Genomic DNA, 56,673 nt, shown 5'->3' on the forward strand with positions numbered 1-56,673 from the left:
CCTGCGAATGGTTCGCGCCGCTGCGGCAGGTTGATAGTGCACTGCTTTGGTCGATTTGCCGTACGATCTTTCCGCCCGACTCGTTCGATGGAGTGGAACATGTTGACCGACGAAGAACTCACGCTGCTCGAAGCGATTCGCGAAAGCGGCAGCCTGTCGCGTGCGGCGGCGCGCCTCGGCAAGGCGCCTTCGACCGTGTCGCATGCGGCGCGCCAGCTCGAGACGCGCTTTGACGCGCTGCTGTTCGACCGCCGCCGCTATCGTCTGCAGCTGACGCCCGCCGGCCATCTGCTTGCCGAGGAAGCGGCCCGGCTGATGCAGGACGTCGCGCGGATGACGCAACGTGTGCGCCAGGTGGCAAGCGGCTGGGAGGACCGCCTGTGGATCGTCAGCGACGAGCTGATGGAGTTCGAGACGATGATGCCGCTGGTTCACGCATTCGATGCATTGGAGTCGGGCGTGAAGCTTCGCTTCACAAACGAAGTGCTGAGCGGCACATGGGAGGCGTTGCGCGACGGCCGCGCGGATCTGATTGTCGGCGCAACCAACGAACCGCCGGCCATTCCGGGCCTGCGCTGGTTTGAACTGGGCGTCGTCGAATGGGTGTTCGCGGTGTCGCCGCGTCATCCGCTCGCCGCCGCCAAGGGGCCTTTGAAGCGAGACCAGATCTCGAAGCAGCGCGGGGTGGTCGTTGCGGACTCGTCGCGTGCAAGCGGTCGCGCATATGGTGTCGTCGGCGGGCAGGCGTCGCTCGCGGTGCCGACGATGCGCGCGAAAATTCTCGCGCAACGCGACGGGCTCGGCGTCGGCTGGCTGCCCCGGCAGCGTGTTGCGTCGCTGCTCAAACGAGGCGAACTCATCGAAAAAGAGACATCCGACCCACGCGAGCCGAATGTGTTATACGTCGCATGGCGGGGCGATCACGAAGGCCGCGCGCTGCAGTGGTGGATTGATCAGCTTCGCCAACCGCGTCTTGCGAAGCGCCTCGTGCATGGCATCGACACGTTTGTTCGATGAACTTTGCATGACCGGTGCAACGAAACGAAATAAGGGCGCGTCAAAAGAACGGAAAATGCGGAATAAAAAGGCTCGTCCGTCCGTTAATCGGACAAGCGAGCTTTTCGCATGTCTGCCCGTTGTTTGTGCATCTATTTCGAATACCTTTCGTCGCTAACCCATTTCCTGCAAACCCGTTCATGACGACCCGAATTGAGCCCCGGCACGGACACACGGCGCTCCCGCTTGCCAACGCACCTTCGCAGTACACCCGCGTTGCCATGGCGCTGCATTGGGTGATCGCGCTCCTGATCATCTGCAACGTTGCGCTCGGCCTGTCCGCCGATTCATTGCCTGACGATTGGGTGCGGCCGGTAATCGACACCCATAAGTCGATTGGCATCACGGTGCTCGGTCTCGCGCTGCTGCGTATTCTGTGGCGCGTCTCGCATCGTCCGCCGCCGTTGCCGAGCGAATTCCCAGCATGGGAACGGGCGGCCGCGCACATTGCTCATTTCCTGCTGTATCTGCTGATGATCGGCTTGCCGCTTTCCGGCTGGGCGCATGACTCCGCCTGGAAAGATGCCGCAACGCATCCGATGCAGTACTTCCACCTTTTCGAATGGCCGCGGATCGGGTTCATCATGAACATCGATCCTGCCGTCAAGGAACGGCTCCATCTGCACGACAAGCTCGGCACGCTGCATGAGTGGTTCGGGTATGCGCTTTACGCGTTGCTCGCGATGCACATCGGCGGTGCGCTGAAGCATCAGTGGCTGGACCGCCATTCGGTCATCAAACGGATGGTGCCCTGATGTGCTCGGACGTAGTGATCGAAAAAGAGGCGCCGCAAGCGCAGGCCGATCGCTCCGGCGGTACGCCCAGGCATTCGCTGGAAGACGCGCTCGCCGCGCTGTCGCCGCGTCTCGTGCCGCGTCAGGCGACGTGGGCGGGTCGGTTGATTCACGGCAGCGTCACCGCGCTGTGGGTGCTGCTGTTCGCGCGGGCGTTCTTTCTGCACGGCCTCGTCGCATGGGCGACGGGCTTGGCCTATGTGCTCTACGACACGCTGCTGCTGTGCTTCGTCACGTTGAAGTCGTGGCCTCTCGCAGGACGCATGGTGTCGTCGCAAGCCGTGGGCGAGCGACGCATGCCCGAGATGGGCATCATCGTAGCATCGCATAACGAAGCGGCGGTCCTGCCGGTCACGCTGGCGGCGCTGCTCGAGCAGATCGACGGTCCCGTGCAGATTGTGATTGCCGACGACGGGTCGAGCGATGGCACCGAAGCCCTGCTGACGACCCGGTTTGGCCTCTCGACGCCTGCGCTTGGCCAGCTGAGCGCGCCCAGCACGCGCTACCCGAACCTCTACTGGCTGCGCCTGCCGCATGGCGGCAAGGCGCGCGCGCTGAACGCGGCCATCGAGCGCATGACGACCGAAACCATCATGACGGTCGACGCCGATACGTTGCTTGCCGCCGACGCGACGCGCGCGATGCGCGCTGCCTTCGCCGCAAGCGATACGCTGGTCGCCGCGACCGGCATTCTGGTGCCGGTATGCAGCAAGTCGGTTGGCGGGCGGCTCTTCCAGTGGTTCCAGACCTACGAGTACATGCGCAACTTCATCTCGCGCTTCGCATGGATGCGCGCGGACAGCCTGCTGCTGGTATCGGGTGCGTTCGCGTCGTTCCGGCGCGACGCGCTGGTCGCGGTCGGCGGTTTCGATGGTCAGTGTCTGGTTGAAGACTACGAACTGATCCACCGGCTGCGACGCTATTCAGTGGATCGCGGGCTCGGCTGGGATGTCAGCGTGGTCGGCAATGCGCATGCACAGACCGACGCCCCCGATACGCTTGCGAGTTTCCTGCGGCAGCGGCGCCGCTGGTTTGCCGGCTTCCTCGAAACGCAATACTGGAATCGCGACATGACGGGCAACCGCCGCTACGGCACGCTCGGCATGCTGATGCTGCCGGTCAAGGCGTTTGACACGATGCAGCCCGTCTACGGCCTGACCGCATTCGCTCTGCTGCTTGCGTTTCTGTTCGGCGGTCATGGCGTGATCGTCGTGTCGATCTTCAGCGTGATTTTCCTGAAGACCGCGCTCGATCTGGCGTTCTACCTCTGGAGTATCCATCTGTATCGCCGCTGGACCGGCCTGCGCGCCGGGTCGAGCCTGTGGATGGCGATGGCCGCGGCAATTGCGGAGCCATTCACGTTCCAGTTGTTGCGGCACACCGGTGCTGTGCTCGGCTGGTTCCACTTCCTGCGTGGCGGCAAGTCGTGGGGTAAGCAGCACCGCTCCGGGCTGATCGCGCCGACCCGTCACAAGCCGTAACGACAGTCCGTTCTCCGGCTCGCTGCTGACAACGACCGCGGTGCGCCATGCACCGCGGCCTGGCACGCCGGCACTCCCTGTAGTCTCCCTTCCCTTCCCCTTGCTGACGCGTCGCGCGGCCGTTGTTGATCGCCAACGGTCCGTGCTTTGCGGCATACGCATATACCCTGCCTTGCCACAGCCGTGCCTGCGTTCGCAGGCATGGATTTTTCTCAATTTTCAAAAAACGATCGTACTTCGAGTAGACTGAAGAGCGCATTCAGTAATTCAATAGAAAGCTTTACATCTTCGCCTCTACGATGCAGGGGCTTAATCGCGCCAGGAGCACGTCATACATGCACGCAGTCAGTCCCGTGGAAGACAGTACAGTCGAAACCCCAGTGGGAGTGCCGGTGCGCGATCTGCGCCGCGTCCACATTCACCCGGACTACTGGTATCCGCTTGCATGGTCGCATGAAGTGAAGCGTGGCAAGGCGCACGGCGTGCGCTTCGCGGGCGAGCCGATCGTGCTGGTGCGGACGGAGTCCGGCAACGTGTTCGCACTCGAAGACCGCTGCGCGCATCGGCAGGTGCCGCTGCACGGCGGGGTGGTCGACGGCGAAGCAATCCGCTGCTGTTATCACGGCTGGACCTACGACTGCACGGGCCGCTGCGTCGACGTGCCTTATCTCGGCCGCGAACGGTTGCCGAACGGCGTGCGCGCCTATCCTTGCCGCGAAGTCGAAGGGCTGATCTTCGTGTTTCCGGGCAATGCGGAACTCGCCGCGTCGACACCGCTGCCGCCGCTCGGTTCGGTCGCGAACCACGCTTACAAGACACGACGCTTCGGCCGCGAAGTCGCGTGCCACTACTCGTTCATGCACGAGAACCTGATGGACATGAACCATCAGTTTTTGCATCGCCGTCAGATGGGTCAGATGCGCGCGCGCTCGCTCGGGCGGCGCCGCGGCGACGACTGGGTCGAGGTCGATTACACGTTCTCGCGTGAAGCTGGCCAGCAGCCGATCGGCGAGGCGCTCGTGTTCGGCCAGAGCCGGCAAGGGCAGAAGCAGCACAAGGATGTGATGACCATCCGCACCCAGTACCCGTACCAGACGCTGCAGATCCGCACGTCGGATGGCACGCTGGTGATGGATCTGTGGATCATCTATGTGCCGCTCGATGCGGAACAGCGCACCAATCGCACATTCGGCCTGCTTTCGGTCAAGCGGCCAAAGCTCGGCGTTCTGCTCGATGTCGCGTGGCCGCTGCTTGTCTGGTTCACCGAGCGAATCTTCAAGGAAGACCGCTGGATCGTCGAGCGCGAGCAGGAGGCGCACGACGCCCAAGGTGCGGACTGGAATCACGAAGTCTTCCCGGTCATCAACGAACTGCGCGATCTGCTGCGCACTTGCGGTGCGCCGCCAACACGTCGCGTGGTGCCGATCGCACCGGAACCGGCGGCGCAGTCATGCATGAGCTGACCGGTACGCGGTCACGATGACGTGACCGCCTGGTTTGACCGGCTGTGGCATTCGCCGCAGCCGAATGGAGCGCGTTGCGTTATGCTGCCTCCAGAGTGCTCGCGGTCGATAGGCGGGCGCCCGCGCCGTCGACGCGTTGTCGATTGAGGAGGCCGCGTCATGTCCGAAGTGAGCGACGGGAATTCGACCGTTTCCGGCCTGGAGATTCTTTCGACGCGCACCTTCGACGCGCCGCGCGAACGCGTTTTCCTCGCATGGACGGACCCGGTTCATCTCGCTCGCTGGTGGGGCCCGAAGGGCTTCCGCAATACCTTTCAGGAGTTCGAACTCAGGTCGGGCGGCGCTTGGCGCTTCGTGATGCACGGACCGGACGGCGTCGATTACCGGAACCATAGCGTATTTCTCGAAATCACCGAACCGGAACGGATCGTGTTCGATCATATGTCCGGGCCACATTTCCGGGTGATTGCGACCTTCGATGAAGCCGGCGCGACAGTCGGCAATACGAAACTGACCTATCGGATGGTGTTCGAGACGGCGGCGGCGTGCGCACAAGTGAAGACGTTTGCGTTGAAGGCGAACGAGGAGAGCTTTGATCGCCTTGCGGCGGAGTTGAAGCAGATGGCGGCAGGCTGACGCCAATGGCGGTCCAGCCGCGTGCAACGCGCGCGAAATCAAAAGCTCCTGCGTTCCGTAAAACACAGGAGCTTTTTTGTTGCCGCCTCGTTTTGTTGCGGCCGCGACTAGCGACTAGCGACTACGCCGCAGCCGTAGCGGGTCGCGACGCGCGGTCAGAAGCGGTGGCGCAGACCGACCGTCGCCGCTGCCTGGTTCTGCGACGACGAGAGCAAGCTTGCGTTACCCGAGTAAATTCCCGCAGCGCCGATTTCGTCGCCCGTGGCGCGCTGATAGACAACTTGCGCATAGACGTCGGTACGCTTGGACAGCGCGTAGTCGGTTTGCACGCCGACCTGATGGATGTGGCCCACATTGGTCTTCTTGCCCGCGATACTGTAGTCGCCGTCCGTGTACGTATAGGCGATACCCGCGCTAAGTGCCGGCGTGAAATTGTACTTCGCGTTGATTTCGTAGTTGTTCAGGTGCGCGGACGAGCCGGGCGAATTCGCGAAGTTGTCCTGGCGCGTTTGCGTCCAGACGACGCCGACCAGCGCCGGGCCAAACGCGTAGCTCGCGCCGACACCGAACTGACGCTGGCGGAACCCGCCGACCGCATCGTTGATCGCGCTCATGTCCGGATCGGTCGTCGCGCCGTTCGACGTGGCACCCGGGTTGTTCTGCTGCGAGTATCCCGCTCCAATGCGCAGACCCGCGTACTGATAGGCCGCGCCGAGGCTGTATTCGCGGTTGTTCGCAAAGCTGCTCTGATTCGAAAAGCCATACGTGCCGCCGAACGTGAAGCCGCCGTAGTTCACGCTGGTGTACTTGATCGCGTTGTTGACCGGGAAGCCGCCGTTCGTGTTCAGGTTGTCGTTGTTGAACGGATGCGCGAAGTATGTGCCGCCCCAGCTGCCGGTTGCAGTAAGCGGTGCGACGTAGTCCTGCATCGAGTCCCACTGGCGGCCGAGCGTGACGGTGCCGTAGTCGCTCGCAAGGCCGACGAACGCCTGGCGGTTGAACAGCGAGCCATCGTTCGCGAGCTTGCCGTTGTTGATATCAAAACCGCTTTCGAGGGTAAAGACTGCCTTCAGTCCACCGCCCAGATCTTCGGACCCGCGCAGGCCCCAGCGGCTTTGATCGATACCACTGCTCACGGCGGCGCGCCCGCTGCCGTTGACGTTATTGGTATAGGTAAAGCCCGCGTCGATCAAGCCGTACAGCGTGACGCTGCTTTGTGCGTGAGCGAGCGGAACGAATGACGCGGCAACGGCCGCGACGATCATGGTCTTTTTCATCTGAGCTTCCTTCTGTGTTCGGTGGGGCGCGCATCGGCAGGCTGGAAAACCGGGACACGTGCATTCCCTACTGGGGAACGGCCGCAGTATAGGTAGGCTCACTAAATAATCTTCGTATAACAATTGGCAATTGATTTTTGCTGAACGAGAAATAAAACAGTGAATGGAATGTAGGCTTTTGTTTTAATTTATCTTGTTCGTCTCAAATAAAAGGCATTCTATTTTTGAGATTAAAACAACGTTGCCTTGATGGCAACGAGGATAAGATGGGGATGGATGATGGGTGGGATTTATCCCGAAATAAAAAGAAGTTTGTCGGTGGATTAATTTGTAAATTATCTTTATAGAATGCACAAATTTAAATTGATATAACTGAGACGCGTCCTAATTCGTTCAGATATAAAATGTCAGAAAAGAGGGAGAGACTATTGTCCCAATAAAGCACGTTATATTTATTTACGTTTCTTGTCGGACTCGTCATTCAGCCGGGTTGACGCTCCTTTGCGCACACGCGTTTGCCGCTCACCGCATCTGCTTGCTAGACTGCCGTCGCAAACTGAAAATCGGCCGTCGCCGGTGCGGCGGCATCCATTGCAGTGGACGTTTCAATCGGAGGTTCCATGGCTTACATGCTGCTCGTTGTCGAACCGATCGATCAGCGCGACGAACGCGGTGAAGTTGCCGGCCGCGCGGTCTTCGACGAAATGGTGCGCTACCGCGACTCGCTGAATGAGCGCGGCGTACTGATCTCGGCGGAATCGCTATCGACTGCGAAGAAGGGCAAGCGCCTGCAGGTGCGAGAAGGCAAGGCGCGCCTGGTTGACGGCCCATTCGCCGAAGCGAAGGAAATGATCGGCGGGTTCTTTCTGGTGGACTGCGAAACACAGGATGAAGCGGTTGCGCTTGCGGCCGAGTGCCCGGCCGCGCAGTGGTCCACGATCGAAGTGCGCAAGCTCGGACCTTGCTACGAGTAGGCTCGGGCGAGTACCCGGCCGCTTATCAGCCACTTCGCCAAGGGTTTCCCCTGGTGTGTGCGTGCCGCTTCGCCTGTCGATTCCGCAGGCGCTGGTTCGTCGTGCTGGCAAGGAGGCGCTGACCATTCCGTTTGCGCCTCCGGTGCCCATCCAACGGAGAAATATCAATGCGATTCATGATCATGGTGAAGGCGAACGCGGACAGCGAAGCCGGCAAGATGCCGGAAGAAGAATTGATCGCGGCGATGGCGGTCTATCACGAGGAACTCGCGAAGGCCGGCGTACTGCTCGATGCAAGCGGCCTTCAGCCGACCTCGAAGGGTTGGCGCATCCGCTACGAGGGCGGCCAGCGCAGGATTATCGATGGTCCGTTCGCCGAAACCAAGGAGCTGCTGGCCGGCTACACGCTGATCCAGGTGCGCTCGCGTGAAGAAGCGATGGAGTGGGCGCGGCGCTTCCCGGCGCCATTCGGTGAACATGCGGAAGGCGAGATCGAAGTGCGGCCGCTGTTCGGACTCGACGATTTCGAACCGAGCCCGTCGATGGACCGTTTTCGCAAGATCGAAGGCACCAATCACTGACACGAGGCGCACCATGCACAAGCAGATATTTCTGAACATCGCGGTCGACGATCTCGAGCGCTCGAAAGCGTTCTTCGCGAAGCTCGGCTTCACGTTCGAGCCGAAATTCACCGACCAGAACGCGGCGTGCATGATCGTCGGCGAAAACATCTTCACGATGTTGCTGACCAAGCCGTTCTTCAGCACCTTCACCAGCAAGCCGCTGATCGACGCGTCAAAAAGCACCGAAGCATTGATCTGTCTGTCGTGCGACAGCCGCGCCGAAGTCGACCATCTCGTCGCGAAAGCGGTCGCGGCAGGCGGCACGGCGCCGCGCAAGCCGCAGGACTACGGCTTCATGTACGGCCACGGCTTCGAAGATCTCGACGGCCACATTTGGGAACTCGCGTTTATGGACCCGAATGTGCCGATGCCGGATCACCCCGCGGCATCGGCCACACCGGCAGCCAATTGAAGGCGGCCGTGTCGACGGCCGCGACGCATCGTGCGATCGAGGCGGTGTGGCGGATCGAATCCGCAAAGGTCATCGCGCACGTCGCGCGGATCGTGCGCGACGTCGGCGTGGCCGAAGAACTCGCACAGGACGCGCTGGTCGCCGCGCTCGAGCACTGGCCCGCGGCCGGCGTGCCCGACAACCCGGGAGCGTGGCTGATGGCGACCGCAAAGAACCGCGCGCTCGACCGCTGGCGCCAGGAAGCACTGCACGCCAGAAAGCGCGAAGAGCTCGGCCACGACCTCGACGCGCTCGAGGCGCACCTGGTGCCCGATTTTGTCGATGCGCTCGACGCCGCGCGCGAAGACGATATCGGCGACGATCTTTTGCGGCTGGTGTTTACCGCGTGCCACCCGGTGCTGTCGACCGATGCGCGTGTTGCGCTGACGCTGCGCCTGCTGGGCGGCCTGACGACCGATGAGATCGCACGCGCGTTTCTTGTGCCCGAACCGACGATTGCTCAACGCATCGTGCGAGCGAAGCGCACCCTGTCCGCGGCGAAGGTGCCATTCGAAGTCCCGCAAGCCGATGAGCGCGCGGCGCGGCTCGCGTCGGTGCTCGAAGTGATCTATCTGATCTTCAACGAAGGCTATTCGGCAACGGCCGGCGACGACTGGATGCGCCCCGCGCTATGCGAGGAGGCGTTGCGGCTCGGCCGTGTTCTTGCCGGGCTCGTGCCCGACGAAAGCGAGGCGCACGGCCTGGTCGCATTGATGGAAATCCAGGCGTCGCGTCTTGCGGCACGCATCGACGCGCAAGGCAAGCCGGTGCTGCTGCTGGATCAGGACCGCAGCCGCTGGGACACGTTGCTGATCCGGCGCGGGTTGGCGGCGCTCGCTCGCGCCGAGTCGCTCGACGGAAGCAGCGGTCCCTATACGTTGCAAGCCGCGCTCGCTGCATGCCATGCACGCGCGCGCACGGCGGATGAAACCGACTGGGAGCGCATTGTCGCACTCTACGATGCGCTCGCGCAGATTGCGCCGTCGCCGGTAGTCGAACTTAACCGCGCGGTCGCGGTTGGCATGGCATTCGGGCCGGCTGCGGGCCTTGAGATCGTCGAGGCGCTCGACGCCGATTCCGCGCTCTCGAACTACCACTGGCTACCGAGCGTGCGTGGCGACCTGCTGGCGAAGCTCGGCCGACGCGACGAAGCGCGTGCCGAATTCGAACGCGCGGCCGCGATGACGCGCAATGCGCGCGAACGCGATCTGCTGCTTGAACGCGCGCAGCAAATGAGCCGTGACGCGCACTGAATCAAACCCGGCGTTGACGCGCCGCTGAGTCGCGCGGTGGCTTTGTATCGTCGTCCGGGGCGGTTCGATGACAATCGACAAATGGCGAATCGGTGTCGGTGCCCCCCGAGCGCAAGTTGGTGCGTGCGTCTTCGGCTAGCCGCTCATAGCGCTTACGAAAGCGCGTCAGATCCTTTTCATCCAGTTCTTCGAGATCCAGTAAAGCGTTGTGCGCACCCTCGAGCGCGCGGATCAATTCGTCGAGCTTGATCTGCATGGCGGCGGTGTCGCGATTCTGCGTGTTCTGGATCAGGAACACCATCAGAAACGTCACGATCGTCGTGGATGTATTAATGACCAACTGCCATGTGTCACTAAAGTGAAAAAGTGGCCCGCTCGCGCCCCACATGACGACCAGCAGCGCCGCAATCATGAACGTGCCCGGCTTGCCTGCCATCGTCGAAAGCGCGGTCGAGAGTCGTGAGAACCAGTTCTGGGTCACGAGATGTCCCCTTGTCGACAATATACGTTCGGACGCCAAATTGACGCGTCCCATCGGTGCTCTTGCACGACGCGTGCCGGGTCGGCCGTTGCGGTGCAGCAAGGCAGCGCCGCTTTGCCAGGAATGAGAAATTTCTCCTTGCGTATGTCGATATGACGGTGGCTTACTCGTCGTCGTGATGAAGCCACGATGTCCGGTGCAGCTTCGCCACCCCGTTAACCGTCGATAGACAGGAGCCACGACTATGTCCAAACCCGCCACGAGAACCATTCCCGAAGGCATGCATTCGCTGACCCCGCATATCGTCTGCGCCGGCGCCGCCGATGCAATCGAGTTTTACAAAAAAGCATTCAACGCGACCGAACAGGTTCGCATGCCGGGCCCCGGAGGCAAATTGATGCACGCGTCGCTGAAGATCGGCGATTCGACATTGATGCTTGTCGACGAAATGCCGGAGTGCGGCGGAGCAATTGGCCCGAAGGCACTGAAGGGCACGCCAGTGACGATCCACTTGTATGTGAACGATGTCGACGCAACGGTCGCGCAGGCGGTCAAGGCCGGCGCGAAAGTGACCATGCCCGTCGACGATATGTTCTGGGGCGACCGTTACGGTCAACTGGAAGACCCGTTCGGCCACCGCTGGTCGGTCGCCACTCACAAGGTCGATCTGACGCCCGAAGAAATGCAAGCTGCGATGCAGGAGATGATGAAGTCCCACTAGTCACCGGCACACCGCCGTTGCATCAATTCCCGTTTATCGGGCCGCGCACATCGCACGACGGCGCGCCACGCTGCCGCCGTGCGGGTTCACGGCCCGAACGGTTCGACCACGCAAGCAAGGAGTGTCGATGGACAGGATTGCAACATGTCTCTGGTTCGACGGCGAGGCGGAAGAGGCCGCGAAGTTCTACGTATCCGTCTTCGGCAATGGACGGATCACCGATGTGATGTATTACAACGAAGCCGTCCCGAGTAAGGCGGGCCGCGTGCTGACCGTCACGTTCGAGATCGAAGGGCGTGAGTTCATCGGTTTGAACGGCGGTCCGCAGTTCACGTTTACGCCGGCTATCTCGCTCTTCGTCAAATGCGAAACGCAAGTGGAAGTCGACACACTGTGGGACAAGCTGCTGGACGGCGGCACGCCGCAGCAATGTGGCTGGCTGACTGACCGTTTCGGCATGTCGTGGCAAATCGTCCCAACCGTGCTGCGCACGATGCTGCAGGACAAAGACCGCGTGAAGTCGAAGCGCGTCATGGAAGCGATGATGGGGATGGTGAAACTCGACATCCGCGCGCTCGAGAATGCCTACGCGGGCACATAACGCGCGGACAGGCTGAACACAGCCACGTTGAATACGCAACCTAAACCAAGGTTTGTTTGCCGCGCAGCATTTTCGACGCATAATCCAGTCAGTTGATCTGACGCGCCTCGGATAGTGCGCACTCGCATCGCGGGCCGGTGCCTTTGCGTTCCCATCCGTACCCATCGGCGGCGCATGACTGCGCGTTTGCCCGATGAAATCCCGCCATTCGAAGCATCGCATCGCCTATCGCATCGCTTATCGCATCGATCGGAAGAAAGCGGACGGCCCGTCCGTTTTCGCACCGGCCGACGCGCGGTACTTGTCCGCAGTTCTTTCCAACAGCACGGAGCTCATACGATGAATACGGTCACAACCAAAGACGGTGCGCATATCTTCTTCAAGGACTGGGGAAGCGGGAAGCCGATAGTCTTCTCGCATGGTTGGCCGCTCGATGCCGACGCGTGGGACCCGCAATTGCTGTTTTTTGTGCAGCACGGTTTTCGCGTGATCGCACATGACCGCCGCGGTCATGGCCGCTCGTCGCAGACGCCGACCGGCAACAATATGGATACATACGCGGACGATCTCGCGGCCGTGATCGAGCATCTCGACCTGAAAGAGGCCGTGCTAATCGGTCATTCCACGGGCGGTGGCGAAGTCGCGCATTATATTGGCCGTCATGGCACGAAGCGGGTTGCGAAAGCGGTGCTGATCGGCGCGGTGCCGCCGCTGATGCTGAAGACGGCGGCGAACCCGGGCGGATTGCCGATGGACGTATTCGATGGCATTCGCAAAGGCGTCGCGGAGAACCGCTCGCAGTTCTACAAGGACTTGGCGGTGCCATTCTTCGGCTATAACCGTCAGGGCGCGAAAGTATCGCAGGGCACGATCGACGAATTCTGGCGCCAGGGGATGCGCGGTGGCATCGTGGGCCAGTACGCGTGCATCAAGGAGTTCTCCGAAGTCGACTACACGCCTGATCTGCAGAAGATCGACGTGCCGACGCTGGTGCTTCACGGCGACGACGATCAGATCGTGCCGATCGATGCGGCAGGCCGGATGTCGGCGAAGATCGTGAAGAATGCGACGCTGAAAGTGGTCGCGGGCGCGCCGCACGGGATGTGCGCGACGCATGCGGATAAGATCAACGCGGATCTGCTCGAGTTCATCAAGGGCTGATCGCTCAGCGCAGCGCGGCGCTTGCGAGGCGCGGACTATGCCTCGCAAGCGCCGCCATGGTTCATTGCGTTATGCCAGCCGGGGAATCGTTCAACCGGCATCGGTGCGCACGCGTTGCGCGTCGACCAGATCGGCGAGCTTGCGCACCTGAATGCCGTCGGCTTTGAAGTTGGCCGGTTCGAGCCATGCGTTAAACGCTGCCCGAATGGCCGGCCATTCGCTGTCGATGATCGAATACCACGCGGTATCGCGATTACGCCCGCGATACACAATGGCCTGCCGGAAGATTCCTTCAAACGTAAAGCCGTAACGTAGTGCCGCGGCTCGCGACGGTGCATTGAGCGAATCGCACTTCCATTCGAAGCGGCGATAACCGAGCGTGTCGAACGCGTGCCACATCAACAGAAAAATCGCTTCGGTACCCGCACGGGTTTTCTGCAAAAGCGGCGAATAGGTCACCGAGCCGACTTCAATGACGCCATTTGGCGCGTCGATGCGCATCAGCGAGAGTGTGCCGACCGCCTTGCCGGTCGCAAGATCGATCACTGCGTAGTGAAACGGATCGGTTAAGTCAGCGATGCGCGTCACGTAGGCCCGGTATGCGTCGAGCGAGTCGAATGGCCCGACATTCAGGTACGTCCAGTCGCGCGCATCGGACGCACGGCAGTATGCGGCGTACAGCTCGTCCGCGTGCCGTTCGACATTCACGTGTTCAAGCCGGCAGTAGCGTCCGGTAAGTGGCGTGTCATCGGGCAGTTTCGCCTGATGCCAGTCGGGCACCGGTGTGCCGATCGCTTGACCGAATTCGTTGGTTCTCCGCTGCACGTTTTCGCTCCTCGATGGCGTCGGCGGTAAGACCGGCGCATGGGTTGTTTTGTGTCGTGACTGGAAGTATGCCTGTCGCGACCGATAGGACACAACGCAGGCAACAACACGAGCCACAACGAGCCAAACCGTGTCCAGCCAGCCTGAACACGTGGCGCAGCTTCACGCCGCGCCACGTGCCGATACAACATCGCGCTTAAAGCTGGATCATCCCGCCGTCGATCACAATCTCGGTGCCGACAATAAAGCCCGATTCCGGCGACGAAAGGTGCAGCACGGTCGCCGCAATTTCGCTCGAATAGCCAAAGCGGCCAAGCGGTATCTGGCTCGTGATCTGCGCTCGGGTGTCGTCATCGAAGCCGAGTTTGGTATGCAGCGGCGTGGTGACCGGCCCCGGGCTGATCACGTTGACGCGCACGCCACGCGGCAGCAGCTCAGCCGACAGCGTTTTCGCTAGCGAGATCAATGCGGCCTTGCTTGCCGCATACACGGACGACGACGGCATGCCGATGTGCGCATTGACCGAGCCATTCAACACGATGGACGCGCCCTTGTTGAGCAGCGGCGTCAACGCCTGAATCTGGAAGTACGGGCCTTTGACATTGATGTCAAAACTCTCGTCCCACATCGATTCCGGGACATCCGTGAACGCGGCGAATTGGGCGACGCCGGCATTGATGAACACCGCGTCGAGCCGAATGTCCGCGTCCGTGAGCCGTTGCGCGAGTTCGCGCGCCGCGGCGGCCGAGCCGGCGTCATTGCGGATCGCCAATGCCGATTTGCCGAGCGTCGCGGCCGCTGTGGCGAGCGCAGTTTCATCGCGGCCTGTGATGATGACGCGCGCGCCTTCCGCTGCGAAAGCTTGCGCAGTGACGAGTCCCATACCGCCGTTGCCGCCGGTGACGAGTACGGTCTTACCTTCAAAGCGATTCATGACGTTCTCCTATGAACGTGGGTTCGGTATGAAGGGAATTCTGGTCTCGCCGATGACGAATGACGTACGAACGACTTGGCCTTGTTGTTCGATTAAATTGGACATGTTTGTGCGCACGGCAATGCCGGCCACAAACAGCGCGCCTGCGCCGAAAGGCATCCATTCCACACGTACAATGCATACTGTCAGCTGTTGTGTGGCACCCGTCATGACCGACGAACCGAGAGAGGGACGATATGGAAATTGATCCGACCGAGTGGTTTCCGTTAGACGAATACAAGCCGGCGCGCGAGGGATGGTACGAAGTGCAACTGGTGAGCGGTGACACGGCGTTCGCGCGCTTTATCGAAGGCGAGTGGACCGAAAAGCCGCCGCTCGTATTCACGCACTGGCGCGGCCTGAGCAAGGACCCGGCGCAATCCGGCGAGACCGAGAGCATCGGCGCCGAAGTGGCGGCGGCGGAGGGTGTGCGGGCGGTCTGGAATGCGTTCTTCCCGGGCGCCGGCAGCGACGCGCACAAGCCGCTCGAAACCGGTCCGCATGAGGAACCCACCAACGGTCCTCATTGATCGGTGCGGTGCCGCGGGCTGCGTGATGTGCGCGGCCCGCCTTTCGCCTGTGGCACCCCACCGTGGCTGGCTCCCGCGTTTTGTTGCACTGCGGTGTGCAAGCTTTCAGCGCCGACATTGCTCGCGCCGTTACCTTCGTAGTCACGCCTTCCGCGGTAGCCAGATTTCGACACGTGCATCGCGATGCGCGAACACTACATTGACTGGAATCCGATCGAGGCATCCGGCAAGGTGCACGTCGGGGCGAAAGGCGTCAGCGTCCACTTGACCTCGCTCATTTCTCCGCTCAGGTTTTCCTAGAATTGTCACTGGAATTAAGTTACGTCCCATAAGCGGGCGAATCAATTAGGAAAGCTGACTTTATCAATCAATGACTTGTGGTATTGTTGCGCGCGTTTGATGTGCGCGTAGCACGGGGAGCCCGTTCGTTTAACCGGGTGTTCACGATCATATATTCAGTAGAACAAATCAAGAGAATTAGGATGGCGGAATCCGATCGTCTATCAGGTTTGATAACGGGCCGGCAGTCGGCCCACATGGAAATCCTGACGCGTCATATGAACGACAGGGCATCGGACGATGAACGACGCAAGTCGCGACCTGTGCCCGTAGTGTCGGTAGTCGAATGGGAAGTTCGCGAGGAAGTGTGCGAGCCGTACAGGATCAAGGCAATGGTTTCGACTTCGGGACCGGTGTCGCGCAAGGACGTTCTCGGCCAGTGGGCGAAGTTCTCGTTCCAGACCGAGGAAGGCATACCGGTCCGTGAATTCCGCGGTTTCGTTACACGCTTCCACTCGGTGTCTCGCTCACCGGATGGGTGCACCTACCTCGTCGTAATAGGCCAGCGACTGGCGGCGCTCGACGGCCCGAGCAACTGTGCCACGTACCAGAACAAGTCATCTCCCGAGATCATCCAGGAAGTCATCGAGCGCAACAACATGCGCCCGTGGCTACAGGTGGAGCTGCGTCTGCGGCGGCAGCATCCAAAGCATGCGTTCCGCTTCCAGTACAACATGGGTGACCTCGCCTATTGCAGGCTCGAAATGGAGCAGGATGGCCTATTCTGGTTCACGGAGGAAGGCAGGCACGGCGAGGTACTCGTGATTGCCGACGACATCGACGGCTACACGCGGCCCGCCATCGGATTGCCGGATCGCCCTGCATCGGGTCTTCTGACATTTGACGAATCAGTCTATTCGCTCAAGCTCAGAACGCGTGCGGTGCCGGACTCGTTCATCGTGGCCGACTACAACCCCGAGAAGGCCTTTACCCTGTATCGCGCCGAGGGCCGTGCGCGTGACGAGTTCAGCATCGACGACGACCAGACGATGCGGGGCACGCCCTATGTGTGGGGCACGCAGCACGGGGACGAGGCTGGCGCGAAGCGCGAAGCGCTATTGCGGCATGAGGCGGCGCGTGCACAACAGGTTACGTGCAAGGCGAAGTCCACGATGCCCGCGATCCGCCCCGGCAGCATCGTGAAGGTGGACACGATGGACGCCTATGCGCCGGAGGAAAGGCCGGGCCTTGACGCGAAGGAAGGGGTGTTCGTTTTCAGGGTCGTTCACCGAGGCGCGCGTAACCAGAATTACCGCAACACGTTCCGTGCGATTCCGGCGAACCGTCCGTATCGCATGCCGATCGATGAGTCGAAGTGGCCGCGGGTTCACACGCTGGGCTTCACGGTTACGTCCCCGGACCAATACACCTACCCCTACCTGGACGCGGAAGGGCGCATTGTCGTGCGCTTCCACTGCGACTTCGGCACGTGGCCCAAAGGCGGCGAGAGCGTGCCGCTTCGCATGGCGAAGCCCTTCGCCAGCCGCGACCGTTCGGGCTTGAACATGCCGCCCGTGGACGGTGACCACGGCGTGGCGGGCTTCTATGAGGGCAACCCGAACAAGCCGTTCGCGCTGGCGTTTCTGCCGAATTCCGAGAATCCGGACCTCATCAACAGTTCGCGGCGGCGCATCTCGCGCAGCGAAATCCGCACGCGTGGCGGCAACAAGCTGTGGTTTGACGACTTTGAGGATCAGCGCGGCATCGAACTGAGCACCGAGGAAGCGGGCCGCTCACAGCTCAACCTGGGCTTCATTCCCGACCGTGAGCTGAAGGAGCGCGGCACCGGGGCAGAGTTGCGCACGGCGGGTCATCTGGTTGATCGGGGCGGCGCGGGCGTGATGGTCACGGCGTACAACCAGGCGGGCGGCAGCGGCAAGGTGCTCGCCATGGACGAGACGGATGCGCAGTTTAAGGATCACCAGGCGCTCAGCAAGTCACTTGCAGAGTCCGCCGATGCGTCGAAGGCGACGCCCGCCGACCTGGCCGCACAGCAGGCGATCAACGACGGCCTGCACGAACTGAAAAGGCCCGGTGTGCTCGTTACCGGCCCCGGCCCTGTAGGCATCGCGTCGGGCGACGGCGTGCATGTGGCCGCCGACGGCTCGCTCATCGCGACCACGAAGAAGGGGATGCACTTCAGCACGCTCAAGCGGTTCACCGCTGCGGCGCGCGATCTGATGTCGGTCTTCTCGCAGAAGGGCATGAGCCTCATCACGGCAGCGGGCGACTTCGTTGCCCAGGCCCAACGTGGCCGCATGCAGCTTGCCTCGCACGGTGACATGACGGTGGAGACGGTGGAGGGCGTGCTGCACGTGAAGTCTCCCAGGGAGATCGTGCTGAACGCGGGCGGTTCATATATTCGCATCGCACCTGACGGGATCGAGTTCGGCTCACGTGGCGGGGCGCTGTTCAGGACAGGTGGCCTGAAAAAGATTGGCCCCGCACAGATGGACTTAGGTGGTGCGGCGTTCTCACCGACGCTCGTGCCGTTCACGACGGACTGCGAGGTATGGCGCTCCAATGCGAACTTCATCCGGGAGATCGCACCCGCACCGGGTACGGCGCAGTGGGCGGGCATGGTCAATACGGGGGCGGCGGCGCCTGCTCCGTCGATGGAAGCAGGGTCGATGGTGTCGGCCGGTGGTGGTGTGTCGAGTGATGGGGGGAATCCGTGGGGCGCGGGCGTGCCGCAGCCGGGAAGAAACACGCTGGTCGAGAAAGGACGTGGCGCTCTGGTGGTGAACGACCCACATAATGCGCCAACTGAGGGGCCAACAGGGAATCCGGACCCGATCAAGCTCGAAAGCCCTGCACCATGTAACTGGCAGCTTTCGGATTTCGCGGCGTCGGCAACGATGCAGCGGGAGACGCCTGCGTACCAGAAATACGGATGGACACGAACCGAACGGCTTATGAAGGACGGACAGCCGGAAATGTGTTCAGGTACGGCTACTACAACGTGTCATTTTTCTTACGACTCGCAGGGCAAGACGCTTACGGCAAAGGTCGTTACCGTGTTAGTCCCCCGACTGCTGGTGAAAATTGATCCGGTAAGTAAAGAGCCATTGCGCGATGAGAACGGAGATTATGTCGTCGCGCAATATGAGACTTTTAAGAATGGAGCTAATTCTAAGAAGCCATTCGCGGCATTCAATTTGCAGCGGATCGATCGTGATCCTGCGCAGGTTGACGCTTCGACATACAGGAACATGATTGAGAAGACGTTAAATCAGGGGAATTATAAACTGATTCTCGATGGATGCCAGAAAGGTGGTGCTTGCGGTTGTCGTGTTTCGGTGAAATTCTGTGTGGATATACATGTCGTGCGCGAAGCGGATGCGCCGGCACTTAATCCGAATATTATTATTAATCTGTTTCCGACTACCGAGCGGGCGGATGCTAACAATTGGCCGGAGTGGGAATATGATCTCGATAATACTGGTAGTGGAAAAATAAAGAAAGTAACTCAGATCAAGGCACATGAAACGGGACATTTATTTAATTTTCCTGATGAATATTGGATGCAGGGTGGGTTCGTGCATTCGATTTATGTTAAGGACAGCTTGAACATCGATTTTGCACTGGCCGACAGAAACACGGCGACTAACAAGATTTGGATAATTGATACTGAAACCAATCTCATGGGTGGAGGTGCCCTTAACCCTGTCGCAACCATTCCGCCCTATTATCTTGAGTATATTCGCAGATGGTTTTCGGCACATACCAATAAACTCTGGAGAGTCGGCTATGAAGCTGCCGCGTTATCTCGTGCCAATAAGCAGACTGGCAGGAAATGAATGGAAAGTTGCGCGATTATTAAGGGCTGTATTTCTTTTGACAATGGTATTGACAAACAGGGAGCGTGCAATGGCTGATTCTGCGAACAACGGTGCTCTGCATCCTGGGGCATTTTCACTATCGTGGTCCGGTGGTCTTGAATATGGTTCAAGGGAATTGAGTTTCGATGGGGAAGGGAAATTTTATTTTGCCAAAGGAGATACTATCAACGACGACACGCAGACGGGCGTGGGGGTTTTTGTCCTGAATCTTCAAAAATCTGATTTGCATGAATTGAGAACTGTTGCGCAGAATTTGTGTGATAAAGATATTCAAGGTGGTGGTCCCGAGACCGTGGACCCTCCCTCCACATTTAGCGTTGTATGCCTTGATGAAGGTGGGAAAGCCGTTCGCCGCAGTGGTTCCATGCAATTAATTCCTGAACGATTTAATCGAAGTATTTTTGATGTCCCGTTTAAGTTGTCAGAAAGAGCATGGAGCGAAGGTAGTAAGATCATCAAACTTGATTTCGAGACTTCAGCTGTGGAGTATAAGAGTGGCCATTACATTGTTGCCGTGAGATTTATAAATTCTGGCACTCGATGGGTAAAATTTAAAACGCCCGACCAGTGGGGAGGAACTACTGTTAGCGGACGGTTGGGGGTAGGCGCAGTCAACAAGGTTGAGTTGGATGGTGAAAAGAAAAAAGTAGAAGGATCTTGGGCTTTCGGATTGAATAATGCAAATCTAATAAACCGGAAGGAATTTGAGGATGGATTTGTGGTTTTGAAGGCGGGCGATAGTAAGACCCTGAAATTCCAAGTGATGCCTGACTATAAGGCTCTTAAGGGAATTTACGATTTTTCGGGAATTGCATTTATGAGAATTGAGTACGAAGGTCATGGGTGGGGTCTTGCGACTAACGTGGACTTGAAACCTATCAAAACCCGCATCAAGATCGACCGCGACTACCCATCGACGCCTGAAGAGCGCGAGCAGTGGGAGCAGACCCACCGCACGAGCATGTTGCGGCGCCCAGTCAAGCCTGGCGAGACCTTCGTCGAGGATGGCCTCTATCGCGCGGTGCGGCTTATCCCCGATACGAACTATCGCGGCTTGTACTTGAAGCCATTCAAGGCCGGACAGGTCGCCTCGATCGAAGACGTGAGGATGCCGATGGAATCGCTTAATGGCGTCAACATCGACGGCCCTGTGCAGTGGATATGGGAAGCGAGCGCGCCTACGCCCGTCAAACAGTGGTCATTTGACATCATCGAAGACACCGCGCAGTTCTGCAAACCCGGTGTGACCTGCCCGCGCAGCGGGCGCTGGGTGCCGCGCGTGTCGGTCAGTTCCGGGTTTGGTCCACCGGAATATCAGTATCAGCTTGCAGGCATCGTCACGCGTCGTCGGGGTGAGACGATGCCGCCAGTCGACGGCAAATACGCGGAATGGGAATGGCTAGGGGCCGCCCATGGCTGAACGTTCCTGCATTCTCCGCCTCGACCGGACCACGGCGCAGGGCACCGTGCTCGATGGCATCGAGGACACTGGTGTGAATGATCGAGGCATGAGCTACCTCGGGGCACGGGTGCAGTGCCCCGTCTGTGGCTCTATCGGGCACATCGTTGCGAATGGCCCGCGTTCAGAAGATGACGCCGTGGACGGCAAGCTGCCCGCACTGGAGGGCGACTTCTGCCGCTGCCAGTGTTCCCCAATGCCACAGTTGATTGCCTCGCAGCGCGACTGGACTTACGAAAATTGACAAGGGAGACACGTAGATGAGTTTTCGATGGGACCCGTTGATCCCGGACGAGCGGCCTGAGGCGGAGCCGTTGTCCGTGTGGGTCTACGTTGTGCTGTTCCTCGTAATCGAAAGCGTTGCCTTTGCCCTCACGGTGGTGACATGGCCCACGGGCGTGCCCGCCGCATCGAGCAAGTTCGTGCTCTACGCGCTGGCGGTTCCCGTTGTTGCCTGGTTCATGCTCAGCGCAATGTTGTACCTGCTGTCCGACGAAAAGCCGGCGTTCAGCGCTGCGGTCAGGAACGCCTGTCGCTGGCACTTGGTCACGGACTGGCAGCACAGCAGCCGCACCGGAGTCGCGATCCTTGACAGTGTGATTCTCGCGCCCGAGCCTGATCTGGCCGAGCGAATGCTGGGGCTGGAAGGAAACGCACCGGAGAATCCGGGGCGTGTCATGGCCCTCGACGATGTCGCTGCGACGGAGGGCGTATCGCGGGAGTCAGCACTAGCCGAAAAGCTGATGGCCCCGCTGGCTTCCATGCTCGCACGGGCAATGCTCGAGGATTCGTTCGAGATCGTGATGCAGTGTGACCGGCAGGAGATGGCGGGTGAGGTTCGGGCAGCGTGGGCACGGTTGGACCTGCCGAAGAATCCACGCATCCGCTGGATCGACAACAGTCAGGAGATGGACTTCGCGGGAGTCTGGTTCGCGGACGATCATCGCGCCCTGCCGTACACCAGCTACTTTATCGACCAGACTCCCGGATACCGACTCCTGCTCGCGTGGCATCTGAATGAGGCCGGATCAGGCGAGCAAGACAAATCGGAGGTCGCGGTGGCGTTGCTGGTCGCTTCGCGCAAGCTGATCGCGGAGCAGAAGAACAAACTTCGTCCGCAGGCCTGGCTGCTGCGCCAGATCGTTGGCGATGCGGATCAGGTGGACATGTCACTTGCCCTGCTGCTGAAGGCAGAGCAGGTGCCGGAGGATCGCGTTCACCACTTCTGGCGCAGCCGCCTGAAGGGCCTGGCGCAGCATGCCACCATGGGGGCAGTCAAGAACTGCGGTCTGGCGCTAACCCCGCACGAACTGGACCACGCGGTGGGTCCGCAGGCACCGGTGGCGCGCTGGGTGGTGCAGGCGCTGGCGGCGAAAATGGCGCACTACGGACAGGGGCCACAGCTTGTGGCGCTGCCCCGCGAACGCGGGGTCGTGTTGAACTTTGTCGCAAAGGAGCCTTCTTCGGTGAACGTGCCGTGGAAGGAAAGGTACGACGCCAACCTGTTTCCCGCACCTGAACTCATCGCGTGTTTCTCTCTGTGGGCGCTTGTCCTGCTGATGTCTCCCAGCAAGGAGTGGGGCACCTTTGAAGCAGTCTTCACGTGCACGATCGTCGTCACGATCATTTTGTGTTTTGTTTGGCGTTTCTGGGAACACCGCCTACTGGTCAACGACTTCTGGGAAAAATACGGAGGGCAGACATGACCGTGGCAAACGACAGCATGGCCGGTGCATCACCCGTCATTTGATCGGGCTAGCATGGCGCTTCCGCATCCGCGTTCAGCGTCGCAATGACCCTCGCAGCTATCCTTTCAACGGCAGCCAGATTTCGACACCGCCCATGCCGGTCGTCGAATTGAACTGCTCGCCGTAACGCTCGAAGTTCGGCGCGTCGGCCGGCGTGTGCCCCGACTTCGGCAGCCACGCATTCCAGATCGTGTTCCACGTGCGCCGGATCGACGACACATGCTCGCGATGCGCGAACACCGCATAGCGTTGTGAGGGAATACGAACCCGGCCCATATCAGCGGGCAAAGCGGAAAAATCGCGCACCTCGACGCCGCACAGATAGTCGAAATTACCGGCATCGTCAGCGTTGTAGCAAACGCCGTACGCGACATGGCCAACCTGTCCGGGCACCGTGCCGATGCGCGGCACGAAGCGCTGCCATTGCGCCGGAATGCAGGAGCTGCTTTCGCAGTGGTAACGCTCGCTGAATCCTGCAATCAGCAAAGGCTCGCCAGCGACGAAACGCGGCGGCTCGAGGTTCGTCATCAGGGTTTCGTCCATTCTGATCGGCTCCATGAGTACGAGGTGATCGACATGCCCTTGCGCGCGTAACGCTTCTGGCGTGATGCCGAACTGCTCGCGGAACGCGCGCGTGAATGCCTCGTGAGAGCCGTATCCGGCGTCGACGGCGACCGCCAGAATGTCCGGTGCGCCGCGTGCGAGTCGCCGCGCCGCTTCGCTCAGGCGGCGTGCGCGCACATAGCGCATCACCGGCTGGCCGGTCGCCGCTTCGAACGCACGCGACAGATGAAAGCGCGACACGCAGCCGCATTGCGCGATGTCATCGAGCGTGATGTCGCCCGCAAAATGACTTTCGATAAACCACAGCGCTTTGGCGACCGGATTCATATCGGCTCCCGAGTGGCATGAGCGCAGCATAGGCGTTACGCCAGAGCGTCATTTGATCGGGCTTGCGCATGTCAGAGGCGATGGCTTACGCACCCAGAATATCGTCGGCCGTGAAGCCGAAGAAAACCTGAACCTCGACAATCTTGCCGTTCTCGACGCGGAAGAACTCGGCATTGCGAAACGCAGCACGGCCTGCCGGTTTGCACGCATAGCGGACGAATGCCTCATTGGCCTGCGCGAACAGTTTCTCGATGCGGAAGTATTCGACGTCATCGCTGAACGGCCAGCATCGTTCGAAGTAGGTGCGCCGATCGATGTGGTCGTCCTGTGGGCTGGTGAACGTGAAATCGTCGGCGAGCAGCGCCTCCAGCGCGGCACGGTTTTTTGCCTCATACGCGGCGTAACAGCGGCGGACGATGTCTTCGACGGTCGCGCGGTCGTTCATAAACGCCCCCATGGTGGCGGTGTGCACCGTCACAACTGGTCGGTCGCGGCGCGGCCGCCGCTGCTCTCCGGCGGTGATTGCGCAGCGTGCGGCGACGCAGTACGCAGCAGCAACGCACCCAGTGCCGCGGCCGCAGCGGCGAAAATCGCACCGAACAGAAACGCGATGTGATAGCCGTCCGTGAGCGCCGCGCGCATGTCATGTGTCGTGGCAAGCTCGCCGGTCTGCGCGGCCGCGAGGCTGGCAAGCACCGCGAGTCCGAGCGCACCGCCCATCATGAACGAAGTATTGACGATGCCGGACGCGAGCCCCGAATCGCCCGGTTCGACATCGTTCATCGCGGCAAGCAGCACCGGATTGAATGCGACGCCCGCGCCAATGCCGAGCAACACCATACCGGGCAGCACATCGATCACGAACTGGCCAGCGACCGGCGCGCGCGCAAACAGCAGCAGCCCCAACGCCGCGAGCAGCAGGCCCACGGCGATCGGCCACCGGATGCCGAAGCGCATCACGATGCGCGCTGACAGACCGAGCGAAAAAGCCGCCATGATCAGATTGGCCGGCAGGAACGCGAGACCGACCTGGAACGGCGCATAGCCAAGCACGCGTTGCATATACAGCGCCGAGATAAAGAACCATGCGAACATCGCGGCGGCCCACAGCATGCCGATCGCATTGGCAGTCGCCACATTGCGCATCCGGACGAGCGCGAGCGGCATCAGCGGATGGCGCACCCGTGCTTCGATGATGAGGAATGCGGCTAGCAGAACGATGGCGAGGCCGATCAGGCCGAGCGTTTGCGCGGAAGTCCAGCCGGCTTCATTGCCGTTGACGATCGCATAGACCGCGAGCATCAGCGACGCGGTCACCGTGACCGCACCCGCGACGTCGAGCCGCTCGCCGTGCGCATGACCGCGACCCGCAGGCAACAGCGTGATGCACAAGCCATACACCCCGATGCCGATCGGCAAATTGACGAGAAAGATCCAGTGCCAGCTGAGCAGATTCGTGAGCAGCCCGCCGAGCAGCACGCCGATACTGCCGCCGCCCGCGCAAACGAAGCCGTATACGCCCATCGCCTTGGCACGCTCACCGGGTTCGGTGAAGAGATTCATGATGAGTGACAGCGATACGGCGGACACGATCGCGCCGCCGAGACCCTGCACCGCGCGTGCGCAAACGAGCATCACCTGGGAATTTGCCAGCCCGCATGCGAGCGAAGCAAGCGTGAACAGCGTAATGCCCGCGAGAAACAGCTTGCGATGCCCGTAAAGATCGCCGAGACGCCCACCGAGCAGCAAAAAGCCACCGAACGTCAGCATGTAGGCATTGACGACCCACACCAGCGACGTTTCGGAGAAGCCGAGATCCGCTGCGATCGAAGGCAAGGCGACATTCACGATCGTCGTATCGAGCACGATCATCAGCACGCCGAGACAAAGCACGACGAGTGCCAACCAGCGGGTACGTCCTTCGATATTGTGGGTCATGCGGCCGTCTCCATGCGTTATGCGTGGTTCGTGATGCGATGGAAACGGCCAGTCTAGTCCCGTGCGCGTGTCGATTTCAACCTCACAGACTTACCGACACCTACGGACACCTACCGGCACCTCAGGCAGGCAACTTGCGAAATCCGATGGCAAAACGGTTCCAGCCGTTGATCGCGGTGATCAGCAGCGTCAGGTCGACCAGCTCGGCTTCAGTGAAATGCGGTTTGACGGCTTCCCACACCTGATCGGGTACGTGATCATGCGACACGAGCGTCAGCGCTTCGGTCCATTCGAGCGCGGCGCGCTCGCGTTCGGTGAAGAACGGCGTTTCGCGCCATACGACGACGGTCGCAAGACGCCGATCGGTTTCGCCGCCCTTGCGCGCGTCCGCGGTATGCATATCGACGCAGTACGCGCAGCCGTTGATTTGCGATGCGCGCAGACGCACCAGTTCGGTCAGCGATTTTTCGAGGTCGCTTTTGCCGATGCGCTCTTCCAGCGCGAGCATCGCCTTGATTGCATGCGGGTTGGCCTTATAGAAGTCGAGACGGGATTCCATGCTGCTCTCCGGTTGAGTGAGGCGCGCACCGTTGCGCGACAACAGAAGAGTAGGCAAAAAACTGGTCACACGAAATGACCAGTTTTTGGAATTTTAAGGTGACCAGTTTGTGCGCACGCACAACCGCCCCGACGCCGGACAATGCGACGGCTACTTCACCGCCCCGAGCGCAAGTCCCTTGACGAGATACCGCTGCAGCCAGGCGAACACAACCGATACCGGCAGCGTCGCGCATAGCGTGGCGGCCATCACGAGATGCCATTCGACCGTGTACTTGCCCGCGACCATATCGGTGACCTGCACGGTGAGCGTCTTGTTTTCCGGCGAGCGGATCAGCGTATAGACCACCGCGAATTCGTTCCACGCATTGATAAACGTGAAGATTGCCGTGACGACGATGGCCGGCACCGCGAGCGGCAGAAACACCTTGAATACCGCACGCGTGCGGCTGCAACCTTCGAGCCACGCCGATTCTTCGAGATCGCGCGGCACCGTCTGGAAATACGACGACAGCATCCACACCGCAAACGCGATATTGAACGCGGCATACGACACGATCACGCCGATCTTCGAATCGACGAGATTGCCGTCGCCATACGGAATCATCGCGGCAAGGCGGAACAGGCCGACCACCAGCAGAATCGGCGACAGCATTTGCGTGACGAGCAGGAACTGCCGGTACACGCTACGGCCGCCAAACGGAAAGCGCGCGAGCGCATATGCGGCAGGCAGGCTGACCGCGAGCGCAAGCAGCGTCGACAGGCAGCTGATAATCGCGCTGTTGCGCAGCGCGACGCCGAAGTTCGCGGCGCCCCACATATCGACGAAGTTCTGCCAGTGCCAATGCACCGGCAGCCAGCGCGCAGGGTAGACGAACACTTCCTGCGCGGGTTTCAGGGCAGTGAAGAACATCACCGCAAACGGAAACAGCACGACCACGACGAGCGGCGACAGCGCAATCCAGCACCACAGCGAGCGTTTCATTTTCGCGTTCATGCGGCGTCTCCTTCTTTCGACGGCTGGATACGCAGGTACACGATGGAGAACACAAACAGCATCACCAGCATGATCAGCGACACCGCGGCCGCCTGGCCGGGCCGGCCGAGCCGGAAGCCGAGTTCGTACAGATAGGTGACGAGAATATGCGTGCCGTTGTCGGGCCCGCCTTGCGTCATCACCCAGATAATCGGGAACGAGTTGAACACGTAGATCACGTTCAACAGGATCGCCATGTTGATAAATGGCCGCAACAGCGGCAGCGTCAACTGACGGAACTGCTGCCATGCGCTCGCGCCGTCGATGCGCGCGGCTTCATAAATATCGCCCGGCACCGAGGACAAGCCGCCGAGCAGGATCGTCACGGTAAACGGAATCGATACAAGGATGCCGACGCCAATTTCCACCGGAAACGCGAGTTCCGGCGTCGCAAGCCAGTGAATCGGGCCGCCGATCAGTCCAAGGCGCTGCAGCGTGACGTTCACCATTCCGTAGTCGTCGTTGAACGCCCAGCGCCAGACGACCGCCGTCATCGTCAGCGACACGGACCACGGCAGCATCACGATCGTGCGCGCGATGCCGCGGCCGTGGAAATCCTGGTTCAGCACGAGCGCGACCGGCACCGAGATCAGCACCGTGCCGCCGACCACGCACGCGGTCCAGACGAGCGTACGACGCGTCGCGTCAAGAAACACGGGGTCGGCGAATACCGTGAAGAAGTTCTGCAGTCCATTGAAATCGCGAATCGCGCCGAAGCGCGACACATCGTGCATCGACTGATACACGATATTGAAGATCGGGTAGCTGATGATGAACAGCGCGAGAATCAGGCTAGGCGCGATCAGCAGCCACGGCGTGATCATCCGCGGCGAAACGGACCCGGCGGCGGGAAGTGCGGCGGGCGGGGAAGCGGAGGCGGAACGGCTCATGCGTGCTCGATCAGGAAAACGCCGGCAGTGACGCCAGGCAAGGTGTGACCTGCGGCATGACCTGTGCTGCCGGCGGGTGGCGGCGGCACAGGCCTGTCGAAGTCGACGCCGCGCGCGGACTGTCGCGATGCGGCGTCATGATGGGTCAAACGTCAGGGCCGCTTAATGGCCGAGCGACTGGTTGGCTTCGTTCGCCGCCTGTTTCAGCGCGTCAGCCGGTTGCGCCTTGCCGAGATACACCGATTGCATCGCGTTCGTCACGGCCTTCGCGGTGTCTTCCCAGCCGGTGACCGTCGGTGCGAAGTGCGCGGTCGGCAGCAGCGCGATAAACGCCTTCGTGTCCGGGTCGTTGAATGCCGGGTCCGCAGCTTCGGCCTTCGTCGTCGGCAAGAAGCCCTCGGTGCTCGTGAACTCGACGCGCGGCTCCTTCGTGAACAGATAGTCGAGGAACTTCCACGCGCTCTTCTTCACCTTCGAGTTCTTGAACATCACGATCGAATCGGTCACCGCATACGTCGCCTGGTTCGTGCCGGACGGGATCGGATCGATGCCGTACTTCAGGGTCGGCGCTTCCTTCTTGATCTGTTTCGCGAGGAACGGCGCGGAGATCACCATCGCGACGCGGCCCTGCTTGAACAGGTTCTGCACGTCTTCACGGCTGTAGCCGGTTACGCCCTGTTGCGTGAGGCCTTCGTCGATCATCGTCTTGTAGAGCGTCGCGGCCTTGATGCCGGCAGGCGAATCGAACGCCGCCTTGCCTTGCTTGACGACGTCGCCGCCGTTGGTCCACAGCGCGTAGTAATAGTAGACATCCGTTTCGATTTCCTTGCCCTGCAGGCCGAAACCGGCAATGCCCTTCGCCTTCAGCTTCTTCGACGCGTCGATCACGTCATTCCACGTCTTCGGGCCGTTCGGATAGCCGACGCTCGCGAGCAGATCCTTGTTGTAGTAGAGCGCACGCGCGGATGCGGCGATCGGCAGACCGTAGGTTTTGCCGTCGATCTGGCCGGGAGCCAGGAACGGGCCGATGAAACGGTTCTTGAAGCTCGCGTCCATATAGCCGTCGAGCGGCTCGGCGACGCCGTCCTTCACGAAATCGAGGAGCCAGCGCGTGCCGACGATGGCCAGATCGGCGTTCGCGTTACCGGAGATATCCGTTTGCAGCTTCTGCTGCAGCGTGTCCCAGTTCACGTCTTCGATCTTGATCGTTGTGCCGGGATTCGCCTTTTCGAACTGGCGCGCCATTTTTTCGAAGTACGGTGCGGTCTGATCGCTGTAGTGAGCGACCGTGACGCGGACCGTATCGGCCTGCGCCGCGATGGCGGCCCCTGCGAGCGTAAGCGCTACGGCGAGCTTGCCGAGCGTGAGGGAAGCACGTGCATGCAACGACATTTCTCTCTCCTGGGTGGTCTGCTGCCGTCGCCGGCCGCTTTGGGTTAAATTGTTTGAAAAAATCCTACAGGACGAAAAAAAGCTTGTCACGTAGGGATGCCGATAATTTTTTGACACCGTATCGTTTGCATAACATCCTGTAAAGATGGGCTTTTTGTTGCACTACGGGGAAACGGGCGGCGCGCGGAGCCCAATGGCTTCAAATGGCCTACGGTGCGCGCCCGCTTCTCATATGTTGGAAATTTTCATGGCATCCGGCGCGATGCAGGCAGCATAAAAGCGTGAGGACGGAGATGAAACGAGTGGTGTTGGTGACGGGCGCGTGCGGCGGTATCGGCAGCGTGCTGACGAAACGCTTCATCGAAGCGGGCGATCACGTGCTGGCTCTGGACCGCAAGGCGGACGCGCTGGCGGCGTTTGTCGACAGCCTCGGCACGACCCAGGTGACGCCGCTCGCGGTCGATCTCGGTGACGCCGATGCGGTGCGCGACGCAGTCACGCGCGCGACCGCCGTGACCGGTCCGGTGGACGTGGCGGTGGCGAATGCCGGCTCGGCCACGGGGCCGACGCTCGCGAAAACGGACACGCAGACGTGGCAGCGCGACGTGCATTCGAATCTGAACGGCACGTACCACACCGTCGAAGCGGTGCGCGAGTCGATGATCGAACGGCAACGCGGCGCAATCGTCCTGATTGGCTCGGTGAACGGGATGGCGATGCTCGGTCACCCGGCGTACAGCGCGGCGAAAGCGGGTTTGATCAGTTATACGAAAGCACTCGCGGTGGAACTGGGCCGCTATGGCATCCGCGCGAATATTGTGTGTCCCGGCACGGTGAAGACACCGGCGTGGCAGGCGCGCGTCGACAAGAACCCGCAGGTATTCGAGAACCTGAAGAAGTGGTATCCGCTGGGCGACTTCGCGACGCCCGACGACATCGCGAACGCGGTGCTGTTTCTCGCATCGCCGCTCGCACGTGTGATTACCGGCGTCGCACTACCGGTGGACGGCGGGCTGATGGCGGGCAACCGGCTGATGGCCGAGGAATTGACGCTCGAATCGCTATGAGCGCTCGCGCGGGCCACGAGCCGCGCTTGCGCGATCGATGACGCCCATCAAAGGCAAATGCAGCAGCGCACAACGAAGAGGACAGCATGGCAGCAGTGCAATTGAGCGGCATTTACAAGCGCTACGGCGACACGCAGGTGGTGCACGGCATCGACCTGCATATCGACGATGGCGAATTCGTCGTGCTGGTCGGCCCGTCGGGCTGCGGCAAGAGCACGTTGATGCGGATGGTTGCCGGTCTCGAGGAAATCAGCGGCGGCGAACTGACTATCGGCGGCACCCGCGCGAACGGGCTCGCGCCGCAGCAGCGCAACGTGTCGATGGTGTTTCAGAGCTACGCGCTGTATCCGCATCTTTCGGTGTACGACAACATCGCATTCGGGCCGCGCATCCGCAAGGAGGCCGCGGCGAAGTTCAAGCCGCGCATCGAAGCGGCCGCGAAAATGCTCAATCTCAGCGGCTATCTGGACCGTCTGCCGCGCGCGCTGTCCGGTGGCCAGCGACAGCGCGTCGCGATGGGCCGCGCGGTGGTGCGCGAGCCGTCACTGTTCCTGTTCGACGAACCGCTGTCGAACCTCGACGCGAAACTGCGCGTCCAGATGCGTACCGAAATCAAGGCGCTGCATCAGCGGCTACAGAACACGGTGATCTACGTGACGCACGACCAGATCGAAGCGATGACGATGGCCGACCGGATCGTCGTGATGAACGCCGGCCGCATCGAGCAGATCGGACGACCGCTGGAGCTTTATGACCGGCCGGCCAACCTGTTTGTCGCAAGCTTCCTCGGTTCGCCGTCGATGAATTTCGCGGAGGGCGAGGTGGTGGCCGGCGACGGCGGACTGGCGCTGCTGCTGCCCGACGGCCTGCGGATTGCGCTGACGGGGCAGCCGCCGGTGCAGCCGGGCGCGAAGGTGACGCTCGGCGTGCGGCCCGAACATATCGAAACCGGCGCCGCGCAGGACGGTATTCCGATGACCATCGAAGTGGTGGAGCCGACCGGCGCGGAAACGCACCTGTACGGCAAGATCGGCGGCAACGCGTGGTGCGTGACAACTCGCGAGCGTGCGTTGATCGAGCCCGGCCAGCGCGTGACGTTGCGGCTGCCCGCCGAACATCGACATCTGTTCGACACGGAGAGCGGACGCAGGCTTGCGTAACACCGTGCGCCGCGCGGCCCGCGGCGCGGATTCCTGACCTTGAACCCAAGAGGAACACCCGGTTGTCCGCAGCGAACCTGATCCCTCATATCCGCGATGTGCTGCCGTCGCTACGGCCCGCCGAGCGCAAGGTCGCCGACATGGTCCTCGCTGACGTCGACTTTGCGATGCGCGCGAGCATCACCGAGATCGCGCAGCGCGCGGATGTTTCCGAGCCGTCGGTGACGCGCTTTTGCCGCGCGGTCGGCGCGCACGGGCTGCGCGACTTCAAGATGCGGCTTGCGCAAAGCGCCGCCGGCGGGATGCCCTATGCGTCGCAGGCGGTCGCGCATAACGACGATATCCAAACGCTGTTCGACAAGGTCGGCGAGGCGGTCATCGAAGGAATTACCCATGCGCGCAGTGCGCTGGACCCGATCGCGGTGGAAGCGGCACTCGCCGCGCTGACAAGCGCGCGGCGCGTCTACTTCTTCGGTGTGGGCGCGGGCTCGGGGCTCGTCGCGCAGGACGCGGCACTGCGTTTGCTGCGCCTCGACGTCGCGGCCAGCGCGTTCACGGATGCCCATCTGCAGCGCCTGTACGCGGGCCTGATGGAACCTGGCGACGTCGCGTTCGCGATCTCGCATTCCGGGCGCAGCGTCGAAGTGAACGAAAGCATGCAGATCGCCAAGGAGCGTGGCGCGACAACCATCGCGCTGACGAATGTCGGCTCGCGGCTCGCGTGGCTCGTCGATATTCCGCTGCTGCTGCGTGCGCCGACTACGGTCGGACCGGATACGCCGGGCGTGTCGCGCCTTGTGCATCTCTGTGTGGTCGACGCGCTGGCGATCGGCATTGCGTTGCGCCTCGAACCGAAGACGCTCGAAAAGATGCGCGAGGCCGGCGCACGCGTCTCGCACGAACCGGAAGCGGCCGGCGGCGATCGTCAGACCTGACGATCTGACGTGACCTGCGCGGACTTCACGGTGCGCACGCCGCGCTCGCGCGCACACGGACTTTTTTGACGACTGGACAACCGCTTGCGTAACTAAAACAATCTATATTGCAAGCATAAGAACGAATCACGGACGCGATCCCCTCCGCCGCATTGCCGCATCCGCGGACCGCGCCATGGCACTGAGCAACGCGCTGCACCCTCGCAGATAACCGGTTGTTAACCCTTAAGGGGCAAGCCATGTCCACGTCACCTCTTTTCGACGGCGACGCGTCGCACGGAATCGATGGGACCACTGACCAGGTCGATGCGCGGCTGCACAATCGCGATCTCGCACCGGTGCCGCATGACAAACGGACGTGGACCGGTTACAGCATCTTCGCGATGTGGATGTCCGATGTGCACAGCGTCGGCGGCTATACATTCGCGGCGAGCCTGTTCCTGCTCGGCATCTCCGGCTGGCAGGTGCTGATCGCGCTCACGGTCGGCATCCTGGTGGTCTACGTGTTGATGAACTGGGTCGGCAAACCGAGCTACGTGCACGGCATTCCGTTTCCGGTGATGGCGCGCGTCAGTATGGGCGTGATGGGCGCGAACCTCGCCGCGGTGATACGCGGCGTGGTCGGCATCGTCTGGTATGGCGTACAAACGTTTTTCGCGTCGAAGGCGGTCGCGACGCTGCTCGTGCTGTTCATTCCCGCGTCCGCGTCGCTCACCCAGTTCAGCTTTATGCGCCTCGACGGCCTCGGCTGGGTCAGCTTCCTGTTTATGTGGATCTTCCAGCTGATCATTTTCCAGCGCGGCATGGACACGATCCGCAAGTTCATCGACTTCTGCGGGCCTGCCGTCTACGTCGTGATGTTCGCGCTGATGGCGTGGATTCTGATGCAGGCGGGGCTGGGCAGCCTGAGCCTCACGCTCGGCGGCAAGCAGTTGACCGGCGGCCAGCAGCTGGCATCGATGGGCAATGCGATTTTGCTGGTGGTCAGCTATTTCGCGGCGCTACTGCTGAATTTTGGCGACTTCTCGCGCTTTGCCAAAAGCGAGCAGCAGATGAAGGTGGGCAACTTCCTCGGTTTGCCGGTGAATTTCATCGCGTTCGCGATCATCACGGTGATCGTCACGTCGGGCAGCGCAACCGTGTTCGGCCAGATGATCATGGACCCGGTCGAGATCGTCGCGCGTATCCAGAACAAGTTCGCGGTGGTGATCGGCAGTGTGACGTTTATCGTGGCGACCATGGGCATCAACATTGTCGCCAATTTTGTGTCGCCCGCTTACGATATTGCGAACCTGTTTCCGAAACAGGTGAGCTTCAAGCGCGGCGGATTGATCGCTTCGATTCTCGCCGTGCTGGTTTGTCCGTGGATTTTCGTCGACAGCGCAAGGGCGATCACGATTTTCGTCAGCGTATTCGGCGCGGTGCTCGCGCCGCTGTACGGCGTGATGATGGCCGATTTTTATCTGGTCAAAAAGCAACAGGTGCAGACCGCCGAGCTTTATACGATGTCGCCAAAGGGCCGCTTTTACTATGACGGCGGCTGGAACAGGATGGGCGTCATCGCGCTGATCCTGTCCGGCTGCATCTCGATCGGTTGGGAGCTATGCACGCAGTTGCTGCGTGTGCTACCGGAAAACAATTTCGGCTGGCTGATCGGCGCGATTAGCGGCGCCGTTCTGTATGTTGCCTTGATGCGCGCGGCGCGGCGCGATTAACGTCGCGCGTCCCGAAGACAGGAAAAAGGCCACAAGCGCCCTGCGAGCACGGCTCGCAGGGCGCTTTCGCTTTTTTGCGGCATCGGTAGCAACATATTCTTCCTCAAAAAGCGCCTAATCATTTTTGACGATCATGACTAGGATACGGAGTCTGCCGATAAGTCATGGCGACGCGACGCGTTAGCCAGAAACCTTCCTGATGTCTACCGATACCTCCGCCCCTGCGCCGATTGTCGAGCGCCGCGCCTCGGCGTGGGGCTATATCTTTGCCGGCCTGTGCGCGAGTCTCGTGACCATCGGGCTTGCACGCTTCGCGTACACGCCGTTGCTTCCGTCGCTCATTCAGGCGCACTGGTTCGCAACGTCCGACGCCGTCTATCTCGGCGCGGCCAACCTGATGGGTTATCTGCTCGGCGCGATCGTCGGCCGCCCGCTTGCCCGCTATCTAACCAACGCGCACACGTTGCGCGCGATGATGGTGCTGGTCACCGTCGCATTCTTCGCCTGCGGCTATCCCGTATCAGTCGCATGGTTTTTCGTCTGGCGGCTATTGTCCGGCGTAGGCGGCGGCGCGGTGATGGTGCTGGTGGCCGCGACCGTCATGCCGCACGTGCCAGGCGAACGCAGGGGCCTCGCGGGCGGCGCGCTGTTTCTCGGGCTCGGGCTCGGCATTGCCGGATCGGGCACGGTGATTCCGCTGCTCCTCAATCTGGGCTTGAGTGAAACCTGGATCGGCCTGGGCGTGCTGTCGGCGGTGCTGACAGCCGCGACCTGGACGGCGTGGCCTTCGGCGCGCGCGCATGCCGCGCTCGCGCAGGCTCACGCGCAAACCGCCGCGCCGCATCAGCCGGCAAGCGCCGAGGTGCGCATGCTGTACACGCAATACGCGGTGATGGCTTTCGGTATCGTGCCGACCATGGCGTTCCTGGCCGACTTTATCGCGCGTGGGCTCGGTGCGGGCACCCATGTCGGCGCGCTGTACTGGATCCTGTACGGTGTCGGCGCAATCGCCGGGCCGCCGTTCTATGGCTGGCTCGCGGACCGGCTCGGCGGTGCGCTCAGCATGCGCGCCGTGATGCTGGCGCAGGCCATTTTTGCGGCGCTGCTCGCGACGTCGGGCAACCGGTTCGCGATCGGCGTGCTGGCCGTGATGATCGGCAGCTTTCCGCCGGGCATCGTGCCGATGATGCTGACTCGCGTGCACGAAGTGATTCCCGCCAATCAGGCGCGACAGAATATTGTGTGGAGCCGGCTCACGATTGTGTTCGCGGCATTCCAGGCGGCCGCGGGTTACCTCTGCTCGTCAATCTTCAACGGCAGTGGCGGAAGTCATCGAACGCTGTTTGCGATCGGCGCCGCGGCGTTCTTCACCTGCGTGATCGTCGACCTGTTCGGTTCGCGGCTGGCGGCTCGCACGAAAGCCATTGACGGCCGTTGAAGGAAAAAAAGAGACGCCGGGTACTGCGCGCCTCTTCGCCTACCTTGCATCCGATGTTCGATTCAACCGCTATCGGCCAGCAAAAAGCCGCTAGCGGCGCAATCGTGCTCCGTTCAATCCAGCGCGGAAGCCGGCCCGAAGAACTCATAGCGCGCCTGTTCGGCCGGCACGCCGAGCGCTTTCAGATGCTTCTTGACGGCCTTCATGAAGGACTTCGGCCCAAGGAAATACACGTCGACGTCGCGCGAGGCCGGCATCCATTCGCGCAGCCGCGCTTCGTCGAGATAGCCGGTGGCGTCGAAAGCGTTGTCGTCCGCACGCGGCTTTTCATACACGTAAAAGCGCTTCAACTGCGGGTGGCGCGCGGCGAGTTCGTCGATAAAGTGGCGGAACGCGTGCACGCCGCCGTGACGTGCCGCGTGAATGAAGTGCACCGGCCGCGACGTCTTCAGCGCAACACGCAACATCGCCAGCGTCGGTGTAATGCCGACCCCGCCGCTGATCAGCACGAGCGGCTTTGCACTGTCTTCGAGCGTGAAGTCGCCGGATGGCGCGAACACATCGAGCGTGTCGTCTTCGATCACATGGTCGTGCAGGTAGTTCGACACCTTGCCGTTCGGCTCGCACTTCACGCTGATCCGATACTCAAGCCCGTTTGCGGCTGCCGACAGTGAATAGTTGCGGCGCACCTCCTCACCGTCGATCACGACGCGCAACGCGATGAATTGGCCCGGCTTGAAGTCGAGCAGATCGCCGCCGTCGGCGGGACGCAGATAGAACGACGTAATCTCGTCGCTTTCGCGCACCTTGCGCGCGACCGTGAATTTTCGCGTGCCGCGCCAGCCGCCCTGTGACGCTTCCTTTGCTGCGTACGCGCTCTCTTCGAGACCGATCAGAATATCGGCGAGCTGTTGATAGGCGGCGCCCCACGCATCGATCACCGCATCGGTCGCGATGTCCGGCCCGAGCACCTCGCGAATCGCTCGCAGCAAGCAAGCGCCGACGATCGGATAATGTCCGGGCAGGATATTCAGCGACACGTGCTTGTTGACGATCCGCGACACGAGGCCGCCCAACTGCTCGAGCTGATCGATATGGCGCGCGTACATCAGCACGCCGTTCGCCAGTGCGCGTGCCTGGTCGCCGTTGGCCTGGTGTGCCTGATTGAAAAGCGGACGCACTTCCGGATACTCGGACAGCATCGTCCTGTAGAAGTGAGTGATGAGAGCTTCGCCGCCGCTTTCGAGCAGCGGAATGGTGGCTTTGACGATAGCGCGATGTTCGGCTGACAGCATGGAACTTACCTCTATTCATTGAGAGTGGCTGAAGACCCGCAAACGGGCTCGCGCTTGATAACGCATGAAGCGGGCCAGCATTGATGTGTAATAAAATCAGTGCTTTACGAATAGTCGAAGTGGATATGACACGAGTCGAATCGACTACTGGCGCGGTCACACTGACTGCGACAGACCTGCTTGATGCGCTGTTGCGGCTGGTCCAGGACCTGTCGCGCGATCTGTCCGGAAGCGAGCGCTACCGGCGCCTGCTCACCACGTTGCGCGAGCTTTTTTCGGGCGATGCGGCCGCGTTATTGCGGCTCGACGGCGATATGCTCGTGCCGCTCGCAATCGATGGCCTGACGAGTGACACGCTTGGCCGGCGCTTTCGCGTGGGCGACCATCCGCGCTTTCTCGCACTGCTGGCGCGACGCGAACCGACTCGCTTTCCCGCCGATTCAGGTTTGCCGGACCCGTATGACGGTCTGGTGGAAGGCGTGAGCGGTGACCTCGAAGTGCACGACTGTCTTGGCTGTCCGCTTTATATCAATGGACGCCCGTGGGGCCTGCTGACACTCGACGCGCTGGACCCCGAGCGCTTCGATAGCGTGGACATGAGTCTGCTGCAGGCGTTCCTGAGTCTGGCGGCGGCAACGGTCAGTGTTGCCGAGCGCATCGATACACTCGCGCGCAACACCGAAGAAGAGCGTCAGCGGGCCGAAGCTTACCGGCAGGCGACCGGTCCGAGGGTTCGCGAAATCATCGGTAGTAGCACTGCGCATCGGCAATTGCTCGATGAAATCCGCACGGTCGCGAACAGCGATCTGACCGTGTTGATAACAGGCGAGACAGGCGTCGGCAAGGAGCTGGTGGCCAACGCGATTCACGCGGGATCGCCGCGCGCGGACAAGGCGTTGATCAGCCTGAACTGTGCGGCGCTGCCCGACACGTTAGTCGAAAGCGAACTGTTTGGTCATGTGCGCGGTGCATTTTCGGGTGCATCGTCCGACCGGCGCGGCAAATTCGAGCTCGCGGACGGCGGCACGCTGCTGCTCGACGAAGTCGGCGAATTGCCGTTGGGCGTGCAGGCAAAGTTGCTTCGCATGCTGCAAAACGGGCAGTTGCAACGCATCGGCTCGGACAGCGAGCACAAGGTCGACGTGCGGCTGATTGCCGCGACCAACCGCGATCTCGCAGAAGAGGTGCGCTCGGGCCGGTTTCGCGCGGACTTGTACCATCGACTGAGCGTCTACCCGCTGCGCGTGCCGCCGTTGCGCGAACGAGGGCGCGACGTGTTGCTGTTAGCCGGTTTCTTTCTCGAAGAAAACCGCGCGCGTCTCGGGTTGCTGAGCATCCGGCTCGCCACCGATGCGCAGTCGGCGCTGCTGTCCTATCACTGGCCGGGCAATGTACGCGAGCTCGAGCACATGATCGGGCGCAGCGCGTTCAAGGCGCTGTCGCGGCACCGCGAACGGCCACGCATCCTGACGCTGACCGCATTGGACCTCGGCATATCAACCACGCACGCGTCGGTCGCGCCGCAGCGTGCGGCAAACCAGGCTGGACCGGATGACGCGGATGCGCCGGGCGATTTCCGCAGTTCCGTGATCGCGTTCGAACGCTCGCTCGTGTCCGGCGCGATGGAGCGGCACGACAACAACTGGGCGGCCGTCGCGCGCGCGCTGGGTATGGATCGCGCGAACCTGAACCGGCTGGCAAAGCGCCTCGGGTTGAAATAAGGAGGCTGGCGGGTGCGCTCGTGCGGTACGTCGGTCAGGAACTGATTTGATAGTATCTGATCTGTCAGCCAGGCAAGCGTTCGTTCATCCAGGGAGATTCAGGTGCGGCACTATACGAAAGAGAATTTCAATCTGATGGACAGCGTCGGCTACGCGCTCAACAAGGCGCGCAACCTGATCATCATGGAAATGGATGCGGCTTTGAAGGAAGTCGATATCTCGAGCCAGCAAATGGGTATCCTGCTGCTGCTGAAACAGCAAACGACCAGCACGCCGTTCGAGTTGTCGAAAACGCTCGGCATCGATACCGGCTTGATGACCCGAATGCTCGACAAGCTTGAATCCAGGGGCCTGATTGTGCGTTCACGCGATGCCGAAGACCGGCGCGTTGTGAATCTTTCGCTGACCGGCAGTGGCCGTGCGGTGGCCGCGAGAATTCCCGAAATCGCGCCCGCTGTGTTAAACGAACGGCTGAAGAAATTCACCAAGGCCGAGCTTGAAGAACTGCGCCGTCTGCTGCGTAAGTTCATCAGCGAATAATCGCCGGCTCTGCGGCATCCATCCCGCATCGTTTTTCAACCTGACCTGAACGCGGTTCGATACGGCAGCGAAAATTTTCTTGAAGATATCTGACAGATCAGCTATTGTTCGTGCAGCGAATGAGGAGCCAGAGATGTCGTTCTATACGCCAGACAACTTTCATCAGGCCGGGAGCGTCGGGTTCGTGCTTAACAAGGTACGCAACCAGATCGCGGCGGACATGGATACCGCGCTGAAAGGGCTGCACGTGAAGGCACAGCACATCGGCATCCTGATGTCGCTGCTGCGCGGCTCGAATACCACGCCGGCCAGCTTGTCGCGGTATCTCGGTGTGGATTCGGGCCTGATGACACGCATGCTCGACAAGCTCGAAGCACTTGGTTTGCTGGTGCGGTCGCGCGACACGGTGGATCGCCGGGTGGTTAACCTGCAGCTCACCGCTGTGGGACAGGCGACCGCGCTGCGCATCACGGAGCTTGCGCCGGACGTGCTCAACGCGCGGCTGCGGAATTTTTCCGAAGCGGAGTACGACGAACTGCGCCGCTTGCTGCACAAGTTACTGAACGATTGAGCCGTTTTTTTTAACCATATATCTGATAGGTCAGAAAATGATCAGTCAATCAAATGTAAGGCGATATACGTTTCGTGGACTGAAAGCCGGCGTATCGGTGATGTGCGCGGCGGTCCTGTCCGCGTGTGTGAACTATGCGGGCATCCATAGCGACAAGCAGCTCGCGGAGCCGCAGCACTATGCCACGCAGCAGAGCATGCCGTCTGAAGGCGGTCGCTGGCCGACGGCCGACTGGGCGGACCAGTTCGGTGATGCGCAACTGAAAGCGCTGATCGATGAGGCGCTGAGCGGCAGTCCAACCATCGAACAGGCGCGCGCACGGGTCGCCTCCGCGGCCGCTTACAGCGAGATCGCGAAAGCCGCGACCTTGCCGCAAGCCGATGCGAGCTACTCGTACACCCGTCAGCAGTTTTCGGGCACGACCTATGTGCCGCCACCGTTCGCGGGAAGCTGGCAGTCGGAAAACAAGGGCGTGCTCAGCGCATCGTATGAACTCGACCTGTGGGGCAAAAATCGCGAAGCGTTGAAGGCCGCGCTGTCGCAACTGGAGGCGAGCGAAGCCGACGCGCAAGTGGTCCGCCTGACGCTGACAACGGCAATCGCGCGCTCCTATAACCAGTTGGCGCGGCTCTATGTGCTGCGCGATATCGCGGAACAGGAAATCGCACAGCGCGAACAGATCGACAGGCTGACCGCAGGACGGATCGCAACCGGCCTCGACACCGAAGTCGAACTCAAGACCGCGCAAGCGAATCTCGCGACGAGTCGTGCCGCGCTGAAAGCGATTGACGGCTCGATCGTCACCACGCGCTATCAGATCGCGGCGCTGCTTGGCGCCGGCCCGGACCGTGGACTGCAAATCGCGCGGCCGTCGCTCGGCGTCGGCGACGAAGTACGACTGCCGGACAATCTGCCTGCGGATCTGGTAAGCCGCCGTCCGGATATCGTCGCGGCGCGCTGGCGCGTTGACGGACTGACGCACGAAGTGAAATCGACGAAGGCCGAGTTTTACCCCGACATTAACCTGAGCGCCGCAATCGGTCTCGACGCGTTCGGCTTCGGCCGCTTTCTGAACGCGGCGAGCCGCACGGTTTCCGCAGGGCCGGCCATTCACCTGCCGATCTTCGACGCAGGCGAGTTGCGCGCAAAACTGAAGGGACGCTACGCGGAATTCGACTATGCGGTCGCGACCTACAACCAGACGCTCGTTACCGCATTGAGCGAAGTGGCGACGCAACTCGCGGATATCCGCTCGACCGACGGGCAACTGGTCGACGCCCAGACCGCGCAAAGCGCTGCACGCCGTGCGGACGAACTGGCACTCATTCAATACAAGGCGGGGCTCACGACTCAGTTGACGGTGCTCAACGCGGACGTGACTGCGTTGTCAGCCGATCAGGCGGTCGCGAACCTGACGATGAATCGCCGCGACCAGCAAATCGCACTCGCCGCTGCATTAGGCGGCGGATATACGGACACATCGGATTCGGCGGGACTGGCGGCCACTGATGCAGCGGCGGTTTCTTCGATCACTTCGCGTTAACGCGGACCCATCAGACACATGCAAAGCCCCCCAGCACTGCACAAAAACGATCAAGCCTTGGAGAACTGAAATGAGCGAAATGGACACCCCGACGCAAACGAAACCACCGGCCCCCAACGCCGCGCCGGCATCGCATCAGGAAGCGCAGACAGAGCCCCAATCGCGCAAGCGCAAGGTCCTGCTCGCGCTGCTTGCTGCCGCGGTCGTCGTCGGCGGCGCGGCATACGGCGCGTACTACGTGACGTACGGGCAATACCACGAGTCGACCGATGACGCGTACGTCAGCGGCAACCTCGTGCAACTGACGCCGCAAGTGACAGGTACGGTCGTCGCGGTCAATGCCGACGACACGCAGATCGTCAAGGAGGGCGACCCGGTCGTGACGCTCGACCCGGCCGATGCAAAAGTGGCGCTCGGCAACGCGGAAGCGGCGCTTGCGCAAACCGTGCGGCAAGTCAGCAGCCTGTACGTGAACAACGATTTCTATAGCGCGACCGTCGCACAGCGGCAGTCCGACCTTGCACGCGCGACCAGCGACTTGCAGCGCCGCCAGGCCGTTGCCGATACCGGCGCGGTGTCCGCCGAAGACGTTGCGCACGCACGCGACGCAGTCACCGCCGCGCAGGCGGCGCTCGATGCGGCGCGTCAGCAGGCGCAAGCCAATCACGCGCTGACCGACCGCACGACGGTCGCGCAGCACCCGAATGTCCAGGCCGCCGCATCGAAAGTGCGCGACGCGTACCTCGCGTATGCGCGCAACACGCTGCCCGCGCCGGTCACCGGCTATGTGGCGCGCCGCTCGGTGCAGGTGGGTCAGCGCGTCGCGCCGGGCACGCCGTTAATGGCAATCGTGCCGCTCGACGGCGTGTGGGTCGATGCGAACTACAAGGAAAGCCAACTGCGACGCATGCGTATCGGCCAGCCGGTCACGCTAACGGCCGACGTATACGGTGGCAACGTCACGTATCACGGGCGCGTGGTCGGATTCTCAGCGGGTACGGGCGCCGCGTTCGCCGTGCTGCCGGCGCAGAACGCAACGGGCAACTGGATCAAGGTCGTGCAGCGCTTGCCGGTGCGCGTCCAGCTCGATCAGCGCGAGCTTGAGGCCCACCCGTTGCGAATCGGGCTCTCGATGGAGGTCGACGTCGAGACGCGCGACGACTCCGGTCATCAACTGGGTGCCGCGATCAACACCACTTATCGAACCGACGTATTCGCCGCCTACGGTGCGCAGGCTGATGACGAAATCGCGCGAATCATCGCGCAAAACACGGTAGAGGAGCGTCAGGCAGCATCCGGCGATGCAAAGCAGGGCCATTCGGCCAACGCGGCGACGGCAAAGACAGCGGCACGGCATGACCGGGCACAACCGGCGGCCTGAACCGACACCGAGGTTACTGCGCGATTTTTTTAGAGCACATATCTGACAGATCAGATTGTTTGATCCGAAACCAGCGAACGCAAGGAATCGACATATGAATCCCTCGACGAACCCCGCGAGCCTGCCACCGTTATCCGGCGGAAAACTGGTGCTCGCGACGATCGCGGTCGCGCTCGCGACGTTCATGAACGTGCTCGACTCGTCGATCGCGAATGTCGCGATCCCGACGATTTCCGGCAATCTCGGCGTGTCGGTCGACGAAGGCACGTGGGTGATCACGCTGTTCTCCGCGGCGAACGCGGTGTCGATTCCGCTGACCGGTTGGCTCACGCAACGCGTCGGCCAGATCAAGCTGTTTGTCGGCGCGATTCTGCTGTTCGTGTTGTCGTCGTGGTTGTGCGGCCTCGCGCCGAACCTGATCGTGCTGCTTGCCGCTCGTGTGCTGCAGGGGGCGGTGGCGGGTCCGCTGATTCCGTTATCGCAGGCGATTCTGCTCGGTTCGTATCCGAAGGAGAAAAGCTCGCATGCGCTGTCATTGTGGGCGATGACCGCCACAGTCGGCCCGATTGCGGGTCCGGCGCTGGGTGGCTGGATTACCGACAGCTATTCGTGGTCATGGATCTTCTACATCAACATTCCGGTGGGTCTGTTCGCGGCCGGCGTGACATGGATGATCTACCGGACGCGCGAAACGCCATCGCGGCGGCTGCCGATCGACAAGGTCGGCCTGGTTTCGCTGATCGCATGGGTCGCGTCGCTGCAAATCATGCTGGACAAGGGCAAAGACCTCGACTGGTTCAATTCGCCGGTCATCTGTACGCTCGCCGTGGTTGCCGCGGTGAGTTTCGTGTTCTTCATGATCTGGGAACTGACCGAAAAGAGCCCGGTGGTCGACCTGCGGCTCTTCGCAGTGCGCAATTTCCGCGGAGGCACGATCGCGATTTCGGTCGCGTATGCGGTGTTTTTTTCGAATCTCGTGATTCTTCCGCAATGGATCCAGGCTTACCTGAACTATCGCGCGGTCGACGCGGGCATGGTCACCGCGCCGCTTGGCATCTTCGCCGTGCTGCTCGCGCCAGTGATGGCGAAAATCATGCCGAAATCGGACGCACGCGTGCTGGCCACGCTGGCGTTTGTCGGCTACGCGATCGTGTTTTTTATGCGCTCAGGGTATACGACCGGCGTCGATGCATGGACGCTTGTGCTGCCGACGCTGCTGCAAGGCATTCCGACCGCGCTATTCTTCGTGCCGCTGACGGCCATTATCCTGTCGGGGCTGCCGCCCGAACGGATTCCCGCGGCAGCCGGCTTGTCCAACTTCGTACGCGTGTTCGCGGGCGGTGTCGGTACGTCGCTGGCGACCACCGGCTGGAACAACCGCACCATCCTGCATCATTCGCAGCTGATGGAACAAGCGAGTATCGACAATCCAACCTTTACCGGCGCGGTCAGCTCGCTGCACGCGACGCTCGGCGGCAGCGGCGACCAGGCGCTCGCGTTCTTCGAGCAGTCGTTGAATGCGCAGGCGGCGATGCTCGGACTGAACGACATTTTCTGGCTGTCGGCCGTGATCTTTATCGTGATCATTCCGTTGATCTGGTTGACGAAGCCGGGTAAGGGCGGCGCGGGCGGCGCGGCTTCCGCCGCACATTGAATGCGCGGCGCGCGGTGCGGCGACATTGATGCCGCGCGTCGCTCGCGCGGAAAATTGGCCTTGCCACGGTCAGCGCAGCCCGGTAACAATGCGGTCGGAGCGCAGCGTGCGCCGCCCCGACGGATACTCAGCCCATGCTGAACGAACTGATCAAGACCATTCTCCTGCTGGTGACGGGTCTCTTCCCGGTCATCAATCCGCCGGCGACCGCTTTCATCACGTTGACGATGGTTCCTCACGCGACGCAAGCCGAGCGAGCCGAACTGGCGACGCGCATCGCGGTCAATAGTCTCTTCATTCTGCTCGGCTCGCTGTCGATCGGCGCTTACGTCCTGTCGTTTTTCGGCATCTCGGTGCCGGTGCTGCGTGTCGCGGGCGGCATCGTCATCGCGGCGGCCGGCTGGAGCCTGCTACAGGCGCCGACGGAAGACGACCCCGAAAAGGACGCTCCGCTGGCAACGGGTATCGAGCATGGTGCGTCGCTGCGCGCGAAAGCGTTCTATCCTTTGACGCTGCCGATTACCGTCGGGCCCGGCGCGATTTCGGTGGCCATTGCGTTGGGCACAGGCTCGCCGAAGGCGGGACTGTCGCCGGTTCACCTGATCGGCGTCGGTGTCGCGCTACTTATTCTGTGCGCGAGCATTTACGTGTGCGTGCGATTCGCGGGACACCTCGAGAGGCTGCTGGGCGCCGTCGGGGTTCAGGTCGTGATGCGGCTGCTCTCATTCGTGCTGCTATGCATTGGCGTGCAGATCGCATGGCTCGGCGTGGCCGACCTGGTGTCGTCGATCCATATCGGCTAGCCGGCCGCGACCGGACATCTCCTCATTCTTCGCTCATTGTGCGTGTCCACAATCTCCATTGACCGATGCATTCAAGCAACTGCATCCGTGATCGAGGAGAACAACATGAAAGGGATTCGCCATCTGCTGGTCGCCGCCGCCTTGACCGGCTGCACGATCGGCGTCGCGCAGGCGCACGTGTTTGTCGGCGTGGGCATCGGGCCGGTCGTACCGGCCGTGCCGGTCATGCCCGTGCCGGTCTATGCACCGCCTCCACCTGTCTACTACGCGCCACCGCCACCGCCTGTGTATTTGGCGCCGCCAGTCGTCGCCGGCTACTACGGGTATCCGTACGGGTGGCATCGGCACTATTACGGGTACGCCTACTGGCGCTGATGCGCAACAGATCGACCCTCTCGTCGAGCATGCGAGGGTCGAGGCTGGGTCCGCCGATCGCGTGGACCCGCCTGAGTTGACTGACGACAATCGGCAAAAAACGCTGCACACTGCGGGTGTTCCGTACTCGCGAGCCTGCACATGAAAACGATTGCCGTTAGCGCCGCGCTGTGCGCATCGCTTATCGCATGCAGCTCGGGCAAACTCCCGCCAGAATCACAGGCCACGACGGTATTGCAATCTTCCGCAGGCATCTATACCGGGCCGTTATCGACGCAGCAGAAACTGACGCTGCTCACCAGGCTCGATGGCAGCGCGTATCTGTTTTATCAATCAGCATCGGCCAGCCGGCCCGCGGTCGACGACGTCATCGTGGTGCGCAACGCGCGGCAGGCGAACGATGGCAAGTACGAAAGCACGCAGGCGACGCGCTACCGTTTCGTTCAGCCTCGCCGGGCGATGCCGGTGCAGGTGGACATCGACTTCTCCCATTCACCGGCCGTCAGCGGCTTTATCTCGGTGCCGGGCGACAGTGCGGACAACGTGGCGTTCAACGCGCGCCCCGCACCGATATTGGGCGAAGCACCGACCCTTGCGTCGGTCGCCGGCTTGTACAGCGGTACCGCGAACTCGCTGCATGGGGCGTCTGCTGCGCAGATAACCGTTACCGGAAGCGGCCTGCTCGCCGGCATGATCGCCAATGGCTGCGAGTTTCGCGGCACGCTGGCGCCGAGTAGCGGCGTGACGGCGTACGACGTGTCCGTCACATACGGCGGGGCACCGTGTATCGATGCGAACGCAACGGTATCGGGCAGCGCCGTGCTCGACGAATCGAAACTGCTCGTGGCATTGCCGCGGCCAGACGGTTCGGATGTCGTCGTATTCGGTGGCGCGCGCTAATGCCAGCGTGTCGGCCGATAGATCGTGCGCGGCGATACCGGCAAGACCGCTCATTTTTTGCTAACTCTCGCCAACTACGATGCTGTCCGTGGGAAGACACAACGCCTGAACCACAGACCATCAAAACCATTGGAGGGAATTACCATGAAATCGCTGATCAAAACCGTTGCCGTTGCCGCCGCTCTCGTTCTGCCGGCCGTTTGCTTTGCACAGTCCGCTCAGCAGTCGGTCTCGCAGCAGCCCGCTGACCTCGGTGACCATGTGCAGATCGTGCAGATCGAGGAAATCGGCTATGCACCGGCCGCTGACCAGGGCCAGCCGGCTGTCGCCACCCCATCCGCGCACACAAACACCGCGCAACCGGCTGACTCGGACGGTTACGGTGGTGTTGCGAGCGGCATGTCGAAGTCCGGCGCCGCGGCGTTCAATCCGGCCAATGACGTAGGCATGAACTCGATCTTCACGCATCACTAAGCGGTACTGTTTGTTTTTTCACAGTATGTGAATCCGTTAGCATTACAAATCTTCACAGAGGGCGTACAGCGCAGGTTGTGCGCCCTTCGTGTTTGAGTCGCGCAACCATGCGCACGGTGTGCCAGGCGCAGCATCGGTAGAGTAGAATCGACTCGCAAAAAGGCCTCTCTCCAACAGGCCTTCCTCGTCGCTTTGCGACCGGCCGGATCCGGCCTTGCGCTTGCCGGATCGACTCGGGCGTCTTCGTCAACGTCATTCTGTTGCCGCGCGCTTATGATCAGATCGCTCAGAACCCAACTCGTGCTGGCGCTATGCGCGGTCGTCAGTGTGGTCGGCATCGTCCAGGGAATCAGCTCCTATCAGTTATCCAAAGCGGGCATGAGCGCGCTGCTCGATGCGTCTCGAGCAGGTCGCGTACCGGTTGCGCGGGAGCCTCGGCGATGCGATTCCTGCGATTCCCGCACGAGGTTCACAACCGGCCCGCGACATCCTGATCACCATCTGGCGTGACGACCTCGAAACACCGTACCGCTCCACCGAGCCCTCATTGCCGCTGCCGCGCGATGCACCGAGCGGCTTCAGTTCGGAAATGGTGAACGGTGAACAGTGGCGCATTTACACGCTGCGCGAGCCGCCCAAGGTGATCCAGGTTGCGCAGCGCTCGTCCGTGCGCCACGAGCTGGTCCAGCAGGCCGCGGTGAATACGCTATGGCCGATCCTGGTGCTGGTGCCGCTCGTGTGCGCGGCCGTGATGCTGGTCGTGCGCTTTTCGTTTCTCCAGTTGAACCGGCTCGGTTCCGAGGTGCAGGCGATCGACGCTGCACACCTGCAAGCGCTGCCTACCCGCGGCGTGCCAATCGAACTACTCCCGTTTATCGATTCGATCAACCGGATGATCGAACGCCTCGCCCGGTCGATCGAGACGGAGCGGAAGTTTATTTCCGATGCGGCGCACGAACTGCGCACGCCGCTCACGGCGCTGCAATTGCAAGCGGACAACTTGCAACGCGATATCGTGCCGAGTAATCAGGAGCGTTTCCAGGAGCTGCGCCGCGGCATCGCGCGCAGCGGCGGCATGATCGCGCAAATGCTGCGCCTCGCGCGGGCCGACGCGTCGTTACAGACCGATGCGGTAACGCTGGTCGACGTGTCGGACGTCGTCGTCGACGCAGTTGCCGAGGTGTTGCCAATCGCGATGAAGCGCAACATCGATATCGGCGCGGAGGAGATGACAAGCGCAAAGGTGCGGATGGTTGAAGCGGATCTCGGCATCGCACTCAGGAATCTGGTTAGCAACGCGATCCGTTATACGCCGGACGGCGGCAAGGTCGACTTGCGCACTGAAGTGCGCGACAACATGGTCTGGATCGAAGTGGTCGACTCTGGTCCGGGCATTGCGGAAGACCTGTTGCCGCGCGTATTCGATCGCTTCTTTCGGGCGAATGCGGAAATTGAGGGCAGCGGTCTCGGGCTGTCGATCGTCAAGGCGATCGTGGCCAAGTATGGCGGCACCGCATCGCTCAGGAATCGCGGTGACGGCAAGTCGGGAATCGTTGCATCGATCGGTTTCAGGCTCGCGGCGTAGCCGCACACCGCCCGGCCGGAATGGCGCTCATTCACCGCTCATTTTCCGCAGGTACGATGCAGTTGTCCCCCGAGGGTAGGCCTGCGATGCATCACGTTGCCCGCTGATACGGATCTCCGGCCCCTCTGATTCTGGCTCGGCGATCGGTGTAGGCCAGAATCCTTCGGCCGGCCGCATGCGGCCGGCTTTTTTTTGCATGCCGCGCCGCGCGCCGGCGATCAGCCGCAATCCGATGCAATCTGACTGGTTGTGCGTTCAATGAAAGCAACGTGGGCTATTTCCGTTGTCCTGAGCGCTCACGAGTCGGCTATTATTCCGATACCCGGCGCCGCTCACCCTGCCCCCCACAGTCTTCCGCCGCACGCGCCGGCGGGTTACGGCCTGACATCGAAAACGGTCTGCCGACCGGTTTTCGTGTTCTTCGCGCCGCAGATCGAACACTACATATTCGTTGCCGTGACACGAAATCATGCGAGTGCTACTGATTGAAGACGACCTGCAGATCGGACAAAGCTTGCTGCGGGCGCTGAAGGATGCCGATTACAGCGTCGATTGGGTGCGCGACGGCATAGCCGGCTGCGCGGCGATCGAGGCCGCCGAATACACGGTGGTGCTGCTGGATCTTGGCTTACCGGGTATGAGCGGTATTGAACTGCTGAAAACCTGCCGCTCGAAAGGCAACCCGGTTCCGGTGCTGATCCTGACCGCACGTGACGATCTTGACGCCCGCGTGCAAGGGCTCGATCTCGGCGCGGACGACTACATGCTCAAGCCGTTCCAGGTGCCGGAGCTCCTCGCGCGAATTCGCGCGGTGATCAGGCGCAAGGCGGGCTACGCGGTATCGCGCCTTGGCGATGACACGCTGAGCCTCGATCTCGACAAACGCACGCTGTGTTGCAACGGCGTGACGTCCGTGCTTTCCGCCCGAGAATTCGCGTTGATGCTCGCCTTCCTCGAGCGGCCCGGCACCATACTGTCTCGCGAGCAACTCGAAGACCGACTGTATGGCTGGGGCAAAGAGGTGGAAAGCAACGCGGTCGACGTGCTGATTCACTCGGTGCGCAAGAAGTTCGGCGTAGCGGTCATACGCAACGTCCGCGGACTCGGGTGGACGGTCATGCTGAACGACCCCGCCGCAAAAACCTGACGCGGCTGAACGTAAGCGGCGGCGCTCGCGGCGCTAATGTTCCTGCTGTCCGGCGAACGAACTGATCGTACGCGCGAGTCCCGTCGGGTATTGATACATCATCGCGTGACCGCCCGCGTTCACGACCAGCAAACGGGCATTCGGCAGCAGCCGCTTTAACGCTTCCGCGTTCTTCTGCAAGACGACGCTATCGTCGTTGCCGCTCATCACGAGTGTCGGGATGCGCACCGCGCGCAGCGCTTGCCCGGCCGCGTCATTCGCTTCCCAACTGCGCAATGCGTCGGTTTGTCCCGCGGTGACCGCGGCGGAAATCGGGTGCTTGCCGTAGTCAGCCGGCCTGAACATGTCCTGCTTGAAGCAGCGCGAGGCCTCGTCGACATCGGCCGCGGGGAACAGCACGCCCATCACGTCGCGCAGCCCGACGCCCGGCTTGCCGGACAGCACCGCTTCCACCTGCGGCGATACCGGGGTGCCGAAACTGCCGGGTGCCGGAGCGCTCAGCAGCACCATCTTGCCGATCGACGCAGGCGAGTCGATCGCCAGCTGCTGAACGATCGCGCCGCCCATCGACCAGCCCGCGACCGTCGGCTGCAGCAGATGCAGCGTGTCGATCAATGCGGCTGTATCGCGCGCCATGTCTTCGATCGAAAACGTGTTTGCGTTCGGCTCCGAGCGGCCCACGCCGCGATTGTCGAAAACAATCACGTCATGATACTTCGCGAGGTCAGTGAGAAAGGCCGCGTCCCATTCGGTCAGCGTCGCGCGAAAACCCGTCACCAGCACAAGCGGGCTGCCCTTGCCCAGTCGGTAGTAAGCGATCGGGCCGCGTGGCGTATCGGCGATCTGCTGGTGAGCCTGCGCCGCGATGCCGGTTTGTGAGTCTGTCGTCTTGCACATGGGTTCCGGAGAATAGTGTTGAGCTTCGGCGTGCGAGGAAATCGCAGTCAGTCCGCAAAGCGAAACGACAAGCCCGGTGGCAAGTTTTCGACGAATATTCATTAGATGCCTTCGCACGCAGCAAGATGAATCGAACGGTTCATTCATACGTCGAAGGCATTCTATCGGCGGCCAATGAGGCGTGGATTAAATCGTTCGATAGCGAGTGCGACGCGAGAGCGTGACAAGCGAACCTCAGGGCTTGCAGGTCATCGTGAAGTCGATGTTGGTCTCGGCCATGACCTGGAAGCCGAGCCGTTCGTACAGGCGCATCGCCGGGTTGCCGCGTAGCACGCTGAGCGAGACGGCGACGCCTGCCAGACGCGCTTCAGTGAGCACCGCGCGTATCACCTCGGCACCGATGCCACGGCTCTGGTAGGTAGGCAGTATCTGCATCTGTTGAAGGTACCAGCCATCTTTCGAACGAACGAGCTTCATGAGGCCGATGCGCAAGGCATCGCAACAGATGATCTGCGCAAGGTCGAAGTTCGCTAGCATGCGCAGCCGATGCGATTCATCGTCGATCGGTTCACCTGCTCGCGCGAGGTGCTCGGTCATCGTGAGCTTACGCAGTTCGATCAGAAATGCTTCGTCGTCTGGCGTGGCGGCGCGCAAGCGGATTGCATCGTTCATCGCGTTGATTCGGCTCGCATTCGAAAGGACGATCGCCTGCATCGTAAAGCAACGTTGAGCATTCGCGAATCGGTCATTTAAATACAATCCACGAAGGTGAGAAGATTCGGGATCACCCATTTGTCGTCCGCTGAACCCAAACATGACCCCCCCGCTGAACATCGATGCCGCGCTGGATCAGGCCGCTTCGTGGCTGCGCACCGCCGACGGCCTGCTGATCACCGCCGGCGCCGGCATGGGCGTCGACTCGGGCTTGCCCGACTTTCGCGGCCCTGAAGGGTTCTGGCGCGCCTATCCGGCGCTGCGCGATCGCGGTCTGTCGTTCGAGGACGTGGCCAATCCCGCGCATTTCATCGACGACCCCACGCTGGCATGGGGCTTCTACGGCCACAGGCTCGCGCTTTATCGCGCGACCGTGCCGCACGAAGGTTTTTCGATTCTGCTGCGATGGTCGATGCAGGTCGAGCGGGGTGCATTCGTTTTCACCAGCAACGTCGACGGTCAGTTCCAGAAGGCCGGGTTCGCGGATGACCGGGTCGCTGAATGTCACGGCACGATTCACGCATTGCAATGCACGCGTGTATGTACGAACCAAACTTGGAGTGCGTCGGGCTTCGCGCCCATTGTCGATGAAGAAACCGCACGCGTCATGAACGATATGCCGCTGTGCCCGCGCTGCGGGTGCATTGCTCGCCCAAATATCCTGATGTTCGGCGATTACGACTGGATAGAACGCCGCACGCGTGAGCAATACCTGCGGCTTGATCAGTGGCTGCGCAGCGTCAAGCGCGTGGTGGTGGTCGAACTGGGCGCGGGCACCGCGCTCCCAACCGTTCGCCGTTTCAGCGAGCGGCACGGGCCTCGCGTGATTCGCATCAATCCGCGCGACACGGAAATCGCCGCGCAGGTCGGCGTCGGCATCGCGGGCCGTGCCGCGCAGACGCTTCGGTTGCTCGATGCGCGTCTGAATCCGGCGCGCACCATACATTGATCAACGGGTGTGCGGCGCGATCCGCCGAACCCGGCAACCGGGGCGGAACCGGAAGGCGAACTGCCCGCACGATCAACTGACGACTCGCGATCAAGCGAAGATCGGCAGCGCGCCCAGTAGCGCAAAGCCGATCACCGCACCGGCCACTGCGCCCAACACACGCGCCGGATAAGCGCGCACCCGCAGCAGCGCGGTAAATGCCGCGCCGATGCCGAACATACCCGTGACGGCGAACACGGCGAACAGCACGAACAGGCTGACCCAATAAGCGAAAGCAAAGGTTTCGACCATGATGGACCTCGATAGGGGAGTGAGCTGGGCTGCAACCCATTAACGGTGGGCGTACAGGTTGCCGGGAACAGGGTGTCTATCCGCACGCGTGTCGATCGTCATCACACGTTTGCTTGCCGCGCTGCTGCCGCCGGTTGACGAGCCATACGACGTATCGGCCGCGTGGCCGACGAGTGGCAGCGCAACGATCGATGCAATAACGAGGGCCTGGCTAAGACGCTTCATGATGGGCTAACTCCTGGCGGGTTACCGTCGTCGACGGCATGGGTGAACTTTAGAGTTCGCCACGCGCCACGTGAATCGCAGGCCGGATCAGCAAACTGCTCATTCGACTCATCGCGGGTGGTGCCTCGCCGAACGCGCGCCGCACGGCAGCCAATCGCGCCGCTACGCGGCGCTGTCACCGCATTGCTTCCCCGGATTCCTTTCGGACGCCCAACTCCCGTTTCTTCTCACCTTTGCACCGATCGCGGCGCAGAAGCTTCGGTAGTCTGTTGACCCCATGCCCGTTCGTCGATGCCACTGTCAAAGATGGCGGGTCTCCGCAGGCGGATTGCCCCAGTCATCCGCGCGGCCGTTCTGGTAATCGATCGGTGCATTCAACGCTTCGTTCAAGTCGAACTCGTCAATGCACGCGATGTTTACATTGATATAGGGGTATCCGGTTCCGTTTGGCATATCCACGCGGTCAAATACGTGGACGCCGCACTGCTTACAGAACGGGTGATGGGCCACCGGGTTCTTGCCGCGGTATTGCGCCAGTGCGTTATCACCGACAAGAAGACGGAAATCGTGCGGCCGGACGTTGACGAGCCAAAGTCGCAGTTTGCTACAGAAGCCGCAGTTGCATTTCACCGTACCCTTGACGAAATCGATTCGGGCTTCGAACTTCACCGACTGGCAATGGCAGCTTCCGCGATATGTCCGCAGCATAGGGGTCTCGCATCGTTCTTCTGATCATTCGTGTATTTGCATGCGCATGCGATCGCCTGCGAGAGACCCGCTCGCATCTGGCCTTGGCCGGTGGTCGTTGCGGAGCGTCAGCAATGTAATCGAAAGATGCGGGACCGCTCAGCCATCGTTGACTCCCTCGAACGGCGATCGCGGCAACGGGTCGCCGTCGACGAACGCGGTGGCGTAACTGATTGCGAACTCGAATGCCGAAATGCGATTGGCGAACGCGCCGAGATCGCCCAGCGAAGTTGCTTCGCCGTCTTCCTCGAGTATGCAGGCGCGAGCCAGGAATACGTTGCCGTGCCGGACGGCGGACGGCTGAATTGCCGCACCGTGATGATAGAAAATCACGTTGATTTCCCCCCGGGGACTTGCCCCGGCACAGTGTACTGCGACAAAAGTGTCAGCGATAAGGCATCAAGGCTTTTCTCGCGGACTGTTCGATGCGGAACGTCACATGAGTCAGAAAGTGTCACGACGGTCGTCTCTGGACGAAATTGCCGCATGGATTATTTTGCGCTGCCTGTTTGTTCTCTTCGTGCTCGCGGGCCGCTCGCCTGCATCAATTGCTGCGATGTACTATGCTGCATTGCAGCAGCATCAGTTGCCTGCTCAGGCACCCATGCGAATGGTCCAGGTGGCGAGCGCTTTTGCTCTGACCGCGTATGCAATGATTGCCCACTTGGGAGGTCAAGGATGTTCGATGCTGAGATCGCGACCACTCTCCTTAACCGTTGGGAACGCATGCCGAGAACCGACGGCGTTTCAGCGCTTGAACTGCTGCGCGAAGGGAAACTGGCTTTCAGTCACCATCGCTACACCGCCGCACGCGTGAACGACACTTGCGACAGTGGTGCGTTCGACATCGAACTGCTGACGTTCGACGATGGCTCGACCGCCTTGCGCCTGTCGGCGGCCGCACAGCTCGCTGCGTGGTCACGCTGGGTCGCGATCGACCCGGTTACCGACGAAACTCAAGTCTCCCGATCCGAAATTGATCTGTAGAGTTGAATATCGGCAGTCGTGTTCACCGATGGCGCGTCGTACGGGCAAGTGCCATAAAAACGTCATGTGCGGGGGCTAGTTTCAACAAATCGTGCCACTTTCGCGAGATCGCTTATGAAATTCATTCTGACGATATTCGCGGGTATCGGATTGGCGCTCGCTGCGCAGACCGCAACGGCAGTCGACATCACCGGCGCAGGAAGCACCTTTGCCGCCCCGATCTATACGAAATGGGCCGATGCCTATCAGAAAAGCGGCGGCGGGCGCGTCAATTACCAAGGCATAGGCTCGTCCGGCGGCATCAAGCAGATTCTTGCCGGCACCGTGGACTTTGCCGGCTCCGATGCGCCGCTCAAGGACGATCAACTCGCGAAGGACGGACTGTTCCAGTTTCCGACCGTGGTGGGCGGTGTCGTGCCTGTCGTCAGTATCCCGGGCATCAAGCCCGGCGAACTGACCCTCTCCGGCCCGGTGCTCGCGAATATCTATCTCGGCAAGATCACGCAGTGGAATGATCCAGCAATTGCCGCGCTCAATCCGAACATCAAGCTGCCGGACCTTGCGATCGCCGTGGTCAGACGGGCGGATGGTTCAGGGACCAGCTTTATCTGGACGCACTATCTGTCTCAGGTGAGCGCCGACTGGAAGAGCAAGGTCGGCGAAGGCACAACCGTCAGTTGGCCTACCGGAACGGGCGGTAAGGGCAACGACGGGGTTGCGGCCTTTGTGCAACGATTGCCCGGCGCGATCGGATACGTCGAATGGGCGTATGTGAAGCAGAACAAGATGGCGTACACCGCACTCAAGAACGCCGCTGGAACGGTCGTGCAGCCGACGACAGAGTCATTTAAAGCGGCCGCCGCGAGCGCGGACTGGTCCAAAACGTTCTATCAGATTCTCACGAATGAACCCGGCAAGGATGCGTGGCCGGTTGTTGGCGCAACATTCGTGCTCATGCATACGACACAGGCCAACGCGGACAAAGGGCGCGAGACGCTCAAGTTTTTTGACTGGGCCTTTCGCAACGGCGGACCGGCTGCCGAGCAACTCGACTACATCACGTTACCTGACACAGTGACTTCAGAAATTCGCACGCAATGGAAGGCCAGGATCAAGGATGCGACAGGCAAGCCACTCGCGCCTTGACCCGCCGTGATCGCGCAGCGTCAAGCCTTTAACGCGTCGATCACCGCCCGCAATCCCGCAGGCTGATGTTTGCGACTGGGAAAATACAAAAAGAGCCCTTCTTCGACAGGACACCACTTGTCAAGACAACGTATGAGTCTGCCGTCCTGCAAGCAGGCTGCCGCGCGCTGCTCCCAGACGTACGCGAGGCCGAGTCCGCGTGTCGCGGCATCCACCATCAGCTCCTGACTGTCGACGGTGAGCGGGCCGTGCACCTCCACCTGCAGGGTTTCGCCATCTTTCAGGAACTCCCATTGAAGGATCGTGCCGCTCGGAAACGCGTAACGGATACAGACATGATTTTGCAGGTCGTGAGGCGTCACGGGAGCGGCTTTCTTTTCGAAGTACGCGGGCGAACCGACGACGGCAAAGCGCAGATTCGACCGGATGCGCACGGCAACCATATCCTGTGACAGTCGTTCGCCAAAGCGAATACCTGCGTCAAAACCCTCTTCCACGATATCGACGCGCCGGTCGGTCGCCACGATCTCCAGGCGGAGGCCGGGATTTGCTTTCAGTAAAGTTTCAATCGCGTCGCCGAGCACGTACAACCCGATGGAATTCGGCACGTTCAGACGGACCGTGCCGAACGGCGTATCGCGCCACGAATTCAGCTCATCGACAGCCGCACGGATGTCCGTTAGCGCTGGGCCCAATTTCGCGAAAAGCATTTGCCCTGCTTCAGTGAGGGAAACGTTGCGTGTGGTCCGATGAAAGAGGCGCACGCCGACGCGCCCTTCGAGTTCACGTATCGCGTGACTCATCGCGGAGGCGGATGTGCCGCGCTCAACGGCAGCCTTGCGGAAGCTGCGATGGGTCGCGACGGCCGCGAAAGCGGCCAGCTCCGACAGCTCACTGTTTTCGATCATTGATGAATCTGGCTCAGTACCGAGTTCATGATTAACCATCTTATCTGATCGGTCGATCGCGTCCAGAATGTTTGCCATCCAACGCCTGATTCGGGAACCACTGCCATGCGAG

At 61.3% G+C, this 56,673-nt stretch carries 57 protein-coding genes (1 of these 57 cut by a window edge); 38 read left to right on the forward strand and 19 right to left on the reverse strand.

Annotated features, from left to right (window positions below; genetic code table 11):
• Positions 1–99 precede the first annotated feature (99 nt).
• The 5 genes from HV796_RS13775 (at position 100) to HV796_RS13795 (ending at position 5,430) form a co-directional block, all read left to right on the forward strand.
• Positions 100–1,017, forward strand: coding sequence for a LysR family transcriptional regulator (locus HV796_RS13775; protein ID WP_175227055.1), 918 nt, complete (start codon positions 100–102; stop codon positions 1,015–1,017).
• 179 nt (positions 1,018–1,196) lie between these two features.
• Positions 1,197–1,811 carry a cytochrome b gene (locus HV796_RS13780; RefSeq protein WP_175227056.1) on the forward strand — a complete coding sequence of 205 codons (615 nt, stop codon included), beginning with the start codon at positions 1,197–1,199 and terminating at the stop codon, positions 1,809–1,811.
• The gene (locus HV796_RS13785) at positions 1,811–3,331 is read left to right on the forward strand and encodes a glycosyltransferase family 2 protein (protein WP_175227057.1); all 1,521 of its coding nucleotides are present in this window, start codon (positions 1,811–1,813) and stop codon (positions 3,329–3,331) included. The genes HV796_RS13780 and HV796_RS13785 overlap by 1 nt, the downstream gene beginning before the upstream one ends.
• 335 nt (positions 3,332–3,666) lie before the next feature.
• On the forward strand, positions 3,667–4,794 hold the full coding sequence (locus tag HV796_RS13790) for an aromatic ring-hydroxylating oxygenase subunit alpha (protein ID WP_175227058.1): 1,128 nt from the start codon (positions 3,667–3,669) through the stop codon (positions 4,792–4,794).
• A gap of 159 nt (positions 4,795–4,953) precedes the next feature.
• On the forward strand, positions 4,954–5,430 hold the full coding sequence (locus HV796_RS13795; RefSeq protein ID WP_175227059.1) for an SRPBCC family protein: 477 nt from the start codon (positions 4,954–4,956) through the stop codon (positions 5,428–5,430).
• 155 nt (positions 5,431–5,585) lie between these two features.
• Here the strand turns inward: HV796_RS13795 and HV796_RS13800 are convergent, their stop codons facing one another.
• Positions 5,586–6,707 (reverse strand): porin, encoded by a 1,122-nt coding sequence (locus HV796_RS13800; protein WP_175227060.1) that lies wholly within the window; start codon positions 6,705–6,707, stop codon positions 5,586–5,588.
• A gap of 620 nt (positions 6,708–7,327) precedes the next feature.
• Between HV796_RS13800 and HV796_RS13805 the strand changes: the two genes are divergently transcribed.
• From HV796_RS13805 to HV796_RS13820, 4 genes are all read left to right on the forward strand, one after another.
• The gene (locus tag HV796_RS13805; protein ID WP_175227061.1) at positions 7,328–7,681 is read left to right on the forward strand and encodes a YciI family protein; all 354 of its coding nucleotides are present in this window, start codon (positions 7,328–7,330) and stop codon (positions 7,679–7,681) included.
• Positions 7,682–7,848: 167 nt separating this feature from the next.
• Positions 7,849–8,262: a YciI family protein gene (locus HV796_RS13810; RefSeq protein ID WP_175227062.1), complete on the forward strand. Its 414-nt coding sequence runs from the start codon at positions 7,849–7,851 to the stop codon at positions 8,260–8,262.
• 13 nt (positions 8,263–8,275) lie between these two features.
• A complete protein-coding gene (locus HV796_RS13815; protein ID WP_175227063.1) occupies positions 8,276–8,716 on the forward strand; it encodes a VOC family protein in 441 nt (146 codons plus the stop codon).
• An 8-nt stretch (positions 8,717–8,724) separates the two neighbouring features.
• A complete protein-coding gene (locus HV796_RS13820) occupies positions 8,725–10,008 on the forward strand; it encodes an RNA polymerase sigma factor (RefSeq protein WP_175227064.1) in 1,284 nt (427 codons plus the stop codon).
• Between the two features lies 1 nt (position 10,009).
• Here the strand turns inward: HV796_RS13820 and HV796_RS13825 are convergent, their stop codons facing one another.
• A complete protein-coding gene (locus HV796_RS13825) occupies positions 10,010–10,489 on the reverse strand; it encodes a low affinity iron permease family protein (protein ID WP_246355851.1) in 480 nt (159 codons plus the stop codon).
• Positions 10,490–10,733: 244 nt separating this feature from the next.
• Between HV796_RS13825 and HV796_RS13830 the strand changes: the two genes are divergently transcribed.
• The 3 genes from HV796_RS13830 to HV796_RS13840 all read left to right on the forward strand — a co-directional run bounded on the left by HV796_RS13830 (position 10,734) and on the right by HV796_RS13840 (position 12,972).
• Positions 10,734–11,210, forward strand: a complete 477-nt coding sequence (locus tag HV796_RS13830) for a VOC family protein (protein ID WP_175227065.1) — start codon at positions 10,734–10,736, stop codon at positions 11,208–11,210.
• A gap of 127 nt (positions 11,211–11,337) precedes the next feature.
• Entirely contained in the window at positions 11,338–11,811 is a 474-nt protein-coding gene (locus HV796_RS13835; protein WP_175227066.1) for a VOC family protein, read from the forward strand.
• Positions 11,812–12,150: 339 nt separating this feature from the next.
• On the forward strand, positions 12,151–12,972 hold the full coding sequence (locus tag HV796_RS13840; protein WP_175227067.1) for an alpha/beta fold hydrolase: 822 nt from the start codon (positions 12,151–12,153) through the stop codon (positions 12,970–12,972).
• A 90-nt stretch (positions 12,973–13,062) separates the two neighbouring features.
• Here HV796_RS13840 and HV796_RS13845 read toward each other — a convergent pair whose 3' ends face one another.
• Complete coding sequence (locus tag HV796_RS13845; RefSeq protein ID WP_175227068.1) at positions 13,063–13,797, reverse strand: GNAT family N-acetyltransferase; 735 nt, start codon at positions 13,795–13,797, stop codon at positions 13,063–13,065.
• 196 nt (positions 13,798–13,993) lie between these two features.
• Entirely contained in the window at positions 13,994–14,731 is a 738-nt protein-coding gene (locus HV796_RS13850; RefSeq protein WP_175227069.1) for an SDR family oxidoreductase, read from the reverse strand.
• A gap of 236 nt (positions 14,732–14,967) precedes the next feature.
• Between HV796_RS13850 and HV796_RS13855 the strand changes: the two genes are divergently transcribed.
• From HV796_RS13855 to HV796_RS13875, 5 genes are all read left to right on the forward strand, one after another.
• Positions 14,968–15,300: a hypothetical protein gene (locus HV796_RS13855; protein WP_175227070.1), complete on the forward strand. Its 333-nt coding sequence runs from the start codon at positions 14,968–14,970 to the stop codon at positions 15,298–15,300.
• A gap of 536 nt (positions 15,301–15,836) precedes the next feature.
• Positions 15,837–19,439, forward strand: coding sequence for a type VI secretion system Vgr family protein (locus tag HV796_RS13860; RefSeq protein ID WP_175227071.1), 3,603 nt, complete (start codon positions 15,837–15,839; stop codon positions 19,437–19,439).
• Positions 19,390–20,901, forward strand: a complete 1,512-nt coding sequence (locus HV796_RS13865; RefSeq protein WP_175227072.1) for a hypothetical protein — start codon at positions 19,390–19,392, stop codon at positions 20,899–20,901. The genes HV796_RS13860 and HV796_RS13865 overlap by 50 nt, the downstream gene beginning before the upstream one ends.
• Positions 20,894–21,184: a PAAR domain-containing protein gene (locus tag HV796_RS13870; protein WP_175227073.1), complete on the forward strand. Its 291-nt coding sequence runs from the start codon at positions 20,894–20,896 to the stop codon at positions 21,182–21,184. The genes HV796_RS13865 and HV796_RS13870 overlap by 8 nt, the downstream gene beginning before the upstream one ends.
• A 16-nt stretch (positions 21,185–21,200) precedes the next feature.
• Entirely contained in the window at positions 21,201–22,646 is a 1,446-nt protein-coding gene (locus HV796_RS13875) for a hypothetical protein (RefSeq protein ID WP_175227074.1), read from the forward strand.
• Positions 22,647–22,745: 99 nt separating this feature from the next.
• Here the strand turns inward: HV796_RS13875 and HV796_RS13880 are convergent, their stop codons facing one another.
• The 7 genes from HV796_RS13880 to HV796_RS13910 all read right to left on the reverse strand — a co-directional run bounded on the left by HV796_RS13880 (position 22,746) and on the right by HV796_RS13910 (position 29,393).
• The gene (locus HV796_RS13880; protein WP_175227075.1) at positions 22,746–23,579 is read right to left on the reverse strand and encodes an AraC family transcriptional regulator; all 834 of its coding nucleotides are present in this window, start codon (positions 23,577–23,579) and stop codon (positions 22,746–22,748) included.
• A gap of 85 nt (positions 23,580–23,664) precedes the next feature.
• Positions 23,665–24,024 (reverse strand): nuclear transport factor 2 family protein, encoded by a 360-nt coding sequence (locus HV796_RS13885; protein ID WP_175227076.1) that lies wholly within the window; start codon positions 24,022–24,024, stop codon positions 23,665–23,667.
• Between the two features lie 29 nt (positions 24,025–24,053).
• Positions 24,054–25,517, reverse strand: a complete 1,464-nt coding sequence (locus HV796_RS13890; protein WP_175227077.1) for a DHA2 family efflux MFS transporter permease subunit — start codon at positions 25,515–25,517, stop codon at positions 24,054–24,056.
• Positions 25,518–25,638: 121 nt separating this feature from the next.
• A complete protein-coding gene (locus tag HV796_RS13895; protein ID WP_175227078.1) occupies positions 25,639–26,076 on the reverse strand; it encodes a carboxymuconolactone decarboxylase family protein in 438 nt (145 codons plus the stop codon).
• 150 nt (positions 26,077–26,226) lie between these two features.
• A complete protein-coding gene (locus HV796_RS13900) occupies positions 26,227–27,072 on the reverse strand; it encodes a carbohydrate ABC transporter permease (RefSeq protein WP_175227079.1) in 846 nt (281 codons plus the stop codon).
• Positions 27,069–27,935, reverse strand: a complete 867-nt coding sequence (locus tag HV796_RS13905) for a carbohydrate ABC transporter permease (protein WP_175227154.1) — start codon at positions 27,933–27,935, stop codon at positions 27,069–27,071. The genes HV796_RS13900 and HV796_RS13905 overlap by 4 nt, the downstream gene beginning before the upstream one ends.
• 228 nt (positions 27,936–28,163) lie before the next feature.
• Positions 28,164–29,393 (reverse strand): ABC transporter substrate-binding protein, encoded by a 1,230-nt coding sequence (locus HV796_RS13910; RefSeq protein ID WP_175227080.1) that lies wholly within the window; start codon positions 29,391–29,393, stop codon positions 28,164–28,166.
• Between the two features lie 293 nt (positions 29,394–29,686).
• Here HV796_RS13910 and HV796_RS13915 point away from each other — a divergent pair, with 293 nt between their 5' ends.
• From HV796_RS13915 to HV796_RS13935, 5 genes are all read left to right on the forward strand, one after another.
• A complete protein-coding gene (locus tag HV796_RS13915; protein ID WP_175227081.1) occupies positions 29,687–30,460 on the forward strand; it encodes an SDR family oxidoreductase in 774 nt (257 codons plus the stop codon).
• An 86-nt stretch (positions 30,461–30,546) separates the two neighbouring features.
• Positions 30,547–31,620 carry an ABC transporter ATP-binding protein gene (locus HV796_RS13920; protein WP_175227082.1) on the forward strand — a complete coding sequence of 358 codons (1,074 nt, stop codon included), beginning with the start codon at positions 30,547–30,549 and terminating at the stop codon, positions 31,618–31,620.
• 62 nt (positions 31,621–31,682) lie between these two features.
• A complete protein-coding gene (locus tag HV796_RS13925; protein WP_175227083.1) occupies positions 31,683–32,555 on the forward strand; it encodes a MurR/RpiR family transcriptional regulator in 873 nt (290 codons plus the stop codon).
• A gap of 239 nt (positions 32,556–32,794) precedes the next feature.
• Positions 32,795–34,270 carry an NCS1 family nucleobase:cation symporter-1 gene (locus tag HV796_RS13930; RefSeq protein ID WP_175227084.1) on the forward strand — a complete coding sequence of 492 codons (1,476 nt, stop codon included), beginning with the start codon at positions 32,795–32,797 and terminating at the stop codon, positions 34,268–34,270.
• Positions 34,271–34,469: 199 nt separating this feature from the next.
• Positions 34,470–35,708 (forward strand): YbfB/YjiJ family MFS transporter, encoded by a 1,239-nt coding sequence (locus HV796_RS13935; protein WP_175227085.1) that lies wholly within the window; start codon positions 34,470–34,472, stop codon positions 35,706–35,708.
• A 113-nt stretch (positions 35,709–35,821) separates the two neighbouring features.
• On the opposite strand, the gene hmpA is transcribed toward HV796_RS13935, so the two are convergent.
• Positions 35,822–37,003: an NO-inducible flavohemoprotein gene (hmpA, locus tag HV796_RS13940; RefSeq protein WP_175227086.1), complete on the reverse strand. Its 1,182-nt coding sequence runs from the start codon at positions 37,001–37,003 to the stop codon at positions 35,822–35,824.
• A gap of 125 nt (positions 37,004–37,128) precedes the next feature.
• Here hmpA and norR point away from each other — a divergent pair, with 125 nt between their 5' ends.
• The 12 genes from norR to HV796_RS14000 all read left to right on the forward strand — a co-directional run bounded on the left by norR (position 37,129) and on the right by HV796_RS14000 (position 49,697).
• Positions 37,129–38,724, forward strand: a complete 1,596-nt coding sequence (gene norR / locus HV796_RS13945) for a nitric oxide reductase transcriptional regulator NorR (RefSeq protein ID WP_175227087.1) — start codon at positions 37,129–37,131, stop codon at positions 38,722–38,724.
• Positions 38,725–38,826: 102 nt separating this feature from the next.
• Entirely contained in the window at positions 38,827–39,264 is a 438-nt protein-coding gene (locus HV796_RS13950; protein ID WP_175227088.1) for a MarR family winged helix-turn-helix transcriptional regulator, read from the forward strand.
• Positions 39,265–39,397: 133 nt separating this feature from the next.
• Positions 39,398–39,835, forward strand: coding sequence for a MarR family winged helix-turn-helix transcriptional regulator (locus HV796_RS13955; protein ID WP_175227089.1), 438 nt, complete (start codon positions 39,398–39,400; stop codon positions 39,833–39,835).
• Between the two features lie 37 nt (positions 39,836–39,872).
• Positions 39,873–41,378 (forward strand): efflux transporter outer membrane subunit, encoded by a 1,506-nt coding sequence (locus HV796_RS13960; protein ID WP_175227090.1) that lies wholly within the window; start codon positions 39,873–39,875, stop codon positions 41,376–41,378.
• Positions 41,379–41,448: 70 nt separating this feature from the next.
• Positions 41,449–42,759 carry an HlyD/EmrA/EmrK family protein gene (locus tag HV796_RS13965; protein ID WP_175227091.1) on the forward strand — a complete coding sequence of 437 codons (1,311 nt, stop codon included), beginning with the start codon at positions 41,449–41,451 and terminating at the stop codon, positions 42,757–42,759.
• Positions 42,760–42,853: 94 nt separating this feature from the next.
• On the forward strand, positions 42,854–44,413 hold the full coding sequence (locus tag HV796_RS13970) for a DHA2 family efflux MFS transporter permease subunit (protein WP_175227092.1): 1,560 nt from the start codon (positions 42,854–42,856) through the stop codon (positions 44,411–44,413).
• A 134-nt stretch (positions 44,414–44,547) separates the two neighbouring features.
• Positions 44,548–45,216 (forward strand): MarC family protein, encoded by a 669-nt coding sequence (locus HV796_RS13975; protein ID WP_175227093.1) that lies wholly within the window; start codon positions 44,548–44,550, stop codon positions 45,214–45,216.
• Between the two features lie 105 nt (positions 45,217–45,321).
• Positions 45,322–45,591: a hypothetical protein gene (locus HV796_RS13980; RefSeq protein ID WP_175227094.1), complete on the forward strand. Its 270-nt coding sequence runs from the start codon at positions 45,322–45,324 to the stop codon at positions 45,589–45,591.
• Positions 45,592–45,732: 141 nt separating this feature from the next.
• Positions 45,733–46,491, forward strand: coding sequence for a hypothetical protein (locus HV796_RS13985; RefSeq protein ID WP_175227095.1), 759 nt, complete (start codon positions 45,733–45,735; stop codon positions 46,489–46,491).
• A 144-nt stretch (positions 46,492–46,635) separates the two neighbouring features.
• Positions 46,636–46,965 (forward strand): hypothetical protein, encoded by a 330-nt coding sequence (locus HV796_RS13990; protein ID WP_175227096.1) that lies wholly within the window; start codon positions 46,636–46,638, stop codon positions 46,963–46,965.
• 394 nt (positions 46,966–47,359) lie between these two features.
• Positions 47,360–48,550 (forward strand): sensor histidine kinase, encoded by a 1,191-nt coding sequence (locus HV796_RS13995; protein WP_343052891.1) that lies wholly within the window; start codon positions 47,360–47,362, stop codon positions 48,548–48,550.
• Positions 48,551–49,019: 469 nt separating this feature from the next.
• Positions 49,020–49,697, forward strand: coding sequence for a response regulator transcription factor (locus HV796_RS14000; protein WP_175227097.1), 678 nt, complete (start codon positions 49,020–49,022; stop codon positions 49,695–49,697).
• Between the two features lie 33 nt (positions 49,698–49,730).
• On the opposite strand, the gene HV796_RS14005 is transcribed toward HV796_RS14000, so the two are convergent.
• Both HV796_RS14005 and HV796_RS14010 read right to left on the reverse strand, forming a co-directional pair.
• Entirely contained in the window at positions 49,731–50,594 is an 864-nt protein-coding gene (locus HV796_RS14005) for an alpha/beta fold hydrolase (RefSeq protein ID WP_175227098.1), read from the reverse strand.
• 234 nt (positions 50,595–50,828) lie between these two features.
• Positions 50,829–51,266 carry a GNAT family N-acetyltransferase gene (locus HV796_RS14010; RefSeq protein WP_175227099.1) on the reverse strand — a complete coding sequence of 146 codons (438 nt, stop codon included), beginning with the start codon at positions 51,264–51,266 and terminating at the stop codon, positions 50,829–50,831.
• A 142-nt stretch (positions 51,267–51,408) separates the two neighbouring features.
• Between HV796_RS14010 and HV796_RS14015 the strand changes: the two genes are divergently transcribed.
• A complete protein-coding gene (locus HV796_RS14015) occupies positions 51,409–52,257 on the forward strand; it encodes an SIR2 family NAD-dependent protein deacylase (protein WP_175227100.1) in 849 nt (282 codons plus the stop codon).
• A gap of 90 nt (positions 52,258–52,347) precedes the next feature.
• Here HV796_RS14015 and HV796_RS14020 read toward each other — a convergent pair whose 3' ends face one another.
• The 4 genes from HV796_RS14020 to HV796_RS14035 form a co-directional block, all read right to left on the reverse strand.
• Positions 52,348–52,548 carry a hypothetical protein gene (locus HV796_RS14020; RefSeq protein ID WP_175227101.1) on the reverse strand — a complete coding sequence of 67 codons (201 nt, stop codon included), beginning with the start codon at positions 52,546–52,548 and terminating at the stop codon, positions 52,348–52,350.
• A 39-nt stretch (positions 52,549–52,587) separates the two neighbouring features.
• The gene (locus tag HV796_RS14025; protein ID WP_175227102.1) at positions 52,588–52,773 is read right to left on the reverse strand and encodes a hypothetical protein; all 186 of its coding nucleotides are present in this window, start codon (positions 52,771–52,773) and stop codon (positions 52,588–52,590) included.
• 300 nt (positions 52,774–53,073) lie between these two features.
• A complete protein-coding gene (locus HV796_RS14030) occupies positions 53,074–53,481 on the reverse strand; it encodes a GFA family protein (RefSeq protein WP_175227103.1) in 408 nt (135 codons plus the stop codon).
• 138 nt (positions 53,482–53,619) lie between these two features.
• The gene (locus tag HV796_RS14035) at positions 53,620–53,853 is read right to left on the reverse strand and encodes a hypothetical protein (protein WP_175227104.1); all 234 of its coding nucleotides are present in this window, start codon (positions 53,851–53,853) and stop codon (positions 53,620–53,622) included.
• A 153-nt stretch (positions 53,854–54,006) separates the two neighbouring features.
• On the opposite strand from HV796_RS14035, the gene HV796_RS14040 reads away from it, so the two are divergent.
• On the forward strand, positions 54,007–54,507 hold the full coding sequence (locus HV796_RS14040) for a hypothetical protein (protein ID WP_175227105.1): 501 nt from the start codon (positions 54,007–54,009) through the stop codon (positions 54,505–54,507).
• A gap of 114 nt (positions 54,508–54,621) precedes the next feature.
• On the forward strand, positions 54,622–55,653 hold the full coding sequence (gene pstS / locus HV796_RS14045; RefSeq protein ID WP_175227106.1) for a phosphate ABC transporter substrate-binding protein PstS: 1,032 nt from the start codon (positions 54,622–54,624) through the stop codon (positions 55,651–55,653).
• Positions 55,654–55,673: 20 nt separating this feature from the next.
• Here the strand turns inward: pstS and HV796_RS14050 are convergent, their stop codons facing one another.
• Positions 55,674–56,561: a LysR family transcriptional regulator gene (locus tag HV796_RS14050; RefSeq protein WP_246355853.1), complete on the reverse strand. Its 888-nt coding sequence runs from the start codon at positions 56,559–56,561 to the stop codon at positions 55,674–55,676.
• Positions 56,562–56,666: 105 nt separating this feature from the next.
• Here HV796_RS14050 and HV796_RS14055 point away from each other — a divergent pair, with 105 nt between their 5' ends.
• Positions 56,667–56,673 carry the 5' end (the start) of a zinc-dependent alcohol dehydrogenase family protein gene (locus HV796_RS14055; protein ID WP_175227107.1) on the forward strand. 983 nt of this gene lie beyond the right edge of the window, so only the first 7 of its 990 coding nucleotides appear in the window; the start codon lies at positions 56,667–56,669; the stop codon falls past the right edge of the window.

Origin of the sequence: Paraburkholderia humisilvae (genome assembly GCF_902859855.1) — a bacterium.
Classification (GTDB): Bacteria; Pseudomonadota; Gammaproteobacteria; order Burkholderiales; family Burkholderiaceae; genus Paraburkholderia; species Paraburkholderia humisilvae.

Excerpts from the sequence above, each read along its gene's own strand:
- HV796_RS13840 (WP_175227067.1), top strand. The coding sequence starts at position 12,151 with ATGAATACGGTCACAACCAAAGACGGTGCGCATATCTTCTTCAAGGAC.
- HV796_RS13885 (WP_175227076.1), bottom strand. The coding sequence starts at position 24,024 with ATGAACGACCGCGCGACCGTCGAAGACATCGTCCGCCGCTGTTACGCC.
- HV796_RS13895 (WP_175227078.1), bottom strand. The coding sequence starts at position 26,076 with ATGGAATCCCGTCTCGACTTCTATAAGGCCAACCCGCATGCAATCAAG.
- HV796_RS13865 (WP_175227072.1), top strand. The coding sequence starts at position 19,390 with ATGAAGCTGCCGCGTTATCTCGTGCCAATAAGCAGACTGGCAGGAAAT.
- HV796_RS13930 (WP_175227084.1), top strand. The coding sequence starts at position 32,795 with ATGTCCACGTCACCTCTTTTCGACGGCGACGCGTCGCACGGAATCGAT.
- HV796_RS13975 (WP_175227093.1), top strand. The coding sequence starts at position 44,548 with ATGCTGAACGAACTGATCAAGACCATTCTCCTGCTGGTGACGGGTCTC.
- HV796_RS13875 (WP_175227074.1), top strand. The coding sequence starts at position 21,201 with ATGAGTTTTCGATGGGACCCGTTGATCCCGGACGAGCGGCCTGAGGCG.
- HV796_RS13795 (WP_175227059.1), top strand. The coding sequence starts at position 4,954 with ATGTCCGAAGTGAGCGACGGGAATTCGACCGTTTCCGGCCTGGAGATT.
- HV796_RS13805 (WP_175227061.1), top strand. The coding sequence starts at position 7,328 with ATGGCTTACATGCTGCTCGTTGTCGAACCGATCGATCAGCGCGACGAA.
- HV796_RS13815 (WP_175227063.1), top strand. The coding sequence starts at position 8,276 with ATGCACAAGCAGATATTTCTGAACATCGCGGTCGACGATCTCGAGCGC.
- HV796_RS13810 (WP_175227062.1), top strand. The coding sequence starts at position 7,849 with ATGCGATTCATGATCATGGTGAAGGCGAACGCGGACAGCGAAGCCGGC.
- HV796_RS13900 (WP_175227079.1), bottom strand. The coding sequence starts at position 27,072 with ATGAACGCGAAAATGAAACGCTCGCTGTGGTGCTGGATTGCGCTGTCG.
- HV796_RS13915 (WP_175227081.1), top strand. The coding sequence starts at position 29,687 with ATGAAACGAGTGGTGTTGGTGACGGGCGCGTGCGGCGGTATCGGCAGC.
- HV796_RS13780 (WP_175227056.1), top strand. The coding sequence starts at position 1,197 with ATGACGACCCGAATTGAGCCCCGGCACGGACACACGGCGCTCCCGCTT.
- HV796_RS13830 (WP_175227065.1), top strand. The coding sequence starts at position 10,734 with ATGTCCAAACCCGCCACGAGAACCATTCCCGAAGGCATGCATTCGCTG.
- HV796_RS13855 (WP_175227070.1), top strand. The coding sequence starts at position 14,968 with ATGGAAATTGATCCGACCGAGTGGTTTCCGTTAGACGAATACAAGCCG.
- HV796_RS13835 (WP_175227066.1), top strand. The coding sequence starts at position 11,338 with ATGGACAGGATTGCAACATGTCTCTGGTTCGACGGCGAGGCGGAAGAG.
- HV796_RS14025 (WP_175227102.1), bottom strand. The coding sequence starts at position 52,773 with ATGAAGCGTCTTAGCCAGGCCCTCGTTATTGCATCGATCGTTGCGCTG.
- HV796_RS13850 (WP_175227069.1), bottom strand. The coding sequence starts at position 14,731 with ATGAATCGCTTTGAAGGTAAGACCGTACTCGTCACCGGCGGCAACGGC.
- HV796_RS13965 (WP_175227091.1), top strand. The coding sequence starts at position 41,449 with ATGAGCGAAATGGACACCCCGACGCAAACGAAACCACCGGCCCCCAAC.
- HV796_RS13910 (WP_175227080.1), bottom strand. The coding sequence starts at position 29,393 with ATGTCGTTGCATGCACGTGCTTCCCTCACGCTCGGCAAGCTCGCCGTA.
- HV796_RS13985 (WP_175227095.1), top strand. The coding sequence starts at position 45,733 with ATGAAAACGATTGCCGTTAGCGCCGCGCTGTGCGCATCGCTTATCGCA.
- HV796_RS13995 (WP_343052891.1), top strand. The coding sequence starts at position 47,360 with ATGCGTCTCGAGCAGGTCGCGTACCGGTTGCGCGGGAGCCTCGGCGAT.
- HV796_RS13775 (WP_175227055.1), top strand. The coding sequence starts at position 100 with ATGTTGACCGACGAAGAACTCACGCTGCTCGAAGCGATTCGCGAAAGC.
- HV796_RS13860 (WP_175227071.1), top strand. The coding sequence starts at position 15,837 with ATGGAAATCCTGACGCGTCATATGAACGACAGGGCATCGGACGATGAA.
- HV796_RS14015 (WP_175227100.1), top strand. The coding sequence starts at position 51,409 with ATGACCCCCCCGCTGAACATCGATGCCGCGCTGGATCAGGCCGCTTCG.
- HV796_RS13980 (WP_175227094.1), top strand. The coding sequence starts at position 45,322 with ATGAAAGGGATTCGCCATCTGCTGGTCGCCGCCGCCTTGACCGGCTGC.
- HV796_RS14005 (WP_175227098.1), bottom strand. The coding sequence starts at position 50,594 with ATGTGCAAGACGACAGACTCACAAACCGGCATCGCGGCGCAGGCTCAC.
- pstS (WP_175227106.1), top strand. The coding sequence starts at position 54,622 with ATGAAATTCATTCTGACGATATTCGCGGGTATCGGATTGGCGCTCGCT.
- HV796_RS14040 (WP_175227105.1), top strand. The coding sequence starts at position 54,007 with ATGGATTATTTTGCGCTGCCTGTTTGTTCTCTTCGTGCTCGCGGGCCG.
- hmpA (WP_175227086.1), bottom strand. The coding sequence starts at position 37,003 with ATGCTGTCAGCCGAACATCGCGCTATCGTCAAAGCCACCATTCCGCTG.
- HV796_RS13790 (WP_175227058.1), top strand. The coding sequence starts at position 3,667 with ATGCACGCAGTCAGTCCCGTGGAAGACAGTACAGTCGAAACCCCAGTG.
- HV796_RS13990 (WP_175227096.1), top strand. The coding sequence starts at position 46,636 with ATGAAATCGCTGATCAAAACCGTTGCCGTTGCCGCCGCTCTCGTTCTG.
- HV796_RS14030 (WP_175227103.1), bottom strand. The coding sequence starts at position 53,481 with ATGCTGCGGACATATCGCGGAAGCTGCCATTGCCAGTCGGTGAAGTTC.
- HV796_RS13920 (WP_175227082.1), top strand. The coding sequence starts at position 30,547 with ATGGCAGCAGTGCAATTGAGCGGCATTTACAAGCGCTACGGCGACACG.
- HV796_RS13970 (WP_175227092.1), top strand. The coding sequence starts at position 42,854 with ATGAATCCCTCGACGAACCCCGCGAGCCTGCCACCGTTATCCGGCGGA.
- HV796_RS13785 (WP_175227057.1), top strand. The coding sequence starts at position 1,811 with ATGTGCTCGGACGTAGTGATCGAAAAAGAGGCGCCGCAAGCGCAGGCC.
- HV796_RS13955 (WP_175227089.1), top strand. The coding sequence starts at position 39,398 with ATGTCGTTCTATACGCCAGACAACTTTCATCAGGCCGGGAGCGTCGGG.
- HV796_RS13890 (WP_175227077.1), bottom strand. The coding sequence starts at position 25,517 with ATGACCCACAATATCGAAGGACGTACCCGCTGGTTGGCACTCGTCGTG.
- HV796_RS13935 (WP_175227085.1), top strand. The coding sequence starts at position 34,470 with ATGTCTACCGATACCTCCGCCCCTGCGCCGATTGTCGAGCGCCGCGCC.
- HV796_RS14050 (WP_246355853.1), bottom strand. The coding sequence starts at position 56,561 with ATGATCGAAAACAGTGAGCTGTCGGAGCTGGCCGCTTTCGCGGCCGTC.
- HV796_RS14000 (WP_175227097.1), top strand. The coding sequence starts at position 49,020 with ATGCGAGTGCTACTGATTGAAGACGACCTGCAGATCGGACAAAGCTTG.
- HV796_RS14010 (WP_175227099.1), bottom strand. The coding sequence starts at position 51,266 with ATGAACGATGCAATCCGCTTGCGCGCCGCCACGCCAGACGACGAAGCA.
- HV796_RS14020 (WP_175227101.1), bottom strand. The coding sequence starts at position 52,548 with ATGGTCGAAACCTTTGCTTTCGCTTATTGGGTCAGCCTGTTCGTGCTG.
- norR (WP_175227087.1), top strand. The coding sequence starts at position 37,129 with ATGACACGAGTCGAATCGACTACTGGCGCGGTCACACTGACTGCGACA.
- HV796_RS13905 (WP_175227154.1), bottom strand. The coding sequence starts at position 27,935 with ATGATCACGCCGTGGCTGCTGATCGCGCCTAGCCTGATTCTCGCGCTG.
- HV796_RS13880 (WP_175227075.1), bottom strand. The coding sequence starts at position 23,579 with ATGAATCCGGTCGCCAAAGCGCTGTGGTTTATCGAAAGTCATTTTGCG.
- HV796_RS13870 (WP_175227073.1), top strand. The coding sequence starts at position 20,894 with ATGGCTGAACGTTCCTGCATTCTCCGCCTCGACCGGACCACGGCGCAG.
- HV796_RS13800 (WP_175227060.1), bottom strand. The coding sequence starts at position 6,707 with ATGAAAAAGACCATGATCGTCGCGGCCGTTGCCGCGTCATTCGTTCCG.
- HV796_RS13960 (WP_175227090.1), top strand. The coding sequence starts at position 39,873 with ATGATCAGTCAATCAAATGTAAGGCGATATACGTTTCGTGGACTGAAA.